At 33.7% G+C, this 57,671-nt stretch carries 60 protein-coding genes and 1 pseudogene (1 of these 61 running past the window's edge); 34 read left to right on the top strand and 27 right to left on the bottom strand.

What is annotated here, in order from left to right:
* Nucleotides 1–176 precede the first annotated feature (176 nt).
* A complete protein-coding gene (locus ACQY56_RS00155) occupies nucleotides 177–1,952 on the bottom strand; it encodes a carbohydrate-binding domain-containing protein (RefSeq protein WP_428739724.1) in 1,776 nt (591 codons plus the stop codon).
* Nucleotides 1,953–2,018: 66 nt separating this feature from the next.
* Nucleotides 2,019–2,582 carry a transglutaminase-like domain-containing protein gene (locus tag ACQY56_RS00160; protein ID WP_428737326.1) on the bottom strand — a complete coding sequence of 188 codons (564 nt, stop codon included), beginning with the start codon at nucleotides 2,580–2,582 and terminating at the stop codon, nucleotides 2,019–2,021.
* 200 nt (nucleotides 2,583–2,782) lie between these two features.
* On the opposite strand from ACQY56_RS00160, the pseudogene ACQY56_RS00165 reads away from it, so the two are divergent.
* From ACQY56_RS00165 to ACQY56_RS00175, 3 genes and pseudogenes are all read left to right on the top strand, one after another.
* Nucleotides 2,783–3,217, top strand: a pseudogene (locus tag ACQY56_RS00165) (cytochrome P460 family protein).
* A complete protein-coding gene (locus ACQY56_RS00170; RefSeq protein ID WP_428737327.1) occupies nucleotides 3,218–3,901 on the top strand; it encodes a response regulator transcription factor in 684 nt (227 codons plus the stop codon).
* Nucleotides 3,891–4,898 carry a sensor histidine kinase gene (locus tag ACQY56_RS00175; protein ID WP_428737328.1) on the top strand — a complete coding sequence of 336 codons (1,008 nt, stop codon included), beginning with the start codon at nucleotides 3,891–3,893 and terminating at the stop codon, nucleotides 4,896–4,898. The genes ACQY56_RS00170 and ACQY56_RS00175 overlap by 11 nt, the downstream gene beginning before the upstream one ends.
* Before the next feature lie 3 nt (nucleotides 4,899–4,901).
* Here ACQY56_RS00175 and ACQY56_RS00180 read toward each other — a convergent pair whose 3' ends face one another.
* The gene (locus tag ACQY56_RS00180) at nucleotides 4,902–5,498 is read right to left on the bottom strand and encodes a hypothetical protein (protein ID WP_428737329.1); all 597 of its coding nucleotides are present in this window, start codon (nucleotides 5,496–5,498) and stop codon (nucleotides 4,902–4,904) included.
* Nucleotides 5,499–5,573: 75 nt separating this feature from the next.
* On the opposite strand from ACQY56_RS00180, the gene ACQY56_RS00185 reads away from it, so the two are divergent.
* The 13 genes from ACQY56_RS00185 to ACQY56_RS00245 all read left to right on the top strand — a co-directional run bounded on the left by ACQY56_RS00185 (nucleotide 5,574) and on the right by ACQY56_RS00245 (nucleotide 17,923).
* Complete coding sequence (locus ACQY56_RS00185; RefSeq protein ID WP_428737330.1) at nucleotides 5,574–6,593, top strand: aldo/keto reductase; 1,020 nt, start codon at nucleotides 5,574–5,576, stop codon at nucleotides 6,591–6,593.
* A 16-nt stretch (nucleotides 6,594–6,609) separates the two neighbouring features.
* Entirely contained in the window at nucleotides 6,610–6,996 is a 387-nt protein-coding gene (locus ACQY56_RS00190) for a hypothetical protein (RefSeq protein ID WP_428737331.1), read from the top strand.
* A 199-nt stretch (nucleotides 6,997–7,195) separates the two neighbouring features.
* The gene (locus tag ACQY56_RS00195; RefSeq protein WP_428737332.1) at nucleotides 7,196–8,017 is read left to right on the top strand and encodes a hypothetical protein; all 822 of its coding nucleotides are present in this window, start codon (nucleotides 7,196–7,198) and stop codon (nucleotides 8,015–8,017) included.
* Nucleotides 8,018–8,022: 5 nt separating this feature from the next.
* Nucleotides 8,023–8,892, top strand: coding sequence for a hypothetical protein (locus tag ACQY56_RS00200; RefSeq protein ID WP_428737333.1), 870 nt, complete (start codon nucleotides 8,023–8,025; stop codon nucleotides 8,890–8,892).
* Nucleotides 8,889–10,388 (top strand): class I adenylate-forming enzyme family protein, encoded by a 1,500-nt coding sequence (locus tag ACQY56_RS00205; RefSeq protein WP_428737334.1) that lies wholly within the window; start codon nucleotides 8,889–8,891, stop codon nucleotides 10,386–10,388. The genes ACQY56_RS00200 and ACQY56_RS00205 overlap by 4 nt, the downstream gene beginning before the upstream one ends.
* 2 nt (nucleotides 10,389–10,390) lie before the next feature.
* A complete protein-coding gene (locus tag ACQY56_RS00210) occupies nucleotides 10,391–11,596 on the top strand; it encodes a hypothetical protein (protein ID WP_428737335.1) in 1,206 nt (401 codons plus the stop codon).
* Between the two features lie 7 nt (nucleotides 11,597–11,603).
* The gene (locus ACQY56_RS00215; RefSeq protein ID WP_428737336.1) at nucleotides 11,604–12,251 is read left to right on the top strand and encodes a hypothetical protein; all 648 of its coding nucleotides are present in this window, start codon (nucleotides 11,604–11,606) and stop codon (nucleotides 12,249–12,251) included.
* A gap of 9 nt (nucleotides 12,252–12,260) precedes the next feature.
* On the top strand, nucleotides 12,261–12,920 hold the full coding sequence (locus ACQY56_RS00220; protein ID WP_428737337.1) for a lipopolysaccharide biosynthesis protein: 660 nt from the start codon (nucleotides 12,261–12,263) through the stop codon (nucleotides 12,918–12,920).
* Between the two features lie 95 nt (nucleotides 12,921–13,015).
* Nucleotides 13,016–13,753 (top strand): outer membrane lipoprotein-sorting protein, encoded by a 738-nt coding sequence (locus tag ACQY56_RS00225; RefSeq protein ID WP_428737338.1) that lies wholly within the window; start codon nucleotides 13,016–13,018, stop codon nucleotides 13,751–13,753.
* Entirely contained in the window at nucleotides 13,753–14,973 is a 1,221-nt protein-coding gene (locus tag ACQY56_RS00230) for an ABC transporter permease (RefSeq protein ID WP_428737339.1), read from the top strand. Before ACQY56_RS00225 ends, ACQY56_RS00230 begins: the two co-directional genes overlap by 1 nt.
* The gene (locus tag ACQY56_RS00235) at nucleotides 14,966–16,177 is read left to right on the top strand and encodes an ABC transporter permease (protein ID WP_428737340.1); all 1,212 of its coding nucleotides are present in this window, start codon (nucleotides 14,966–14,968) and stop codon (nucleotides 16,175–16,177) included. The genes ACQY56_RS00230 and ACQY56_RS00235 overlap by 8 nt, the downstream gene beginning before the upstream one ends.
* Entirely contained in the window at nucleotides 16,174–16,845 is a 672-nt protein-coding gene (locus ACQY56_RS00240; RefSeq protein WP_428737341.1) for an ABC transporter ATP-binding protein, read from the top strand. The genes ACQY56_RS00235 and ACQY56_RS00240 overlap by 4 nt, the downstream gene beginning before the upstream one ends.
* A complete protein-coding gene (locus tag ACQY56_RS00245) occupies nucleotides 16,835–17,923 on the top strand; it encodes a hypothetical protein (RefSeq protein ID WP_428737342.1) in 1,089 nt (362 codons plus the stop codon). Before ACQY56_RS00240 ends, ACQY56_RS00245 begins: the two co-directional genes overlap by 11 nt.
* A 22-nt stretch (nucleotides 17,924–17,945) precedes the next feature.
* Here ACQY56_RS00245 and ACQY56_RS00250 read toward each other — a convergent pair whose 3' ends face one another.
* Entirely contained in the window at nucleotides 17,946–18,533 is a 588-nt protein-coding gene (locus ACQY56_RS00250; RefSeq protein ID WP_428737343.1) for a Crp/Fnr family transcriptional regulator, read from the bottom strand.
* A gap of 70 nt (nucleotides 18,534–18,603) precedes the next feature.
* Between ACQY56_RS00250 and ACQY56_RS00255 the strand changes: the two genes are divergently transcribed.
* Both ACQY56_RS00255 and ACQY56_RS00260 read left to right on the top strand, forming a co-directional pair.
* Entirely contained in the window at nucleotides 18,604–19,500 is an 897-nt protein-coding gene (locus ACQY56_RS00255; protein WP_428737344.1) for an alpha/beta fold hydrolase, read from the top strand.
* Nucleotides 19,501–19,508: 8 nt separating this feature from the next.
* Complete coding sequence (locus tag ACQY56_RS00260; RefSeq protein WP_428737345.1) at nucleotides 19,509–19,859, top strand: hypothetical protein; 351 nt, start codon at nucleotides 19,509–19,511, stop codon at nucleotides 19,857–19,859.
* 4 nt (nucleotides 19,860–19,863) lie between these two features.
* Here the strand turns inward: ACQY56_RS00260 and ACQY56_RS00265 are convergent, their stop codons facing one another.
* The gene (locus ACQY56_RS00265) at nucleotides 19,864–20,277 is read right to left on the bottom strand and encodes a hypothetical protein (protein WP_428737346.1); all 414 of its coding nucleotides are present in this window, start codon (nucleotides 20,275–20,277) and stop codon (nucleotides 19,864–19,866) included.
* Between the two features lie 147 nt (nucleotides 20,278–20,424).
* Here ACQY56_RS00265 and ACQY56_RS00270 point away from each other — a divergent pair, with 147 nt between their 5' ends.
* The 5 genes from ACQY56_RS00270 to ACQY56_RS00290 all read left to right on the top strand — a co-directional run bounded on the left by ACQY56_RS00270 (nucleotide 20,425) and on the right by ACQY56_RS00290 (nucleotide 25,358).
* Entirely contained in the window at nucleotides 20,425–21,405 is a 981-nt protein-coding gene (locus ACQY56_RS00270; protein WP_428737347.1) for a pre-mRNA-splicing factor CWC21, read from the top strand.
* A 167-nt stretch (nucleotides 21,406–21,572) separates the two neighbouring features.
* Nucleotides 21,573–22,310, top strand: a complete 738-nt coding sequence (locus ACQY56_RS00275) for a TetR/AcrR family transcriptional regulator (protein ID WP_428737348.1) — start codon at nucleotides 21,573–21,575, stop codon at nucleotides 22,308–22,310.
* The gene (locus tag ACQY56_RS00280) at nucleotides 22,303–23,625 is read left to right on the top strand and encodes an ABC1 kinase family protein (RefSeq protein ID WP_428737349.1); all 1,323 of its coding nucleotides are present in this window, start codon (nucleotides 22,303–22,305) and stop codon (nucleotides 23,623–23,625) included. Before ACQY56_RS00275 ends, ACQY56_RS00280 begins: the two co-directional genes overlap by 8 nt.
* On the top strand, nucleotides 23,618–25,015 hold the full coding sequence (locus ACQY56_RS00285; protein ID WP_428737350.1) for a DUF4153 domain-containing protein: 1,398 nt from the start codon (nucleotides 23,618–23,620) through the stop codon (nucleotides 25,013–25,015). The genes ACQY56_RS00280 and ACQY56_RS00285 overlap by 8 nt, the downstream gene beginning before the upstream one ends.
* Nucleotides 25,002–25,358, top strand: a complete 357-nt coding sequence (locus ACQY56_RS00290) for a hypothetical protein (protein ID WP_428737351.1) — start codon at nucleotides 25,002–25,004, stop codon at nucleotides 25,356–25,358. Before ACQY56_RS00285 ends, ACQY56_RS00290 begins: the two co-directional genes overlap by 14 nt.
* Here ACQY56_RS00290 and ACQY56_RS00295 read toward each other — a convergent pair.
* A complete protein-coding gene (locus ACQY56_RS00295) occupies nucleotides 25,355–25,972 on the bottom strand; it encodes a fumarylacetoacetate hydrolase family protein (RefSeq protein WP_428737352.1) in 618 nt (205 codons plus the stop codon). The genes ACQY56_RS00290 and ACQY56_RS00295 overlap by 4 nt on opposite strands.
* Before the next feature lie 159 nt (nucleotides 25,973–26,131).
* On the opposite strand from ACQY56_RS00295, the gene ACQY56_RS00300 reads away from it, so the two are divergent.
* On the top strand, nucleotides 26,132–27,901 hold the full coding sequence (locus ACQY56_RS00300; protein WP_428737353.1) for an astroprincin family protein: 1,770 nt from the start codon (nucleotides 26,132–26,134) through the stop codon (nucleotides 27,899–27,901).
* 41 nt (nucleotides 27,902–27,942) lie between these two features.
* On the opposite strand, the gene ACQY56_RS00305 is transcribed toward ACQY56_RS00300, so the two are convergent.
* Together ACQY56_RS00305 and mnmG are read right to left on the bottom strand one after the other, a co-directional pair.
* Nucleotides 27,943–28,686, bottom strand: a complete 744-nt coding sequence (locus ACQY56_RS00305; protein WP_428737354.1) for a glycosyltransferase family 2 protein — start codon at nucleotides 28,684–28,686, stop codon at nucleotides 27,943–27,945.
* Nucleotides 28,687–30,576, bottom strand: a complete 1,890-nt coding sequence (gene mnmG / locus ACQY56_RS00310) for a tRNA uridine-5-carboxymethylaminomethyl(34) synthesis enzyme MnmG (protein WP_428737355.1) — start codon at nucleotides 30,574–30,576, stop codon at nucleotides 28,687–28,689.
* Nucleotides 30,577–30,864: 288 nt separating this feature from the next.
* On the opposite strand from mnmG, the gene ACQY56_RS00315 reads away from it, so the two are divergent.
* The 6 genes from ACQY56_RS00315 (at nucleotide 30,865) to recQ (ending at nucleotide 36,823) form a co-directional block, all read left to right on the top strand.
* The gene (locus tag ACQY56_RS00315; RefSeq protein ID WP_428737356.1) at nucleotides 30,865–31,071 is read left to right on the top strand and encodes a hypothetical protein; all 207 of its coding nucleotides are present in this window, start codon (nucleotides 30,865–30,867) and stop codon (nucleotides 31,069–31,071) included.
* Complete coding sequence (locus ACQY56_RS00320) at nucleotides 31,068–31,751, top strand: tetratricopeptide repeat protein (protein ID WP_428737357.1); 684 nt, start codon at nucleotides 31,068–31,070, stop codon at nucleotides 31,749–31,751. The genes ACQY56_RS00315 and ACQY56_RS00320 overlap by 4 nt, the downstream gene beginning before the upstream one ends.
* Before the next feature lie 122 nt (nucleotides 31,752–31,873).
* Entirely contained in the window at nucleotides 31,874–32,491 is a 618-nt protein-coding gene (ribE, locus tag ACQY56_RS00325; RefSeq protein WP_428737358.1) for a riboflavin synthase, read from the top strand.
* Between the two features lie 75 nt (nucleotides 32,492–32,566).
* Nucleotides 32,567–33,715: a DUF3500 domain-containing protein gene (locus tag ACQY56_RS00330; RefSeq protein ID WP_428737359.1), complete on the top strand. Its 1,149-nt coding sequence runs from the start codon at nucleotides 32,567–32,569 to the stop codon at nucleotides 33,713–33,715.
* Nucleotides 33,716–33,731: 16 nt separating this feature from the next.
* Nucleotides 33,732–34,994, top strand: a complete 1,263-nt coding sequence (locus ACQY56_RS00335; RefSeq protein ID WP_428737360.1) for a HupE/UreJ family protein — start codon at nucleotides 33,732–33,734, stop codon at nucleotides 34,992–34,994.
* 56 nt (nucleotides 34,995–35,050) lie between these two features.
* Nucleotides 35,051–36,823, top strand: coding sequence for a DNA helicase RecQ (gene recQ / locus ACQY56_RS00340; protein WP_428737361.1), 1,773 nt, complete (start codon nucleotides 35,051–35,053; stop codon nucleotides 36,821–36,823).
* Here the strand turns inward: recQ and ACQY56_RS00345 are convergent.
* The 17 genes from ACQY56_RS00345 to rplM all read right to left on the bottom strand — a co-directional run bounded on the left by ACQY56_RS00345 (nucleotide 36,803) and on the right by rplM (nucleotide 50,181).
* Entirely contained in the window at nucleotides 36,803–37,570 is a 768-nt protein-coding gene (locus ACQY56_RS00345; protein WP_428737362.1) for a tRNA (5-methylaminomethyl-2-thiouridine)(34)-methyltransferase MnmD, read from the bottom strand. The genes recQ and ACQY56_RS00345 overlap by 21 nt on opposite strands.
* Nucleotides 37,570–38,331 (bottom strand): glutamate 5-kinase, encoded by a 762-nt coding sequence (gene proB / locus ACQY56_RS00350; protein ID WP_428737363.1) that lies wholly within the window; start codon nucleotides 38,329–38,331, stop codon nucleotides 37,570–37,572. The genes ACQY56_RS00345 and proB overlap by 1 nt, the downstream gene beginning before the upstream one ends.
* A gap of 68 nt (nucleotides 38,332–38,399) precedes the next feature.
* Nucleotides 38,400–38,888: a hypothetical protein gene (locus tag ACQY56_RS00355; RefSeq protein ID WP_428739726.1), complete on the bottom strand. Its 489-nt coding sequence runs from the start codon at nucleotides 38,886–38,888 to the stop codon at nucleotides 38,400–38,402.
* A gap of 7 nt (nucleotides 38,889–38,895) precedes the next feature.
* On the bottom strand, nucleotides 38,896–39,198 hold the full coding sequence (locus ACQY56_RS00360; RefSeq protein ID WP_428737365.1) for a hypothetical protein: 303 nt from the start codon (nucleotides 39,196–39,198) through the stop codon (nucleotides 38,896–38,898).
* Nucleotides 39,199–39,708: an S-ribosylhomocysteine lyase gene (gene luxS, locus ACQY56_RS00365; RefSeq protein WP_428737366.1), complete on the bottom strand. Its 510-nt coding sequence runs from the start codon at nucleotides 39,706–39,708 to the stop codon at nucleotides 39,199–39,201.
* 188 nt (nucleotides 39,709–39,896) lie between these two features.
* Complete coding sequence (gene amrB / locus ACQY56_RS00370; protein ID WP_428737367.1) at nucleotides 39,897–40,682, bottom strand: AmmeMemoRadiSam system protein B; 786 nt, start codon at nucleotides 40,680–40,682, stop codon at nucleotides 39,897–39,899.
* Nucleotides 40,679–41,668: an AmmeMemoRadiSam system radical SAM enzyme gene (gene amrS, locus ACQY56_RS00375; RefSeq protein ID WP_428737368.1), complete on the bottom strand. Its 990-nt coding sequence runs from the start codon at nucleotides 41,666–41,668 to the stop codon at nucleotides 40,679–40,681. Before amrS ends, amrB begins: the two co-directional genes overlap by 4 nt.
* Nucleotides 41,649–42,221: an AmmeMemoRadiSam system protein A gene (gene amrA, locus ACQY56_RS00380; RefSeq protein ID WP_428737369.1), complete on the bottom strand. Its 573-nt coding sequence runs from the start codon at nucleotides 42,219–42,221 to the stop codon at nucleotides 41,649–41,651. Before amrA ends, amrS begins: the two co-directional genes overlap by 20 nt.
* Before the next feature lie 195 nt (nucleotides 42,222–42,416).
* Entirely contained in the window at nucleotides 42,417–43,373 is a 957-nt protein-coding gene (locus ACQY56_RS00385; protein ID WP_428737370.1) for a thiamine pyrophosphate-dependent enzyme, read from the bottom strand.
* Nucleotides 43,374–43,382: 9 nt separating this feature from the next.
* On the bottom strand, nucleotides 43,383–44,606 hold the full coding sequence (locus ACQY56_RS00390) for a 2-oxoacid:ferredoxin oxidoreductase subunit alpha (protein ID WP_428737371.1): 1,224 nt from the start codon (nucleotides 44,604–44,606) through the stop codon (nucleotides 43,383–43,385).
* Nucleotides 44,607–44,608: 2 nt separating this feature from the next.
* On the bottom strand, nucleotides 44,609–45,007 hold the full coding sequence (locus tag ACQY56_RS00395; RefSeq protein ID WP_428737372.1) for a 4Fe-4S dicluster-binding protein: 399 nt from the start codon (nucleotides 45,005–45,007) through the stop codon (nucleotides 44,609–44,611).
* An 11-nt stretch (nucleotides 45,008–45,018) separates the two neighbouring features.
* Nucleotides 45,019–45,576: a pyruvate flavodoxin oxidoreductase subunit gamma gene (locus ACQY56_RS00400; protein WP_428737373.1), complete on the bottom strand. Its 558-nt coding sequence runs from the start codon at nucleotides 45,574–45,576 to the stop codon at nucleotides 45,019–45,021.
* A gap of 111 nt (nucleotides 45,577–45,687) precedes the next feature.
* Nucleotides 45,688–46,344, bottom strand: a complete 657-nt coding sequence (locus ACQY56_RS00405; RefSeq protein ID WP_428737374.1) for an HAD family hydrolase — start codon at nucleotides 46,342–46,344, stop codon at nucleotides 45,688–45,690.
* Nucleotides 46,345–47,841 (bottom strand): peptide-binding protein, encoded by a 1,497-nt coding sequence (locus tag ACQY56_RS00410; protein ID WP_428737375.1) that lies wholly within the window; start codon nucleotides 47,839–47,841, stop codon nucleotides 46,345–46,347. It abuts the gene before it with no gap.
* A 1-nt stretch (nucleotide 47,842) separates the two neighbouring features.
* A complete protein-coding gene (locus ACQY56_RS00415) occupies nucleotides 47,843–49,207 on the bottom strand; it encodes a DUF945 family protein (RefSeq protein ID WP_428737376.1) in 1,365 nt (454 codons plus the stop codon).
* A 148-nt stretch (nucleotides 49,208–49,355) separates the two neighbouring features.
* Nucleotides 49,356–49,748: a 30S ribosomal protein S9 gene (gene rpsI, locus ACQY56_RS00420; RefSeq protein ID WP_428737377.1), complete on the bottom strand. Its 393-nt coding sequence runs from the start codon at nucleotides 49,746–49,748 to the stop codon at nucleotides 49,356–49,358.
* A 10-nt stretch (nucleotides 49,749–49,758) separates the two neighbouring features.
* Nucleotides 49,759–50,181 carry a 50S ribosomal protein L13 gene (gene rplM, locus ACQY56_RS00425; protein WP_428737378.1) on the bottom strand — a complete coding sequence of 141 codons (423 nt, stop codon included), beginning with the start codon at nucleotides 50,179–50,181 and terminating at the stop codon, nucleotides 49,759–49,761.
* A 249-nt stretch (nucleotides 50,182–50,430) separates the two neighbouring features.
* Here rplM and ACQY56_RS00430 point away from each other — a divergent pair, with 249 nt between their 5' ends.
* From ACQY56_RS00430 to ACQY56_RS00445, 4 genes are read left to right on the top strand one after another with little or no spacing between them, the layout of a single operon-like run.
* A complete protein-coding gene (locus ACQY56_RS00430; RefSeq protein WP_428737379.1) occupies nucleotides 50,431–51,894 on the top strand; it encodes an OprD family outer membrane porin in 1,464 nt (487 codons plus the stop codon).
* A gap of 8 nt (nucleotides 51,895–51,902) precedes the next feature.
* Complete coding sequence (locus ACQY56_RS00435; RefSeq protein ID WP_428737380.1) at nucleotides 51,903–52,301, top strand: TOBE domain-containing protein; 399 nt, start codon at nucleotides 51,903–51,905, stop codon at nucleotides 52,299–52,301.
* Nucleotides 52,302–52,994 (top strand): molybdate ABC transporter permease subunit, encoded by a 693-nt coding sequence (gene modB, locus ACQY56_RS00440; RefSeq protein ID WP_428737381.1) that lies wholly within the window; start codon nucleotides 52,302–52,304, stop codon nucleotides 52,992–52,994.
* Nucleotides 52,994–53,845: an ABC transporter ATP-binding protein gene (locus ACQY56_RS00445; RefSeq protein ID WP_428737382.1), complete on the top strand. Its 852-nt coding sequence runs from the start codon at nucleotides 52,994–52,996 to the stop codon at nucleotides 53,843–53,845. Before modB ends, ACQY56_RS00445 begins: the two co-directional genes overlap by 1 nt.
* On the opposite strand, the gene ACQY56_RS00450 is transcribed toward ACQY56_RS00445, so the two are convergent.
* Together ACQY56_RS00450 and ACQY56_RS00455 are read right to left on the bottom strand one after the other, a co-directional pair.
* Complete coding sequence (locus tag ACQY56_RS00450; RefSeq protein WP_428737383.1) at nucleotides 53,835–56,555, bottom strand: RecB-like helicase; 2,721 nt, start codon at nucleotides 56,553–56,555, stop codon at nucleotides 53,835–53,837. The two genes, ACQY56_RS00445 and ACQY56_RS00450, sit on opposite strands and share 11 nt — an antisense overlap.
* Nucleotides 56,548–57,671: the 3' portion of a hypothetical protein gene (locus ACQY56_RS00455; protein ID WP_428737384.1), read on the bottom strand. Its footprint extends 265 nt past the window's final position; 1,124 of the gene's 1,389 nt are visible here — the last part of the coding sequence; its start codon lies off the right edge, out of view; its stop codon occupies nucleotides 56,548–56,550. Before ACQY56_RS00455 ends, ACQY56_RS00450 begins: the two co-directional genes overlap by 8 nt.

Below are 57,671 nucleotides of genomic sequence, written 5' to 3' on the forward strand. Positions count from 1 at the left end.
AAAGACTGCTATTCTCCATGAGCTAAAAGGACAATTAGAATTGCTCATCTCTCTCTATATGCCAAAAAGCTAAAAAGTGTTACCAAATTAAACACTTTTGCTTAAAAATTACTAAAATTTTACTAAAACTCTATATAAACTCAAATGTGTAAAAAACTCGGGAGTTTTAGATATTTTTAGTCTACTGTTACAGTTTTTAGTTTTGTTCCAGCAGTATATGTTCCATCAAGGATAAGCCCATGATAACTTGTTCCTGTTGAGCTTCCACCTTTATAGATGGTGTATGTACCAGCACTTACATCATCTGAGACAAATACAACAGAGTTATACGATTTGCTTGACTCAAAAGTCAGTACCGTTGTACCACTACTATCTTGGATGTTTAGTAGTGTTCCTGCTGATATAGTAGAGCCAAGGTTGGAAAATACAGAGTATGACTCTGAAGAACTACTCACATCTTCAGACATATTTGAAGTACCTACTGCTACTAATATACCACCATCAATCTCATAATAGTTGTCATAGTCTATCGCTCCATTTGCTCCACTTGATGGACCATTAACTATAACAATTCCACCTGTTTGTGTGATGTAACCATTTGCATCAAGCCCATCCCCATCAGCATCAACATAATAAAATCCATCATTTATATCTAAAGAGTAGTTGCTACTTGAACTAAAACTTCCTCCAGATGAGCTATCTGCACCACCTGCGACATTGATCCCATCATCACTTGAAGTGATTTGAAAGTAACCGTTATTTAACACCATTTCAGCACTCTCTAATCCCTCATAAGATTCTGAGATGACACCCTCACCACCATTGATCTCAAGATAGGTATCAGAGTGAACCCCATCATCTCCAGAAGCTAATGTAAACTCTCCATTGTTTATATAAATGTTTTCATTAGAGTGTATAGAATCATCCGCCGAATCTACATTAAACTCTCCATCTGCTATAAAGATATTTACACCTGCTTTTAAACCTTTTGCAGAAGTGTCATCATCTATACTTGCACTACTCCCACCTGCTGTTGTCACAGTGAAGTTTCCATCTGTTATAAGTAAGTCTGTCTCAGCTTGTAAACCATCATTTGCACTTTCAATAGTAAAATTTCCATCACTTACTAAGATATAGCCTCGTGTCTCATCATCTTCGTTATCTGATTTTAAACCATCTCCACCAGCACTTAAAACAAACGTACCACCCTCAATGATAAGGTAGTCTTTCCCACGAATAGCATCATCACCAGCAGTAACATTGTACTCTCCAGAAACTATCACAAGCCCATCATTACTACGAAGTGCATCTTGTGATTCGCTTTGTACAGTAAGTGCTCCTTCTCCAAAGAGAGTTAGGTCTGTTTTAGAAAGCAATGAGCCTTTTTCCTCATTATCTTCACTATCATAAATGTAGTTTTGCGTACCATCTGCTAGTTCAATAATCACCTTTGAAGCATTTTTGATATAAAAAGGTGCAGTAGTACTACTTGTGATACTTAGTGAATCAAAGATAATTTTTACTACATCATCATCCCCAGCATCCACTATAACTGTACCATCACTAAGCGTTCCTGTGATGTCAAAAACACCCTCGCCTGAGATAGTTATATTGTTTTCTTCTATGGTTGTGTATGTGCTATCACTTACCGTTGAATTATCATCGCTTAAAACTATATATGTCACACTTGAAGTTGTAAAATCATAATCATCACTCTCTTCATGAGAAGCATCATTTTCACCCGTAAAATCACTCAATACCTTTGTTGCTGATGAACTTGTCTCAATATAGTCACTATAATCAATTGCTGTTGTTGTAGAACTTGAAGAAGATGAAGAATCGCTACTATCAGAACTATCTGAAGAGAAGTCAAGGCTGTTACTATTACTACCACAACCACTCAATAAAACTACTACTAAAAAACCTGTTGCTAGAAAAATTTTTTGAAACATAATAAACTCCTATAAAAAATTTTATAGGTTGATTGTAAAGCAGCGTTGGTAACAACTGGGTAACATTTAAACTGGGAAATTAGCAACCATTTCATCATATGTTTTATTGTTTTTCAAAGCTTCAATTATTACTTCTAAAGGCTTATCATAAATCTCTGGCAGATCGTACTCATTTTCTTGTGCTATAAAAGCCAACTGCTCATTTGGTGGATCAAACTGTGCGTTTACACCCTCTTTATTTCCACGTGCATCTATTTTATACCAGCCAAAATTCTTTAGGTGAACTGCATTAAGTCCATGTAAACAGTAAATATCATCCTCATATTCAGAACATGAAAGTCGCTGGTAACAAAACCCTGTTGGGATATTATTTGCTCGAAGCAATGCAGCTAGTAAGATACTCTTAGCATAACACCAACCTGTTTTATGCTCTAGCACTTCACTCGCTTTGAGTGTTGTTATCTGATCTTTGTAATCTCCGCTATGATGTATCTTATCTCGTACATATAAAAAACACTCTTTAGCTATTTGTGCATCATCACTCAAACCAACAGAGAGTTTTTGTGCTAATGCTTTTACCTCTGGATGAGAGAAATTGACATATTCGCTTTCTTGTAAAAACTTTTGCATGAACTGCCTTTGAGCTTTTTTTAAAATTATAACAATTTAATTTGCTCTTGACCCAATCTTGACCTAAACTCCATACAATGATATAAAATCTTTACAAAGGAATCCACATGAAAAAAATCTTATTTGCGCTTTTAACTTTAGGTGCTATACTGTTTGGCAGTGAAATAACAAATCCAAGTATTATCTTACCTGACTTAAAAATGAAAGATAACAATCTTACATTTAAAGAGATAGAGGGGTATGAAAACTATAGAATTGTAGCAACCCATTTTAGAACAGATAAAAATGAACTGCGCTATATCTTGGCAAATCCTATTGCTTACACTGCAATGAAAAAGGGTGTAAAAACAATGCCTGAGGGAAGTATTTTAGTAAAAGTTGCATGGAAAGTATGAGAAATGTCCCTATTCCCATCTGCCCTAGAAGCAAGTAGTACCATTCCAAGAGTTGAGTATATGATAAAAGATTCCAAACGTTTTAATCATGAAGGCGATCATTGGGGCTATGCACGTTTTGTGAAACAAGCAGACGCTACATACAAAAGCTGGGATGAAGGGGTGCAAGGGTGTATATCTTGCCACCAAAGTGCAAAAGAGCGTGATTATCTCTTCTCAGAGTATCAAAAGGTTTTTTAATTGAAATATAGAGTACTTATTGTAGAGGATGAAGTGGAGATTGTAAATCTTATCACTAAGCGTTTAGATCGAAACATCTATGAGCTTGATGTAGCTACAGATGGATTTAATGCGCTAGAACTTATAGAAAAAAATTTTTACGATCTTGTCACCCTAGACATAATGCTTCCAAATCTTGATGGACTGAGTATTTGTAAAGAATTGCGTCAAGTATCTAAAGAAACACTCATTATAGTTGTGAGTGCTCTTGACTTGCAAGAGAGCAAAGAGAAAGCCTACAATCTTGGAGCTGATGACTACATACCTAAACCATTTTCTGCAAAACTTTTAGCACTCAAAATTGAGACACTTTTAAAAAGACGTTTTGAACTTACAAAAACACACTATAGAGCAAATAAAATTCTTCACTATGATGAAGCTTTAAAAACTTTTTCTATTTTAGGAGAGAATCTATCTTTAACATTAAGTGAGTACACAATTCTTGAAGTTTTATACAAAAATCAAAATAGAGTTTTTTCAAATGATGAACTCTCGCAAATTCTCTATGATCTTGATGTAGGCAATATTTTACAAACAGGGATTAAAACACATATTTACTCTTTGAGAAAAAAAATAGCACGATTTTTCGATCAAGAACTCATAAAAACCATTCGAAATAGAGGCTACACACTCCATGAAAATTAAACCTTTTTTACAACTTATCTATGCACTCTCAAGTTTGTTCATAGCTCTTTTTACTGCTATTATGACTTACGTCATCATTGGTGAACCAATAGGCTTTAAAATGTCTTCAAAAATTGCACTCACCATTGTAGCCACCCTGCCTATGATAGCTTTGGTGAGTTACTTTATAGGGAGTTATCTCTCAAAAAAATTTACCTACATTGCATCGCGCCTTGACACACTAGATACACATCAACTACCAGATGCAAGTTATAGTGATAAGATTGTAGAGATTACAAATATTCACAACTCTATAGATGCACTTTCAAAAAGACTCTATGATGCAATAGATAGTTTAAAAACAAACAATAAGCATCTCAATATAGCATTACGATCACTTTCTCATGATATAAAAACACCTTTGACAATTATAGATGGTTATCTTGATGAGTTTGAAGATGGATTAGTTACCAACGAAGAACTTCCCAAAGTTGTTAACATTTTAAAAAAAGAGACAGCTTACCTAAAAGAATTAAGCTCAGAAGTGATTTTTTATATTCAATCACAACAGATGCAACAAACTTCGCAAAAAGAGATAGCTTTAAAACAGTTCTTAGATCAGGAAGTTTGTCCACTCATCCGTGTTAATAAAGATGTGATTATGCATTGCGATATACAAGAAAATAACACAATAACCTTTCATCCAACTGCTTTAAAACAAATTCTTTTTAATTTACTTCACAATGCAAGTAAATATACACAAAAAGGTTTTATAACAATAAAGTTTTTAGATGGAAATATTGTTGTTGAAGATACAGGCAGCGGGATAAGTTCCAAGTATAAAGAGGAGATTTTTGAACCGTTTGTCTCTTTAGATGCAAACAAAAATAGAGAAATAAACGGTTTTGGGCTGGGTCTCTCCATCGCATCCAATCTGGCAAAAAATAATCATTACACCCTCACACTCGATCAAAATTATACAAAAGGGTGTAGATTTATTTTAGAATATATATACTAGCTTTTATCTATTTATAACATCAAGTTTCACAACAAACTCATGATTTTCCTCATAAATCTCCATCTTCGTATCTATTGGGTACTTTTGTTTTGCGAGTACCCCTTGTACAGAGTGTAAAACATGCACAAAAAGAGGATTCATAGGGGTAATGATATAGTCAAGATTATCTTTTTTCACAACTTCTGCAAGTTGTTCAATAACACAATAATAAAGACGTTTATTTATTGAACGCTGGATTAAATAGTCATGCATTATCGTTAAATTATTTTCAAAAATCTCTTTTTCAAAACTTGTAAGCAATCTATTGTCAGAAATATGTTGCATCTCGTTTTGAAACTCATCTTCAACACAGTGGTTTTGTTTATCTATCAACTCTTCGTAGTTTTTACAATAATGTTTTACCTCACTATCTAACATACTTTCAGAAATATGAGGAGAATTGATGTTATGTACATATCGCTTATCTTCATAATATTCATGATCGATCGCTTTTAAAAGCTGTAAAGCAATGTTTATGTAAATAAACTTATCCTCTTTACTTTGATCAAAGTCTATTCCAGTTTTTGAGATGAGTGGTTTTGGTCCAGCATATTTAATCACAATATTCCCCTTTTGCTAATCAATATCTTTGTTATAATAATCAAAAATTTCAAACTATGCAATAAAAGGACAAAAATGAAGTACAGATATATAGGAAAAAGTGGTTTAAGAGTGAGTCCAATTTGCATGGGAACTATGACATTTGGCTCACAAACACCTGATGAAAAAGTAGCATTTGAGATTATGGACAAAGCATACGATCATGGAGTAAACTTTTTTGATACAGCCGAGCTTTATCCTGTACCACCAGAGGAAAAACTCGTTGGAATTACTGAAGAGATTGTTGGACGTTGGCTCAAAACAAAACCTCGCGATAGTATTATACTCGCTTCAAAGGTTGCAGGAGCTGCAAATGGTTGGTTTGTTCCACCTATTCGTCATGGTTTAACTGCGATTGATAGTTTTCACATAGAACGTGCAATTGAGGGGAGTTTAAAACGTCTGCAAACTGACTATATTGATCTTTATCAAATGCACTGGCCAGATACTCTCGTGCCAATTGAAGAGAGTTTAAAAGCGTTTGATCGACTAGTTCAAGCTGGAAAAGTTCGCTATATCGGAACATCAAACGACACAGCGTATGGAACAACAAAAGCAACAATGACGTCCCAGTTCAAAGGTTATACTCGATTTCAATCAATCCAAAATAACTTTTCACTTCTTAATCGCCGCTTTTTAGATGAACTCTCAACTGTAGCACGTAAAGAACAAATCTCACTTCTACCCTACTCACCACTTGCAGGTGGAGTTTTAAGTGGAAAATATAACCAAGATATCAACGCACAAGGAAGATTTGCAGACTATATAAAATCTCCAAATGCAAGACAAAGAGCTATGGCTGCAAGATTTTTAAATGAAAAAACTCTTGCATCTACGCAAAAATATATTAAAATAGCATATGAGCATAATTTAAATCCAGTTACACTGGCTACTGCTTGGTCTAAACAGTTTGATTTTGTAGCTTCAACAATCATAGGTGCTACAACACCAGATCAACTCGATGCTTCACTCGCTGCGATGGATATCACACTTAGTGATGAAATACTTAAAGCGTGTGATGCTGTACATAATGAAATTTTATATCCTATGGGATAATATTTAGGAGGACGTTATGAGCCTTGCGTATTATATAGTTTTAGATAAAGATGTATCGTTTGATACTTTTGTAAATGGAAAAACACTCGCAAATGTAGCTGATAAACTCAGCCAATTTTCTCAAGAAAACCACCTCCCTCTTTTAGAAGATTTTCTCTCTCAAAACTCTGAAGATATGGATGAGTTTTTAGATGAGTTTGATGAATTTGAATTTGACGTCGAAGAGATGTGGTTTGATGCCAAAGAGGGGATCGAGTGGCTCGATCAACTTATAAAACTTTTACAAGAAAAACAGCCTTCTTTTTCCAGTTCAATGCTTTTAGAAGACCTTAGTACACTCTTAGATATTTTACAAAAAGCTCAACAAGTTGGAGCTAAATGGCGTTTAGCCATCGATCTGTAAGTAATCTTTTTAAATATCTATCTTCCAACTCCATAATAAATCTTTTTTTACAAAACAATTAACATATTTATTATCATATTTAAACAATATATGTTACAAAAAGAAATTTTTTTTTCAAAATATTTTAAATTTATCTATTTAAATCTAATCTTAATCAAAAAAATAACAAAATAAATTATAAATAATTTAAAGGCGTTATATGAAGATTCAAATTCAAAAGTCAATCTTAGAAAAAATGGATGAGATTATTTCTCTATTGCCTACTAGTGATATCAAAGATACACTTAACAGTACAATGAAAGCTAAAGCCGATAAGTTTTCTATAATTGAAAATGTTTTTCAGAGGATATGCTCTAAAAAATATTCTGATGAAACAATGAGTGTCTTTTTAAACTCTTGGAAACTAACGCACCTTAAAATGTTGCCTATTTATGGACTTTCTTGCCGAATAAATCTCCTTGGTATGGATAGTGAGGATGATAAAGTAAAATTAGCTTATTTAGAATCTTCAGCATATAATGCAAAAACAAGCCATGAAGATTTGGGTCTAGGTTTTAATGCTATCTCTCATGGACAACTGTATGATGAATTTGCCTTTTCTTTAGTAAAAAGTGATGAATGGAAACTAGAAAAATTTGAGATTCCAAAAGCAAAAACATTTTCAAAATGGGTTTATAACAGTATGCTTTTAAACCCTATAGAGTATGCTTTATGTATCAACATGGTTTCAGAGTTTTATAACCATGCAGAGTATGCATACTCATACGATACTTTTAAATACTCAATGACAAATTTTTATAATATTGAGGGCAAAGAGTTAGAAGATGCTATACGTTACATCGATGTACATAACGAGTATGAAACAGAGATTCATCACTTTTTAGCTGTTCTTGAATCTATATATAAGTATGAAGAAGCTTCTGGGGAAAAAGTAAGTATGCGTACACTTCAAGAGGTAATTAATACCTATGTTGATCTCATTACCGAAGTGTTTGAGAGTTTAGTTTTAAAATTTGACTAATCCTTATGAATGCTCAAAATAACTTTGCTCTTTTTGTCAGAAAAGCAAATACACTCTTAGAGATGCAAACTCATCTTGCAGAGTATGAAAATCATTTAGAACAAGAAGCTGCCTTTTTACAACAAAGCAATCAAAAAGTGAATGATCAAAGTTTTTCATGTGCTGCACTAACATTTGATCCATCATCAAGTACAAACAAACATCTTTTGCTCCTTGGCGGGATGGGACCATTAGCTGGTATATATGGTATGAGAGATACTTTAAAGCAGGTTGATTCTTCTTTTTCCATAACACTTTTTCAAGCATGTTTTATACCCCAAAGAGATTTAAAAACGGACATTACACAACCTTTGTTTGAAGCTATTTTAGAAGCCTTAAAATATTGCCCAAAAGATAAAAATATTGAACTTATTGTGTTGTGTAACAGTGCACAAGTTTTTATGAATGATGTAGTTGAAAAGATAAATACTTCTAGTTTAAATATCAGATTTCACTCTTTTAAACACAACATTTCAAAACAGCAAAATATTTTCAAAAGTAAAAAAAGCATCGCTTTACAAACAAGTTTTTCACTCCACAATCAGTTGTATAAAAATGAACATTTTCACCCTTTTGATTACCAAGAACTTTTAATGAAAGCTATTGGAAGTGTCAAAGCATTTAAAAAAAACCAAGCTATACAAAATGCCATAGAACTTTTCAAAGTACTCAAAAATACTAATACGCAAAAAATTTTACTAGGATGTACAGAGATTCCTGTACTCGTTGAGTATATTAAAAACTTTGGAGATGAAGAGATGCAACAGTACATCTCTAGTGTAGAACTGATAAATCCTTTACATGTCACACTACAAAGTTTAGGAAATCAGGTATGAATTATCTCCTTGATGCACTCAAACAACATGCTCAAAAAAAACCAGATGCTCTCTTTTTAGTAGATGCAGATATGTGTTATAGCTTTAGCGAATTTTATGAAGCAGTTGGAAAACTAAGTACTTTTTTATTGACTCAAGGGGTACAAAATGGCGATTTTGTTGTTGTTCATCTCAGCAAAAAAAGTGAGCATCTCATCACATATATAGCTTTGCTAAACATTGGAGCTATCTGTGTGCATCTTTATCCTGAGCGCGAAGATGAATATGTTATTTTTGCTGCTAATCATACAGATGCAAAAGCGATTATCAGTAACACATTCACACAAGAAGTTCAAGGCAAACTTGTATTTGATTTTCCAAAAAATAATACTCTTCAACCAACATATACACATGACTATAATGAAATCGCATATGTAATGTTTACAAGTGGAACTACCTCTACTCCTAAAGCAGTTTTAACTACTCATGAAAACATTAATTTTGTTACTCATACTCTTATCGATCTAGCAGATATGCAAAAAGATATTGGGCGAGAAATCATACTGCTTCCACTTGGCTCTACTGGTGGACTTGGGCATTTTCATGCATCTTTATTTTTAGGAAATCAAATCTATCTCTTTAAAGGTTTTTACTCAAAATTAACTGATGTAGATATTGAACAACTCCTTAGTGAGATACAAGAGAAAAATATAACAGGAATCCTTTTAACTCCAGGGTTAGTAAAACGTTTGTTATACCATCATCAAGAAAAATTTCAAACTTGTGCAAAAAACCTTAAATACGTCCTAACAAATGTCTCACCAATGAAAAAAGAGACCATTAAAACACTTCTTGACCTCTTACCAAATTTACGTTTTTGTACCTACTACGGTTCAACAGAAGCGAGTAGAAGCATTGTAAATATTTGTAGAGAAAATGGTGAGTTTATGCACCTTACAGGGAAACCTGCACACGGTGTAAGCATTGAGATACGCAATAAGAATGAAAACGGTGAGGGTGAAATATATATCAAAGGTGCAAATGTTATGCAAGGCTATTTAGGCATTGAGAACTCTTTAAATGATGGGTGGTTTGCAAGTGGTGACATAGCTCGTGAAGATGAAAACGGCTATATAAGTGTACTTGGTCGTGTGAACGATACTATTAATGTAGATGGACTAAAACTTTTTCCTATGGAACTTGAAAATATCGCTATGAGTCATCCAAATATAGACGAGGCAGGTGTTTGTGCACTTGAAGCAGATTTTCAAACAGTTCTTGGTTTTGCACTTGTTTTAAAAAATAAACTCTTAGATAAACATACAGTTGCTCAAGAGATTTTTAACACACTTGTAAAGCACTTTAAAATGGATCAAACAGATCTCTATAGTTTCAAACTCCCAAATAAACTCTACTTTGTAGATCAAATTCCAAAACAAGGTTTAGGGAAAATAGACCGCAATACACTCAAAGAATTACTAAAAAATTCTCAAAATACATTAACTTATAAAGGATGAAAATGGTAGATAAATATAAAGAGTTTTACAAAAACAATTTTAGTACTGAACGTTATAAAAATTATCAAGAAGATTTTAAAGATGAGATAGGTAAAGTGTACTCCCTTTCTACTTCACCTGCTTTTATAACAAAAGAAAATGCACAAAAAATTCAAGAAAAAATTTTACCCGCTATTTTGAAGCTAGTGGGTTCAAAACAGTACCAAGATCATATCTATGAAAGGGGATGGTTTTTACCAAAATTTCCTATAGCAAACAGTGACTTTTTTGGTTGTGCTGATTTTCACTTAAATGATAATCAAATCAAACTTATTGAGTTAAACTTTTTTATCCCCGGTCATTTTGGGCTTATAGAACTTTTCACAAAACTGTTTTCCAAAAACTTTAACTATGAGCTTGAACCATATGCCAAAGGATTTGAAAAAAAACTAGCAAATTTCTTACAAGAGCGGTTTAATGGCAATAAAATAGCCTTAGCAGTAAACCATTTGGGTTTGAGTCAACATTATTTTGAGCACTATAAATATGTTGAAAAGTTTTTAAACCAAAATGGTGTAAATGCGAAAGTAGTTTATGCAAAAGATGCCAAAATTTCAAACAACAACAAACCTATGTGGGATAATGAAGAGTTTGATGGTGTATTTAATATTGTCATTCCACGAATCTGGGAACACAATGCTAAAGTGTTTGAAAACTACACACAACTTTTTAACCAAATACCTAAACTTTTCTTTCCAAATCCTTGGTGCTGGACAATGGCAGATAAAAGATTTTTAGTTGTACTTTCAAACTTACAAAGCGGTGATTTTGGTTTAAGTGATGAAGAGGTTGCAATTTTAAAAAGCATAACATTAAAATCCAGTTCCCTAGCACAGTTTCATTCTGCTGAAGATTTATGCGAATACTTTGGAGGTAATGAAAATCTCGTTTTAAAACCTATAGATAATTACCACACCCAAGGCGTATATGTGAAACCAAGTATACAAGAGATAGAAAATATTTTTAAAAATCAAAGAGATCAATATATAGCTCAAGAATATTTCGGTGCAGAGTTAGCATACTATAAAGATGAAAATGAACATGAGATAAAACCTTGGAGAAGTCAATTACGAGTAGAGTTTTTTAATGGCAAATTTTTAAACTTTAGAGCTTATGGCTATAGCGATCCTTTTGGTTTAAGTCCTATGATGCCTGTAGCTATTGTATAATCCTTGTATGGATAGTTCTAAAAACATTGCACCTTATTTAATTATTCTCTCCACTCTTGGGTATGGTTTAAATATTTTATTTCAAAGATATTTGACACACCATCTTGAACCACATATTTATGGAGACTTTGCTATAGGGATTAATGTTTTAGAGATCGTTGTCACCCTGCTTTTACTTGGTACTGAGTTAAGTGTTATAAAGTTTTTGCCCCTTTTTACAAAAGAGCAAGATGAGCTGATCTTCTTTCGATGGAATCTCGCTTTTTTGAAAAAACCTCTTTTACTTTTTTTATTTTTTTTAGCAATTGCCTCTTTAGTGTTTTTTATTTTGCAAGATCAATTTGAAAGCTTTTTAAAAGAAGAACTTCACATCTCTTTAACAATGCTTTTTATTGCTCCATTTAGTATGTTTTATGCACTTTTTTTATCTTATTTAGATGCTAAGAGCAAAGTTTTACAAGCCTCTTTGATTAACTCAGTTGCAAGGTATATATTTTTATTTTTGTTTTTTATGCTTACCCTTTCGATCTCTACAATCAACCCAACAACTATAGTCTTGATTTATAGTGCTACTTATACCATTTTAGCCTTTGTAACTCTAAAAATCTACACACATAAATCTACTTCTATCAACCTTTTAGAATCTTTTTTTTAATACAAAAATATGACAAACCAAAAATATAATGAGTGGAAACAAACATCTTTAAAATACACCTTTTCAAGTGTTGTTTTTTTAGTGTTTTTATATATAGATAAACTTATTTTAGAGTTTGTTCATCCAGATGAAGCGGTGGTTGGTTATTATTCCATCCTTATAGTACTTGTTGGTTTATTTACTCTTATTTCAAACTCGCTAAAACCTATTGTTGTACCTTATATAAGTGCCTATTTAGAAGATAATACACAAAAAAACAACCTTCAAACTCTAATAAATCAAACCAATTTTTTTCTTTTTTTACTTACATTTGTCCTATTTTTCCTCTACTTTTTTGCAGGGAAAGAGATTCTTAGTTTTTATGGGAAAAATGGGGAGTATAGTGTTGTATATGAGGCACTTGTTTATTTAGCAATCTCTCAAATTTTTTTAGAAACTGGCAGATTGGAACTGCGTTTTTTACTCTTTAGTGGCTACACACATTATATCAATAAAGTGTTTCTTTTTTCAATTATACTATTGTTGATTTTAGGGACAACTCTAACTTATCTTTATGGACTTTATGGGATTATTGTCGCACATCTTATCACGAGTTTTTTGTATATGTTGGCTTTTATTTTTAAGGCAAAAAAAGAGTTTCAAGGTATAAAAATCTTGAGTGTTTTTTAAAACTATTTTTCAAGTTTTTGTCCTCACTATTTTGAATTAATAGTATCATACTATAATAGTATCTGTTCAAAACTTCAAAAAATGATGGAGTATAAATGAAATTTTTCACACCTATCTTACTTTTAATTTCTACACTTACTTTCGCAAATACTGAGCAATCAGCGTATGACATCTTAAAAAAAGTAGATGAGAACATGCGTGGACAAAATGTTTATATGCAGATGAAAATAGCTATAACATCTTCAACACATCAACGTACTATGAAGGTACAAACCTGGGCACAGGGGAATAAAAAAAGTTTTGTAAAAACAATCTACCCACCAAAAGATCAAGGGATTACTTTTTTAAGCTTAGATAATCAGATGTGGCAATATGTTCCAAAAATCGAACGTGTTATAAAAATACCACCCTCTATGATGTTGCAAAACTGGATGGGAAGCGATATCACAAATGACGATATGGTAAAACAAAGCTCTATTGTGGATGATTACGATGCCACAATACTCAAAACACAAAACAACCTTGTCACACTTGAGCTTATCCCCAAAGAGGATGCGGCAGTTGTATGGGGAAAAATAATCTCCGTTATTGATACCTCAAACTACACAAATAAAAAAGATACCTTTTATGATGAAGATGGAATTGAAGTGCGAACTTTTTCTTATGACAAAGTAAAAAAAGTTGGAAAATACTATCTACCAACTTACTGGAAAATATCCCCAAGTGATAAAAAAGGGAGCTTTACAGAGATTTTTATCGAAGATGTAAAATACGATACAGACATCTCTGAACAATACTTTAAAAAATCAGCTTTAAAAAGGTTTTCACGCTGATGTTTTGGTTAGCTCTAAAAAATATTTTCTACTATAAGAGTCGCTCTATTACAACTTTTATACTCACATTTTTTTCTACATTTTTCTTTATCGTTTATGTCTCTATAATGGATGGTTCCCATAACTCTATACTACAAAATGCGCTTAAGGTTTATACAGGAGCTATTGAGATTTATAAAAAAGGTTATAGAGATATTGGAGGAAACGAATATCTACTTCACAATATAGACAAAATAGAAAATGTTTTACAAAATATAGATGGTATAAACTCTTTTAGCTCACGTTATGAAACTTTCGGTTTGCTCTCATTTCAAGAGTACTCAAGTGCTGCAATGGTAGCAGGAATTGAACCCAATAAAGAAGCTTTACAATCCCAGCTCAAGACTGCTTTGATTCAAGGAGAATTTTTAAACTCTGATTCTAAAAATTGTCTTTATATGGGAAATAACTTAGTAAAAAAACTCCACATTCAACTTGGCTCAGAAGTAAGTTTTATAGGCTCAGCAAGTGATAACTCTTTTGCAGCAGATATTTTCAAACTCTGTGGGATTTTTAAAACAGGTTCATATGAGTTTGACTCTTCAAGTGTATTTGTGGCAAAAAACTATTTTGATACCTTAATGCTTTCAGAAAATGTCGCTTCGTACATACATGTCAATGTAAAAAATTTATCGGATGTAGATGCTATACAAAAAAAGATTCAAACAACACTAACTAATGATGAGTTAGAAGTATTAAGCTGGAAGGAGCTTATGGCATCAATGGTACAAGCTATGAAAGTGGACAGTATCTTTGGTTATATCTCCATCGCACTTTTTTTTACAGTTATCTTTTTTGTTATCATGATATTTAGTTTTATCAATGTCAGTTCACGCATACGTGAATTTGGGACACTTCGCTCTATTGGTCTCTCAACTCAAAATGTTCGTAGTTTACTCTTTTACGAAATTTTTCTACTTTCTACTTTAGCTATCGTTTTAGCAGCTCCATTGGGCGCTTATTTAGCATACTATTTTAACGTCCACCCTATCGTCATTGCAGGGATGAGTGAAACATATAAAGAGTATGGAATTGTCTCAGATGAGTTGCCATTTAGTTTTGATATTTTTACAATTACGTGGAATGTCGCTGTAGTATACATTTTAAACTTTTTAAGCATTGTGTATCCACTTCGTTATGTGAATCATTTTAAACCTTTAGAGGCATTAAAACATGTATAAGATTATTTTCAAACTCGCTTTTAAAAATGCTTTCTTACGACTTAGCCGAACTATACTCGTTATCATGATGATAGCAGTGAGCATGAGCATGATGGTAAGTATTGAAGGGCTTTATGATGGTGTGATTCTTTCAATGGCAGACAAAACAAAACGAAGTGATTGTGGAGAGATAAGTCTTTATAGCAAAGATTACCGTACCTCTAAAGCTCTAAGTGATACTATAAAAAATGCCATAACTCTACAAAAAGAACTACAAAAAAACCCAGATATACAAGCAAGTGTTTTACGACTCAAAGCTGATGGGCTTAGCGCGACTGCTAGAAAATCTGCTTTTTCCACAATCATAGGAATCAATCTATTACAAGAAGAACACTTTGGGGAGTTTAGCAAGTTTTTAAAAGAAGGGAAGCTCACTTTAGATAAACGAGGTGTTTTAATAGGAAGTGAACTTGCAAAAACACTTAAAGCAAAACTAGGCTCAAAAATCATCTTTTCAACCCAAGATGCAACAGGTGAGATCAATGACATGCTTTTAAGAGTTCGCGGGATTGTTCAAACAAACAACATCGCTTTAGATGGCACAGCTCTGTTTGTAAATAAAGAAAAACTCCATAACTTTTTGATGATTCCATCTAGTCAAACAACACAAATCGCAATCCGAAGTGATGTTGTAACTCTGCAAAAGCAACTTCAAGAAGATTATCCAACATTAGATGTCAAAAGTTTTTTAGAGCTTTATCCGATGATCCCTCAGATGCAAGATATGATGGTTATTTTTAATACTATGACTTTTTTTATTGTAATGAGTGTTGTATTTATAGGGATTATGGGAGTGATGTATGTGTCTATTTTGGATCGTATACGAGAGTTTGGAATTATGCGAAGCATTGGGATGTCTTATAAGCTTATCCGTTTTCAAATATTTTTAGAAGCTCTGTTTGTAGGAGTTATTGGGTATATCTTAGGTGCAATTTTAGGCTATTTTGCTTTAGTGTATCTCCAAACATATGGACTTGACTTGAGTGAATTTGCAGATGGATTGGCAAGTTTTGGACAAAGTAGTACTGTTTTTGCAACGATAAAATCCAACTATTTTACAAGTACTTTTGCAGCTATAGTTATAGCTTCACTACTGAGTGTACTCCTACCTCTTAGAAAAATTAAACATATGAACACTATCGAAGTAACAAAGGTTGATATATGATAAAACTAGAAAATGTAAACAAATACTTTTATAAAGGGCAAGAGCGTGAACTCCATGCACTTAAAGATATAAACCTAGAGATACAAAAAGGGGAGTTTTCACTCCTAGCAGGTCCATCTGGATGTGGGAAAACCACTCTTTTAAATGCTATAGGGGCACTCGATAGTATCGATAGTGGTAAAATCTATCTTGATGGAGATGAGATAAGTGCTTTAGATGAAGAAGCAAGAACTTCTCTACGTCTCAATAATATCGGTTTTGTATTTCAGGCTTATAACCTCGTACCTGTCTTAAACGTTGCGGAGAATATCGGTTTTATCATGAAATTGCAAGGTTTTAATGAAGAGAAAATTAAAAACCGCGTACAAGAGGTCGCTACTTTATTGGAGATCGATACAAAACTAAACTCTCTTCCTTCTACACTCAGCGGTGGACAACAACAACGTGTAGCAGTTGCTCGTGCAGTCGCTCCAAAACCAAAAATAATTTTAGCCGATGAACCTACTGCAAATTTGGATTCTAAAAACTCTCAAATTTTGATGGATATGATGCGCTCACTGAATGAAAAAGAGCAAATAAGTATACTTTTTGCTTCTCATGATGACTATGTCATGCAACAAGTAAGACGTATTATAAAACTCAGTGATGGGGAGATCATTGCAAGTTAAATTACTCTTTTTTCTAGTTTTAGCATCATTGTTACATGCAGAGTTTATCAACAAAGTTGAAAACAGCAACTTCACCCTCTCGCAAGATGCATTAAACGATAAAACATACCTCTATAACTATGATAGATTACGACTTCGTAGTGATTATATACAAGAGAATTTTTTTGCAACACTCATAGCTGATGGAGTCAATTACTATGGAGATTCATATACGAACTCTTTAGATTTTGCATACATAAAACAACAAAAATCAGATACTCCATTTAAAACACAAACATCTTTTCATACTTATGATAACGGTGCTATTTACGCAAAGCTTTATCGACTGTACACTGGTTATGAAGATGATTTTAATCGTATAGTACTAGGGCTACAAAACATCACAATGGGAGTGGGACATATCTGGACACCTACAAATATTTTTAACCCTGTCAATACCTATGCATTAGAACCAGATGAAACTTTTGGTGTTTTTGCACTCTCATATACCAGACACTTTTCAGATACATCTAAACTCTCGTGTGTTGTCTCGCAAAGAGCAGATGATAGTTATAAATATGCCCTGCAATACAAAGCATATTTTAATTTTGCAGACTTTGGAGTTGATATACTTCACTCAGATGATACCGATATGATCGGTTATGAGATAGAAGCAAATGTAGCCGATACAGGGATTGAAGCACGAAGTGAAGGGGCATATATCAACAATAATTTAGGTGAATTTTTTCAAGGGATTGTTGGTGCTGATTACGCTTTTGTTAATGGTATAACCCTCACTACTGAAGCGCTTTACTCCTCAAAAACTTTCCCTTATTCACAAATACTTTTAAATAGTAACTCCGAGATTACCCCAAATCTTGTAAATTCTTATTTTTATGCTGCTGTTTCACTCACATATAGTTTTAACATCTATCTTGATGGTTCACTTTTATATATAGAAAGTTTTAATAAAAATGTGGGAAGATTTGTAGCTCCAAATCTTACTTACACACTCAATGATTACAACTCTTTCAGTGCGGGTGCTTTACTGGAGAAACACTCGGATACTTATTATTTTAAATGGGTTTTGGCATTTTAATAAGGGGATCAGATGTGATTTACTAACTCAAAAGTTTTTTAATACGACTCAAACTTTGTGGAGTTATATCGAGTAATGAAGCTAGTTGATAATCTGGTAATATCTCTTCAAAGATTGGAAAAGAGGATTTTATTGCTAGATATCTCTCTTTTGCATCAAGTCTTTTTAACATTCTATTGTATTGTGTAAAATAAACAAAATGACTTTCAGCAACCTCTTTTGCAAGTTGCATCCACTTAATGTCACTAGTATATAACTCTTCTATTTTTGAATATTCTGCTATATATACGGTGCAATCATTTAAAGCTTCAAAAAAAATGTCACTCTCTTGTTGGGTGAGTAAGCTTAGTAAATCTCCTAAAAAAGGGCTAAACTTATTGTTTTTATCGTTTATATGAACACTCCAAGTAAACTCTTTGCCCTGTGAATCAATACCATAAGAACGTACCTGTCCATCTGAGAGATAGTAGCTTTTTGTACATACATTACCAGCAAAAAAAATTATTTCACCTTTTTTGAAATATTTAGGTGCATATAAACTACTGATATATTGCCACTCTTCATCACTTAATTCTAAAAAAGATTCAACATATTGTTTAAAAAATTTCATATCAAATCTTATCATATGTGAATGACAAAAATAAAAATAGTATGTAAAATTGTGAAAAGTAGGAGAAAAAATGAAAACTTTTTTGGCAAACTTATTCACAAAAATAGGGTTGAATAAATATCAATTACTTCAAAAGGCAATCAATTACCAAAGAAAAGATGCGGGATTGGCATATAAAATTATTGATTTGTTATTTGGCAAAATAAGTTATTTGCAAAACAGTGTGAAATCCAAAGGAACTATAGTTTTATTGCATGGATTTGGCGGTGACAAAGATAATTGGAATCTATTTGTGAAACAATTTAAAAATAAGTACCATGTCATTGCTATAGATATGCTTGGGCATGGGGATAGTTCAAATGCTCAAGATTACTCTATTGAAAATCAAACGAGAATGTTGGATGCTTTTTTAGCAAAATTAGATATAGATAATATTCATTTAGTTGGAAATTCGATGGGTGGTGCTATTGCTTTGATGTATAGTATTCATGGTTTAAAAAAAGTAGAAACTTTAACACTTATTGATCCTTTAGGTTTAAAGAAAAGTGAGAGTGAGTTGGATATTGAACTCAAAAATAGCAAACAAAATCCTATGCTCAATATTTGTTCTAAAGTATCTTTAGATAAACTATTACACTATGGGATGCAAAAACCTCCATATATTCCAAGTATTTTTATCGATATTATTATCAATGATAAATGTAAAAGGTCCGCAACTGAAAAGTTGATTTTTCAGCAAATTTATGAGAATACGGATTTGACTGAAATTATTCAAAATCTAGATGTAAAAACGTTAATAATTTGGGGTGAAAAAGATAGAGTTTTACATAGGGATAATGCACAACTTTTTCATCACAATATTTCAAAAAGTAAGTTAGTGATTTTAGAGAATGTGGGGCATGTTCCTCAATTGGAAGCTCCTAAAAAGACAGCTACAGTGTTTTTGGAGTTTCTAAAAGAATACTAGGACATAGTATGAGTACAATTGTAATGATCTTTATACTGCCTATTGGCATTATTATTTATTTTTTTGATAAAAAAACATCTCGGCAAAATGAAGAGATGTTTCAAACGTGTATTCAAAAAATTAAAATGAGTAATATACCTATAAATGAAAAACTAAAAAAGATTGAAGATATGTATATTTATAATGATTATAAAATACTTGAAAAATCCGATAATAGTTTAGTCATAGAAAAAAAGCATTTTAATTTAGGAGTTTTGTTTATCTATTTTGGAGTTTTTAGTTATTTTGGGATTATATTTTTCTTGATCTATTATCGTTTTATTTTAAAAGCAAAAAAACAGAAAATTATCATAGAGTAAAATTTTAAAATTGAGAATTTAAAATCTCTTCATCTTCTATTCTATTAAAAGAGTTTTGTTTTGTTTCTTCTAATATCTGTTGCAGTCTACGAAAAACGATGTCAGCTGATTTGTTAATATCATATGTATCCATTGCTGCACATGAGGTTGTATCTTGAAAATAATTGTCAAGTTTAAAGAGTAAATTTTGTGCCGCTTTAAATACATTACTTTGTTCTGTAAAAGTAAAATTTACAAAAACATGGTTTTGATCTACTTGTACAAAGTTATCCGTTAGTCTCATAAAAGACCCTAACGTTTCATTACTAATCTCTTTCTCGTGATATATATAAACAAAACTAGCAAATGTTTTATATCTTTTTGTACTATAGTAAGCTTTATTGATTAAAACATTTACCCTATGGCGTAAAATATCCATCTACTCTCCTACAACATCAAGCAATCTCAAAATTTATAACTCATCTTAGCCAAAAATTACCTTGTATAACCTAAACTAACTCCAATTTTGAAAATTGCTCTTTTTCTAGGAACTTTTTTTGCTTTTTTTCATAACAAGGAGTTTAGCATGGAAACCTCATCATCCTATCTTAGTTACATTCATGATATGCAAAACTATCAAATCTCTCAAGGGAGAAAAGAGTATCAACAACCATATGCTAGTTCTTTTGAAGATATCTATCAAAAAGCTTCACAAGAAAATGTAAAACTCTCAAATGCAAAAACATTTTTAGAAAATCTATCTCAAAGTGAACTCACAACACTTCAAAAATACTCTGGTCTTGCAGAAGCTATTGATGTTGGTGCTTTAAGTGCTGAGGGTGCATACAACCTTTTAATGCATGATAATGAACAGTACGATTTTAATAATGATGGTGTGGCAGAAGTAGGAATAGCTAAAAAGATGCTACCTATTCCAACAAATATGTCCTCAGATGTTCGATCAGCTTATATCACAGCATTAAACTCACTTGATGATAAAGATAAACTTATGGCTGTGACACTTACTTTTGATTCAGCAAGACTTATCTCCCAGATTAACAACACACCTTATACACCTACAACAATTGACTATACTTTTTTGCAACAACGTGTACAAGAGCGTCTCCACCCTACACAAGGCGCTTATACTTCTGAAGAAATTAAACAAAGTACACAAGCTTTTTGGGATGCGTTTAACAATGCTTACACAGGTGATAAAACAACAAGTAGCGAAGATGAAACAGATAGTGCAGTGGCACAGTTTTTAAAAGATTTACGTGAAAAAGGGGCTTTAAAATTTTTACTCGATCTTAACCAAGAGAAGATCGATAAACTTGTTGAAGAGTATAGAGAAAAACTACTCGACGAGCTTGGTGACTCTCCAGAAATGATGACTAGAATAGATAAACTGGTAGATAATTTTAGAAAAAAACTGCTTGAAGACTTACAAAATGCTTTAGATAACGACAAACACACTACACCCATCAATAGTAACGTTTTAGCACTAATGACATTTGAACATTATACAAATCAAAACTCCCACTTAGAAGAGTTGCTTCAAAGTTAAAGCTCTTTAGCACCAAAATTCAACTAACAATATCTCAAAACATATTAATTATCTACTTTACTTTTATAAAAACACACAACTAAAATGTAATTTTACTTTATATACTATATAAAACTTGACAAATAAATAATAATTAATATATACTTTATTAAATAAAAGGAGTAAATATGAAAATTTCTCAAGAAAACAAAGAGCTAACACGTCGCAAAATCTTAGAGTGTGCAGTAGAGCTTATTATCACAAAAGGGTTCAAAGATGCCTCTATGCGTGAGATTGCAAAAAATGCTGGAGTAAGTAATCCAACTATATATAATTACTTTCCAACAAAAGAGCAATTGCTTTATGCTTATATAGAGCTCAAACACGAACAAGCACGTGAGATATTAGTTAAAATAGAAGATTTTCATACCTACACCTTACGCGAACAACTCCAAACACTTATAGAAACAGAACTTGAACTCTATCTTGAAGACAGAGAGTTTATTATCCAAATCTCGGAGATGGTTTTTCACTCCTCATCTATTAAACTTGATTCTTTATACAATACCAATCGTATATTTGTTGAAACAGTTAACGAGATGTTTTCACTAGCTATTGAGTCAGGCGAGATTGAAAAACCCCCTTTTGAAACACTGCTTCCAAAACTTTTTTGGGATTATTTTGTAGTTGTAGTAGCTTACTGGGTCAACGATGAGAGTGAATCTTTTGAAGACACTACACAATTTATTGACCACTCTATGGGGCTTATAGAGTCAATTTTAAATTCTAGTTTACTCAACAAAGCAGCAGATTTAGGGTTGTTTTTATTTAAAAAACATCTGCTCTCATCCATAACAAAATTTGCAATGCCAAAAACAAAACTAAAAACTGCAAAACAAAAACTTGGGGAAGTTTTTCATGGATAATACAATTCCACAGGGGAAATTGTCTCGCTCCAAAGTGCTTGGGAAAACCCTTTTAAAAATCGGTGCTACACACTCTAAAGCAAAAGTAAAAAAGCTTTTTTCTCATACACATGAAGTTATAACACAACAAACCCATGAAGAGAGTGCAAAACTCATTGTAGAAGCACTTGGAGAACTTAAAGGTGTTTCTGTCAAAATAGCACAGCAAGTGATTTTATCGCTTCCATTTTTACCACAACACTATTTAGAGGAGATAGGAAAATCTTTTAATGCAATCCCTCCAATCAATCGTGCTTTAATTCGCAAAATCATCAAACAAGAACTCGCATCATACCCTGAAGAGTTATTTGAAAAATTTGAATCAACTCCATTTGGAAGTGCAAGTTTAGGACAAGTGCATAAAGCAGAGCATAAGGGCAAAACATTGGCGATTAAAGTGCAATACCCAGGAATTGCCACAACAATTAAAAGTGATATGGAGATAGTAAAGTTTTTCCTTACACGATTTGCAAAAGGCAAAAGTGTAGATCATCTCATTCAAGAGATTAATGAGCGTTTATATGAAGAGGTAGATTATTTTAGTGAAGCAAAAAATCTTTTGTTTTTCAAAAAAAATCTCAATCATCCTTTTGTAGTTATCCCTGAAATCTATACTGAAATTTCAACGCAAAAAGTACTCACTTGTTCTTATCTTGATGGAAAATCATTTCATCAATATCTTCTCTCATCGTCATCTCAAGAAGAAAAAAACCATTATGCACAACTTCTTTTTGATACTTTTTTTACCTCACTCTACACACTCAAAACCATTCACGCTGATCCAAATCCAGGGAATTTTTTGTTTATGGACAATCGTAAACTTGGAATGATAGATTTTGGTTGTATAAAAACTGTTGATGAAACATTTTTATATCACTACAATCGTCTACATCTTTTACTGCTTGGTAGCGATAATGAAGATGAAATCATTGGGCAGTACAAATATCTTGGAATGATAGAGGAGGAAAATTTAGAGGATATGCGCAGATTTTATCGTGAAGTGATTCAGCCTTTAGATTCTCTATATATTGAGGTTCTCTCACACGATAGTTATGATTTTGGTAATGAGTACAACTTTTCTAAACGGGGCTTTGAGACAATTTTAGAGGTGCAGCGTAAACAAATCCACTCTGTCCATAAGTTCAATCAAGAGTATCTTTTTATAGATCGTACACTTCTTGGTTACTACACTATGTTTGAACAATTAGGTGCTTGTATAGAGACTAAAAATGCCAAAACATTAATGAAAAAATTTCAGGAGCAACACCATGACTAATACAACAAATCAAAAACAATTTAGCAACATCTCTTTGAGTATAACACTCCTTTTTACCAGTATATTTCTTGCGATATTTAAAGTTTTTTTTATAGAAGATGATTTTGTAGGACTTAGCAATATTCTCTTTTTTTTTATCGCACTTACACCTCTTGGATATTTAATACTCTCTAAAAAAATCAAGAACCGCTTTACATTATGGATTTTACCGTTTTTATTTGTTTGGATGGTTGATGTATTTATCTACAATAACACTTTAACACAGCTGTTTTTACCTGCAATTATTGTTATAACTATCCTTATTTTACATCTTACAAGTATGCATAAAGTTGACTATCTTTACCAATCACTTTTACCAAGATTATCTGTTGCACCTTCAATGCTAAAATATTTTAAACTCTTTTTTTCTCATCTGTTTTCCTTTAATCCAAACTATTCAATTGTAAAAAGAGTGCTTAAAGGTTTACTTGTGAGTCTCCCTTTTATTACTATATTTTTAGCACTTTTTATGGGAGCTGATAAACGTTTTGAAAATCAAATAGAAAATATAGCTGGTTATCTTGCTTTTCCAGATATTGATCAAATGATTGCAATGCCACTTTATTTTTTTCTCTATTTAGGGTTGTATATTTATAGTTATTTCAACCAATCAGATCGTATTCTAGTTGATGCATCTCAACCTTACGATAAAGTAGTTGTAGGGATATTTTTAGGTGCTTTAAATATACTCTTTGGTGCATTTTTAACATTTCAAATAGGGTATCTTTTTGGCGGGGTTGATTATATAAACTCTATGAATATCTCTCCAGCTTATTACGCTCGGGAGGGATTTTTTCAACTTGCAACAGTTATAAGTTTAGTTGTTATCATCTTTTTATGGATGATGCGTCGTTTAAAAGGGGAGTTGTTTTTACAACTCTTTATGTCTGCATTTATGATTCAAACTATCATTATGGGGATAGCATCACTTAAAAAAATGCAACTCTATCAAATGCTTTTAGGGATGACAACGCTTCGTTATTATGTAGAATGGTTTGAGTATTTTTTAATTGCGGTACTTGTACTTGGGATAGTGTTGATGCTTATGCGTCAATCGTTTCATTTTATACTTAACACTACAACAATTATGGGCTTGATTGCATTTAGTATTGTTGCTTCAATAAATGTTGACTTTATGATCGCTTCACATAATTTAGAACAATTTAAAGATAAACTAAATCAATTAGATAAAAATTTACTTGCAGAGCTTTCAATGGACGCACATCCAGCACTACAAAATACAGATATACATCTTCCTTTTAGCACTTATGGATGCAATACAATTATGCACTACCACTATGGAAGATGTAAATTTATTCAAAAACAGGAGCAAACAAATGGAAATTTTTGACTTTTATAAAACAGTTGGAATAGATATGAATGAAAATAATGGGAGTAAATTTTATGCTCTTAAACCATCAAATGCATTAGAGGTGATTGACATTTTAAAAGATGAAGAGGTTCTCATACACAGTGTAGATGCACTTTTTTGCGACAATCAAGGGCATTATGATTATAAAAATGAAAACGGTGAACGAATTTGCTGGGATATGGATAGTGAGAATATTCCTGATTCTGATCGTTATAACCTTTTAAAGACAAGAATACAAAGTGTAAATGATATAAATATTCTCTATTTATTTTCAGATGAGAAATCATTTAAGGCGTGGAAAAAGAACCATAGTTTAGTTTAAGTTTTCTCTTTCACCCGCCAAAAAGACTCTATTATGACTTCATCTTTGTGGTAAATAACACCTCTAAAAACATCCCCTATTTTGTAATTACCTACACCTTTAGGGGTGCCACTCATAATAATATCACCATCTTCTAAACTCATAAAACTCTCAATCTCTTTTAGCATAACATCTGGTTTGTACATCATCAAATCATACGAAGCTTCTTGCTGTAAAGTATCATTTATATAAAGTTCAAATCGCAAATATTGAAACTCTTTTCTTAAACTAACAAAATTACCAAGCACAGCAGAACCATCAAAAGCTTTTGCACGCTCCCACGGCAAACCTTTTTCTTTGAGTTTATTTTGAATATCTGCTTTCGTTAAATCAAGCCCAAAACCAACACCAATGATCTGCTTATTTTCTATCAAGAAACAGATTTCTCCTTCAAATCTTGTATCTTCACTAAAATAATACAACTCTTTAGAAAGTGCTGAATTTGGCTTATTAAACACTACCATACTCTGGGGAATTTCATTTCCAAGTTCATAAATATGTTCAACATAATTACGACCAATACATACAATTTTGCTAGGAACTACACGGCTCTCTTCAAATTTTATAGTTTTCATTTCAACATTATAAACTAGTTTTTTTATATTTTTCCACACTATAACTTATGTTTAATATTATAAATTGTAAAATGTTGTTTTTAGTATATTATATGTTATATATAATTAATATATAATATTTTAATGCACTGAATATAACTCAAAATGAAAGGTTAAACTATGGGAATTAAGTCTATTACCAAAGGTATGATTCATATCTTACTATCTGCATTTGTCATGTTGATGATAACAGGTTGTAATAGTGACACAGTCACAGTAGTTGTTAAGGGACATGATGGAGCTCTATTAAAAGGGGCAAGTGTAACTATTGGTGAAGAATCAGGTGTTACGGATGAGATGGGTGTTGCTGTTTTAGAAATCGCTTCTAAACAAGAAGAAAAAGGTAAACATAAACATGATCAACACAAAAAACATAAAAAAGGTAAACATAAATGCCAAGAAGACACTCAAACACAAGATGAAATTGTTGTTCGTGTTACTGAAGATGGGTTTGTAAACCAATCTATAGTAACTGAATTGTCTGGAGACACAACTGTTTTAATAGTTATGCAACCAGTAAAAGAAACATTATATATTTCAAATATTGAAAATGAACAAGTGATTCAAGGCTCTTACTTAGGTGCACAAATAACTCTACCAGCAAATGCATTAGTAAAACCTGATGGTACTGCGGCAGAAGGGAATGTAACATTAGAATTAACACCATGGGACATTCAAAACTCAGAGTTAAATGCAATGCTTGGAAATGGTCAAGCTTTAGATGCTGATGGTAACTTAGTTGAACTTATTAGTGCAGGTATGATGAGTGTAAGTTTTTATGATGAAGATGGAAATTACTTACAACTTGACACTAACAAAACAGCCGATATTCAAATGGATTTACCACTTACAAGTATCAACAATCAAGCTTTAACAATTGGCTCAACTATTCCTCTTTGGCACTTTGATGAAACACAAGGTCTATGGATCGAAGATGGCGAAGGTGTTGTAATAGCTGCGGATACTCTATCAGGTTTAGCCCTAAGTGCAACTGTTTCACATTTCTCAACTTGGAACTGGGACTTTAAATTTGAAAATGCTGGTTCAGTAGATATCTCTTGTGAACTTGCAGATGGTACAGCTACAGAGTGTGCTGTAGTAGCAAATGTTACTTTAGATGATGGCTCACATCTTACAAAATCTAAAACTATTCCAGCAGGTGGTTTAACTGTTATCAATATGCCATCTAGTGGTTCAATTGTATGGAATGCAAGTACAATAACTGGTCTTATTGGTACACAAACTTCTGGAACTACAGGTAATGTTGTTATCGTATTAAGTGAACCTACAACACAAAACTTTGTTCAGTGTGATGTTAATGGTACAGCTGTAGCATGTGATGTAACACTTTCAAATCCATCTGATGATGATCTTACTTTCTCTATACCAGCGAGTGGTTCAACTATTGCAACTGCTATTGAAGGTGTAAGTACATTGTCTTGGAGTGGACAATCTAAAACTTTACGTGAAGACGACAAGTTTGTATACTATACAGGAAGTGCAGATTCTAACCTTTCTGAAGATGTGGCTATTCATTTAACTACAAGAGTTGAAGTTGGTACAGCAGCTCATTCTGTTATACTCAAATGTACTAATCCCAACTCTTATCCTATTGATAAATGTAACATTAGTGTAAGTATATGGAGTAAAGAAGAATATACTTTATATGAAAATATTTCAATAGGAAGTTCTGTTGTATATACAATCCCTACCGATATTGAGATGGATGATTATTTGTATTTCCAAGCATATGGCCAAGACGGAAATAATACAGACAATTACGAATATTATGGTGGTAATAGTTATTATGACAGTCAAAATTTTCAATATGCTGATTTAGTTAATAATCAACTCATTGAGTTAGAATTGGATAATTATAACTACTATTAAAAACTTTTCTCATTCACCTCTTTTGAGGTGTATGAGTTAATTTATTCATCTCTTTTCTGCTTTTGTAACATATGAGCTTTTAAAAACTTTCTACTATCACTACCAAAACGTACATGAAGCATAACAAGTTGCAAATACTCTATACTTTTTTCTGGATCAATGTTTTCTAAGTAACAAAATCGTGCCACCGTTTGAACTTGTCTAAGTCGATGTTGAAAATCTGTTTTTGAGGTTTGAATTGAGTTTTCTCGTTTATTGTATATATAGTTTACTTTTTCATGTACACTATAATTATGATTGTTATATAATAAACGTAGTATTAAAAGTACATCACTAAATACATTTGCATCTTCAGCTGTTTTATATTGAAGCATAAGTTCTCTTTTTAAAACCATAGCATTAAAAATAGCTCTTGGTGCTAAAATAAACTCTTCAATACTAAATGTATTTGACACCTTAACCCTATCTGCATTTCCAAAATGTATGTCATAAGGCATTTTCTGTGGTAGTTCTAAAAGAACATCATCAGAATCAACTCTACATATATATTCACCTTTAGCATTTTCAACCCCTACATTAAAGGGATGTCCATCATGCCCTGACTGATAAGCTGTTTTTATATATTTACATCCTGATTGTTTTGCAAAAGTAATTATCTCAACATCTGTTGAACAATCATCAACCAAAATAATCTCAAATGGACTTAACTTTTTAACACTATCTACACATTCTTTAAAAAACTTCATAGGGGTATTATAAAAAGGGATGACAACGGATATTTTCATTTAATCTCTCTTATGGGATGATTTTTTATTTTCTATCTTTATATAAATATGCAGTATCTCTATAGCTGCCGGCGTAATTCCTGAAATGTTCATTGCAGCTTGTAAAGTAGGTGGATTAAACGTTGCAAGTTTTTCTTGAATCTCTTTACTTAAACCACTTACTTTTGTGAAGTCGAAGTTATCTGGGATCTCAACTTTGAGATACTTTTTCATCTTTTCGATCTCTTCACTTTGCTTCTCGATGTAGCGGGCATATTTTCCCTCTACTAAAATCTCTTCTTTGATGTACTCATCATATTTTCCGATCTCTGGAACGATTTTTACCATCTTTTCAATGTCAAAAGTTTTACGCGCTACGAGTTGTTGTGCGCTCGATACATCTTTGATAGGTTCTTCACCCATCGCTTCTAAAATAGTATTGAACTCTTTGTTTGGGGTAAAACGAGTCTCTTCTAAAAGTCTATAACCTTCTTTAATCTCTTTGTCTTTTTGCTCTACTTTTGCATAAGTTTCATCATCTAAAAGTCCAAGCTCATGCCCATAGTGACTCAGACGTGTATCTGCACTCTCTTCACGTAAAAGAAGTCTGTACTCTGCACGAGATGTAAACATTCTGTATGGTTCTTTTGTCCCTTTTGTAACTAAGTCATCGATGAGTACTCCAATATACGCTTCATCACGACGAAGGATGAGTGGTTCTTTTTCTTGGATCGCAAGAGCTGCATTGATCCCAGCCATTAGCCCTTGTGCAGCTGCTTCTTCATACCCAGTAGTACCATTGATCTGCCCAGCTAGGTAAAGCCCTTTTACTTTTTTCGTCTCCAATGAATGGCGTAACTCTCTTGGATCAACGAAGTCATACTCTATAGCATAACCGTAACGTACAATTCTTGCATTTTCCATCCCTTTAACAGAGTGGATCATATCACGCTGAACATCAGGTGGAAGTGAAGTAGACATACCATTTACATACACCTCTGTGTTATCCATAGTTTGTGGCTCTAAAAAGAGGTGGTGTCTATCTTTGTCACGGAAACGGTTGATCTTATCTTCGATCGATGGACAATAACGTGGACCAACACCTTCGATCTGTCCTGTAAAAAGTGGTGCTCTATAAAAGTTTGACTCAATAATCTGATGCGTTGTTTCATTTGTATAGGCAATGAAACAAGGAAGCTGCTTTTTTGTACGTCTAAACTCTTCTCGATTGGTTCTAAAACTAAATGGATTTGGCAAAGTATCTCCATCTTGCTCTTCCATAACCGAAAAGTCTATACTAGAGCTATCAATTCTTGCACATGTTCCAGTTTTTAAACGATCCATTATAAGCCCAGCATCTTTGAGTGCGCTACTTAGTCCTACAGAAGCGTTTTCACCAAAACGACCACCTACAAGTTTTGACTCACCTATGTGGATAATACCATTTAAAAACGTTCCTGAAGTGATAATCACTTTTTTGGCACGGTACTCATTTAAAAGCTGAGTAATAACACCTTTAATTTCACCCTCTTCAATGATTAAAGATTCCGCAGTCTCTTGCACAAGCTCTAAATTTGGTTCATGCAAAACTTTGTTTCTAGCAATCACACGGTATCTGTCCATATCGATCTGTGCACGACTCCCACGAACCGCTGGACCTTTTGTCTGGTTTAAAATACGAAACTGTATACCAGCTTCATCAGTGATAAGCCCCATCTCACCACCAAGCGCATCGATCTCACGTACTAAATGCCCCTTAGCTAACCCACCAATAGCAGGGTTACATGAAGTTGCCCCCACATTTTCAGCCAACATCGAGATCATCAAAGTTTTATTTCCCATACGAGCAGCAGCAAATGCAGCTTCTATCCCCGCATGACCACCACCAACCACAATTACGTCATATTCCATTAGCCTATCTCCGTGCGTCATCATCTAGCTCAATTTAGAAACAATGCTGAAGTAAGGATTTTGATTTTTAGCTTGGAGATGATGTGCCAAAGGCAAAAATGCAACGTCTCAAGCTATGCGAGTTTTGCATTTTTAATCATCGTAAAGCGTTAAGAAAATCAAACTTTCCTGAATGAAGTATTGTTTCTAAATTGCACCTAACAACTTATTTTAAATGGAATTTTATCATTTTTAAGTATCATTTGCATAGTAAACTACTTATGTAGAGATTTATTCAAGGGTTTTTATATGAGCAATGACTTATTTAAAGATTATAAACCAGAAATTTTAGAGTACGATCCTGAAGTTGATGGTAGGGGACAATTTGAACTCAGAGCCGATAGACTACAAACAAAAGAGAACCTTTTAGACAAAATCAGAGATGCAAAAGCTAAAGCTAAAGGGAACCAAACAACCTTTAGACAAAACATACGAACGGAAAACGAAAAGCAATGATACAAGACGCACATAACGCTTACAATGCTGGGGATTTTGAAAAAGCATTGCAACTTTATACACAACTAGTCGAAAATGATCCAAATGCACAAGCATCCCTAGGATTTATGTATCAGATGGGACAAGGGTGTGATCAAGATGATGCAAAAGCGTTAGAGCTTTACACAAAAGCAGCCGAAGCAAAACAACCCTATGCACTTTTTAATCTGGGGATTTTATATGCAAATGGTTTAGGTGGTGTGGAGCATAACCAGTTTAAAGCACATGAACTTTTTATGGAAGCTGCCATTCGTGAAGTACCACAAGCGCAGTATGAAACAGCGTTAATGTTAGAGCGTGGGCTTGGGTGTGTGCAAAACTATTCAGAGGCTGCATTTTGGTATGAAGAGGCTGCTAAGCGTGGGCACTTTGAAGCATTTAACAACTTGGGAACTTTATATAAAGATGGTCTTGGAGTTGTGCAAGATGATGCAAGAACCTTTATCTGTTTTTCACGAGCGGCTGAGGGTGGTTTAGCGCAAGGACTTTATAATCTTGGACTTTTATATGATCAAGGTATTGGGTGTGAAGAGGACCATGACAAGGCACTAGATTATTGTCGTAAAGCGGCATATCAAGGGCATGAAAAAGCTAAGGAAATTATTAAAGGATTACAGGAAGATGGTAAAATTGTGTTTTAGTCGATATTTTAGATTATTTTTTCAAGAGCAAATCCTCCCTTCGGTCTGAGTCTTGAAAAAACAATCAAAAATATCTTAGGCACTCATAAACCATCAACTTAGATCAAGGGAAAAGGACGAAATTGTTTACAGGACTAATACGAGAAATAGCAACTGTTAAAAACTTCGTAGGAAGTAAACTCTGCGTTCGCTCAAAACATAAAGCTGGACTTGGGGATAGTATCGCTATCAATGGAGCTTGTTTGACTGTTATTGAAACTTCACATGATGGGTTTTGTGTTGAGCTTTCTCCCGAGAGTCAAAAACTTCTTGCAATTGAAAACTATAAAAATGAGGTTCACATAGAACCTGCAATGCAGATGGGTGATCGTTTTGAGGGGCATATTGTTCAAGGACATGTTGACACGATCGGAGAGGTTAGCGAAGTTAAAAATAATGGTAACTCTTATGATGTTTTTATAAAGTTAGATAAAAAGTTTATCCCCTACATTGTTCCAAAAGGCTCGATCACTATCGATGGTGTGAGTCTTACGATCAATGAAGTTTTTAGCGACAGTTTTCGCCTCACTATCATTCCGCATACTATGAAAGAAACTCTCTTTAAAAATTACAAAAAAGGCTCACGTGTAAATATTGAGACAGATATGTTTGCTCGTTATATCGCACATATTGTAAAGCATCAAACTTCTACCGATGGTCTTACTTGGGAACAGGTAGATTCTATTAGCTCACTGTATTAAAAATACTTATTTACTTACACTCTACTAACACTTCTGAATTATAATTCTTTCAAATATTAATAGAAGGAAACTCCAATGTCAGTGTTTTACAATAAATTATCTCTAACGTTAATTGCAGGGATTTTTATTTTCTCCCTTGTAGGATGTGGTAACAGTAATGATACTTCAAGTTTGACTGATACAAATAGCTCAGGTTCAACCGAGACAAACTCAACTGATACAAACAGCTCAAGTTCAGCATGTGACGGTGATACTGATATTGAAGTAAGTGTATGTGCTGCTGAAACATTTTTGGCTACATTAACTGATGATCAAGAAGCATCAGTAGTGTATGACTGGGATGATGCTACAGCAAAAACTCGTTGGATCAACCTTCCAGTTCAAGGGCATCCACGTAGCGGTATCACTTTTGAAGAGCTTAGCACTAGTTCAATTACTGCTGCTTTAGCACTTGCAAAAACAGTTTTAAGTGATGCAGGATATGAAGATTTTGCGGGTATACGTGCCGCAGATGATTACCTCAATGAGATCGGAGGTAGTGGTTATGGATCAGAACTCTACTCAATAGCAATTATTGGAACGCCTTCAGTTGATGATGATTGGATGTTAATGTTGGGTGGGCACCACATGGCTTACAACATCACATTCATTAGTGGTACTGGTTATCCTACGCCTCATCATGCTGGAGTTGAACCAAAGGCAAGTTTCGAGATAGAATCAGAAACTTACTCGCCTCTTGCTGATGAGGGTGATGCTATGGTTGCTGTTTTTGATGCACTAAGCACTACGCAACTCTCTGATGCTTATTTAGAAGGGGAGACCTATAGTGATGTTCTCGTTGGTCCTGAATATGAAGTGGGTTATGCTGATACTAGTCGCTATCCTACTAGCAGTAGAGGTCTCTCAGTCTCTGAGCTTTCTGACGCACAAAAAGAGGTACTTATAGCCTCTATTGAGGAGTGGGTAGCAGACTATAGTGGTGATATTTACGATCCACTTATTGCTGATTATACCTCTGATGACGCTCTTAGTGAAACCTATATCGCATGGGCAGGTTCTCAAAGTGCAGGTATTGATGTTGACACCTCTGGGACATATATGCGTATAGATGGTCCACGCGTTTGGATAGAAATTGCTTGTCAAACTGGGGTAATTATCAGTAGTAAGACCCATTATCATGCAATGTATAGAGACAAAGAGATGGATTATGGAGGATCCATCTAAAAGTAAAAGAACTCAAATGAATCGTATTAAACTTTATTTTATCTTTGTTCTTTTTTTTGGACAATATGCCCTAGAAGCACATACTACACAGCGGAGTACAATTTTCTTAGATTTGAGTGAACGTCGTGTAGCTTTGGAAGTCTATCTAGCTGTTAATGAATTACGTCTTGCTGCACCTGAGTTAAACGTAGCTTTAGAGTCTTTAGAGCAACCTCACTTTCAAAAAAGCATCATCACTTATATGCAAAAACATTTGTTAGTTACAGGGGAATCCTCTAAAGATTTTCCTATTCACTATCAAAGTATATCTATGGACAACACTGACCTTCAACCATATCTAGTTATCAGTGCATACGTTGATGCCCCAAAAGCAATAAAAAAGTTCAACATCCATTGTAATGCGATTATTCACCGTGTTGTAAGCCACAAAATATACTTAAGTGTTCGAGGTGATTTTAATAAGGGTGTTTTTGAAGAAAAAGGTAAAATAATTGACATATTTAACTATCAACATTTTGATTCCACTTTTTCTCGTACCTCAGGAGGTTCGTCTGGTTTTTTTGTAATGTTTCAACATGGTATGCAACATATCGCTGAGGGGAGTGATCATCTACTTTTTCTCTTTACTCTTCTTTTACCTATTCCGTTGGTAGCTTCAAAAAGAGCGTGGAATATGCAACGAAAGCCATTGAAAAACTCCATAAAAGAGATATTGAAGATGATTACTGCATTCACTATGGGACATACTCTTACCTTAGCATTAGCTACCTTTAATCTTGTTAGTTTTTCTGTTCAAGGTGTAGAGATTTTAGTTGCAGTATCTATCTTTATCACTGCACTACATGCAATTCGTCCACTTCTAAGACGTTTCGTATTTCTTACTACAGCAGTTTTTGGAATGGTGCATGGATTAGCATTTTCTGAAACTCTAACTCTGTTTCATTTTGATCCTCTCACACAAGGAATCTCTTTAATTGGATTTACTTTAGGGATTGAAACTATGCAGTTGATACTTACTCTATTAGTGATGCCATTGCTCATTTGTATTACACTAGTACCACGCTTTTTTTATTATTTTAGAATCACTGGAGCACTTTTTGCAATGATTGCTGCACTGAGTTGGATAAGTGCTCGTATTATGGAAAAAACTTTTTTCATAACAAATTTCTTCGATAACTTACCACAACAAGGGATCTATATTTTTGCTTTATTACTTTTTATGAGTATGTTTAGTCTTAACTACTTTTTTTATATGCAAAGAACTAAAATATATAAATAATACACAAGATATATTTATGTATCATGTTGTATCTATTTTAGGAGCTTTGCTGGTAAATGAAGCAAAAAGTATTAAAAGACACCTTTGGGCATAACAGCTTTCGAGAGCTTCAAGAGGATGGGATTGACGCTATTTTAAGTGGTCGTGATCTACTTATGATCCTACCAACTGGTGGTGGAAAAAGTTTGGTTTACCAGCTTCCAACTATGATGATCTCTGGGGTTACGATCGTCATCTCTCCGCTGATCGCACTTATGCAAGATCAAGTAGCCTCACTTCAAGCCCAACAGATAGCCGCTGCGATGCTTTCAAGTGCACAAAACTTTGAAGAGGTTGAGGCTACAATTGCACAACTTTACCGTAATGAGTTAAAGTTTTTATACCTCTCTCCAGAGCGTCTAAACAACCCTACAACACTTGAACTACTTCATAATATAAACATCAATTTTTTTGTGATCGACGAGGCGCATTGTATCTCACAATGGGGGCATGAATTTCGTGATGATTATCGCTCGTTAGGGCAACTTAAACGGGAATTTCCAGACAAAACTATCGCTGCTTTTACCGCTACCTCAACTGAGCATGTGACCGAGGATATTTTAAGAGAACTGCAACTACAAAATCCTCTTGTTCTAAAAGGGAAAATTTTTCGCAAAAATCTTTTTATCTCTATGCAAAGACGTATCTCAAATGGTCAAGCACAACTCAAAAACTTTCTTTTAAACCACCAAAATGAAGCTGGAATCATCTATGTAAGTTCAAGAAAAAAAGCGGAAGACTTCAGCTCTCAACTTAACCTTGCTGGATATAAAACACTCCCGTATCACGCAGGTTTGCCGCAACATATTCGTGAGCAAAACTTCAAACTTTTTGTAAATGATCATATCAACATCATCGTTGCAACGATCGCTTTTGGGATGGGGATTGATAAAGCAGATATCCGTTTTGTTGTGCATATGAGTTTGCCAAAGTCACTAGAGAACTACTACCAAGAGATCGGACGTGCTGGACGTGACGGAGAAGATGCAGAAGTGCTTTTACTCTTTAACGCAGGAGATATAGCACAACATAAACGCTACCTTGATGAGATCATGGATATGAGCTATAAAGAGCATCTAGCTGCAAAGATAGATACGATCTACAAATACGCTACAAGTGAGCTTTGTTTCCATCAACAACTGGCAAACTATTTTGATGATACTTTAGAGGAGTGTAAAGATCGTTGTGAAAACTGCCTCAGTGATGAAGAGAGTAAAGATATAACCAAAGAGGTGCAGATGTTACTAAGTTGTATCTATAAAACCAACCAAACTTTTGGGAAAAACTACATTATCGATGTGCTTCGTGGATCAAGTGAGCAAAAGCTTCTCTCTAACGGTGCTGATAAACTCTCAGTCTACTCTATTGGCTCACACTTGAGTAAAAAAGAGTGGTTTGTGATCGTTGAGCGGGTTTTAGAGTTAAACATCATCACTCTTGGGGAGTTTCAAGCACTCAAACTTACAAATGAAGCTATAAAAATTTTAAAATCTCTTGCAATGGTAAATATAAAAGCCTCACGCCTCAATGTTGTAGAAAAACAAAAAGCGAAAAAACTTCAAGAGGAGTTTGCATTTGATCGTAATCTTTTTGAGCGTCTACGTGAAAAACGAAAAGAGTTAGCTGAGGAATTAGAGGTTCCAGCTTACATCATTTTCAGCGATAAAACCCTTAAACATTTAGCCTCAGATATGCCAACAAACAAAGAGGAGATGTTAGAGGTAAATGGTGTGGGAATGAAAAAGTATGAGCAATTTGGAGAGGAGTTCTTAACTGTTATAAATTCCTAAATCCTTTAATGGTTCAACATCTGGATTACACTTAATTTTATGCTCCATATCTACCTTGTCATACCCATGTAAAGTGGAAAATGAAGCCAATGTAGCATCTCTAAAATCTTTACCACTATTAAGGTAGATATTAAGACCATTATTGTGTAATGCCAGACGAGTTTTTAGAGCCGTTGAATAAGTAGTTAAAACACCCTCTTGCTTCATCGCTTTTGCAACATCGAAAAAATATTCCTGTGTCCATAAAACAGGGTTAGTTGCAGGGCTAAAAGCATCTTGATACACTATATCAAACCTATTTTCAAAACGCTTTATATACTCCCTTGCATCCCCGATAAAAAGTTCTATAAAATAACTATCATCTTCATATTTTCCTGTTTGGCTTAATTGCAAAACAATCTCTTTAAAATCCTCAAACTCTTTTGGATAGGTAAAGTTTTTGAGTGACTCTATCAACTCTCTATCGAGCTCTGGAGAGTAAATATAAAGTTTTGAAGTTAAAGCATTTTGTTGATGGTAAAACAGTGTTGCTAAAGTATTAAAACCAAGTCCAAAACATATATCTAATATATGTAACTCATCTTTATCTTTTAAAAGTGTAAATGCTGGTTCTATATGCTTTTTAAAACTCTCTTTGAGTGCACCATCTTTTGTAGAGTGATAGTGCTCATCATACTCTTTTGAGTACGCTGTAAAGCTTCCATCTTCACTCAAAACTTGCTTATGATTTAAACCATCGAACTTCATTATTTTTTAATAAATAGGGTTCCTTCTTCACGATTATCAGTGAAAAGGAAGTCTCTTGCAGCACTAAGATCAAATCCACTACATAAAAACATACTTCTACCTTTTCCCATGATGTAGTTTGCAGCTTTTAATTTTGTCACAATCCCACCTGTTGCAAACTCATTGTTTGGAGAGTGTGCCTGATTTAAATCTGATTCTTTGATCTCATTGACCTCTTTTAAAAGCTTCGCATCTGGATTCTTTTTAGGATTATCATCATAATATCCTTTAATATCGCTGAGTATTATCAATATATCTGCATTTGTATAATGTGCCACATGCGCTGAGAGTTGATCATTATCTCCAAATAGCTGATCTGATGTAGTTGAGATATCATTTTCATTTACAATTGGTAAGATTCCATTTTCTAAAGCACTATCTATAATATCTTGAAAAATCTTTGTATGTACACGTGAGTCAAAGTCCTCTTCTGTTAAAAGAATCTGTGCAATATCTACACCAAAAATATCAAATTTATTTTTGTAACTATGCATAAGTATAGGCTGCCCAACAGAAGCAAGTACCCTTTTACTTACTGCTTTTTTCCGATCTAGTTTTAATGCTGTGTATCCCGATGCAACTGCTCCTGAGCTAACAAGTATAACCTCATACTTTTTTCTCGCCTCTGCGATCAAAGACACCAGATTTAACATTCTCTCTTTAGCAACCTCATCTCTGTTTGTTAAAACACTACTTCCAACTTTAAATACTATTCGTTTCAATTATCTTCCTTTCACCGTTTTGCTTTTCAATATAACATATCAAGCTTAGTGTGAAGTAAAATAAAATTTTATAACCCATTACCCCACATATGAAGTTTTTTTGCCATTATAAGATCATACCCTTCTAACACCTCTATAGAGTTGGCTGAGCGAAATTCATACTCCTCTAGTAGCTCTAAAGTTTCAGGTATATCCATCACACCTTTTTTCTCCATTATAACAATATGAGCAGCATTTGCTAAAGTTGTGTAGGCTATTTTTAAAAGCTGTTTTGGTTTTGTGTGTTTTGAGAGTATATCTTTAAATATCAGCACATCATGATCGCGTGGCAAGGCTCGAAATGGTTTTGAGAAGTTATCTATTTGTTGTTTTGTTTGTATATTGAGCGCTTCAAAACTTTTCTTATCTTGTGTATAGTAAGCAACTCGAAGCTCTCCATGTACACTTTGGAGCCGTTGATCGAGTGCTGTTGTAGTTGCATCTGGTTCAGTTGTTACCTGTAGATAACAATTCCCTGGAAGTGGATTAAAAAGCTCTAAAAACTGTTTTAAATCCATAGAGTTTTTACACCGCCATATCGTGAAGCTCACGAAATAGATACGCTTCTACTATATCATCTATACTTCGTTGTGTATGGGCAACTAAAGGCATCATATTGTACTCCATAAACGGCATTGGATTTTCAAAGTCATTGATGAGTATGACCGCTTCAGAGAAGTTATCAAAAGCATCAAATTCATTCGCATGATTTATTTCAACAACTTCCCCCTCTTGCACTAAAAGTTGTGCCCAAATTTTTGCATCCATTACACTTGTTAATTTTGCTTCTTGAACATCCTCACTATCCATAGGCAGAAGTAAATACATCTATTTTTTTCCTAACTTCTTTAGATTGAGCTTGAGTTTTTCATTATCCATTACACCGATTTTATGACTTAATACATCACTTGCTATCTTTTTAGCATTTTTCAGTGAGTGCATTTTATATGTGCCACATTGATATTTATTTAACTCTGGAATATCTTTTTTTGCTTTTACACCAAGTACATCTTCCATAGACTTTTTCCAAGCAGTAGCTACTTTTTTCTCAGAAGGTGCACCCAATACAGACATATAAAAACCTGTACGACATCCCATTGGAGAGATATCAATAATCTCTACACTTTTAGAGTTTAAATGATCACGCATAAAACCAGCAAAAAGGTGCTCTAATGTATGGATTCCACGTCCATCCATCTTATCTACGTTTGGTTTATAAAAACGAAGATCGTAAACTGTGATTTTATCTCCAGAAGGTGATTTCATCCCTTTAGCTTTGCGAACTGCTGGGGCTGGCATAATTGTATGGTCAACTGTAAATGAATCTAAAAGAGGCATAATATTTTTCCTTAATTTTATTTTATAAAATGAAGGAAACCCTTCATTCTTGTTCATACGATGTCGGAAGTAATTCCATCATCTACGCTAACGCTTGGTTCTCTTCGGCAGAGAGCCCATTGCACTAGTGCAATTTTACTGAGCATTTTATCTAGTTTTGTCTTTATATTTCTGAGGTTTGAAACTAATTATGTAAAATAAGCACTCACATATCCAACTACACTACTGACATCATTACTTGCATCTGCACTTGTTCTATAATCTATAATATGTGGATGCATACTGGCTTTTTTTGCACTTAGCAATACAGCTTCAACACCAATTTTTCCACACGCTTCACACCCTTCATGGAGTCTATTGATTTGCATATTTTCTATCGATTCTATACAGATACGATCAATTATATTTGCCTCTCTAAGTGTATAAAAATGACTCAAATCTGTACTTATTATGACTCCTATACCCGTATTTTCTAAAAGTAAATCGATGATTTTTGAGATATTTTCTGGTTTTTCATTTGAGTATACAAGTTCCACAAGTGTAGCATCAGGGATATAATATTTTAATAGAGGAAATTGTACTTCTGTAGAGTGTTCATGATGTGCTTGTGGCATACATTTGAGTGTAACCTTTTCTTGTAACATTTTAACTATCTCTCTATCAGACTCTAAAGTACCAAATGGTGTTTTGTACTCTTCATAATCACATACACTTACACCATCAAAACCAACACGATGAGATGGACCAATAACTACAAACCTTTTAATCTCAGAATTTTTTAGAATTCTATAGGCCACATTTGCTGTAAAACCAGAGTACACATACCCAGCATGGGGTACGATTACCACCCTGCTTTTTGCATCTGAGAGGGTAAAGTGTCTATCGTATACTTTGTTAAAATAGGTGAGATACTTTTCGATCTCCTCTTTAGAATCGGGGTAAAAACTTCCAGCTACACTCATCTCTCTAATCATTGCCAAACTCCTTGTATAAGTTCACCACATTTACAACACTTGCTCTCATATAGACAAGTCAGTTCACTACTATATCCATCTCTGTTTATTATTTTTGTCCCACATTTTGGGCAATACGAGCTTCCATCAGCTCTCACATTACCCAAATACACATATTTAAGCCCATATTTTTGCCCTATATCTTTTGCATATAAAAGTGTCTCGATCGGAGTGTTTGGCGTATCTAACATCTTATAAGTTGGATGAAATGCACTTAGATGCCAAGGGGTATCTACACCTAATTTAGTTGCTATGAACTCCGCCATCTTTTCTATCTCCTCTTGAGAATCATTTACATTTGGTATAAGAAGCGTAGTCACTTCAAGCCAAATCTTGCTCTTTGCAAATCCAACTAAAGACTCCAGTACCCCATCAAGATTGGTTTTGAGTACTTTTTTATAATAATCATGTGAAAAACCTTTAAGATCGATATTTGCCGCATCTACCCAGCTTATCATATCTTCTAAAACCTCTTGCGATTCAAAACCACTTGAAACAAACACATTTTTTAAACCTTTTTCTTTTGCTAGTAACCCTATATCTTTTGCATAAGGGTACCAAATTGTCGGCTCATTATAAGTGTAAGAGATACTTTCACAATTATGTTCTAACGCTAACTCTACTATCTTTTGGGGTGGATAATTTGCTGCCTCATTTATCTCAGTTGTTTGCGATATCTCATAGTTTTGACAAAATGGGCATCGAAAGTTACACCCAACTGTTCCAAGTGACAATGAACGACTAGCTGGGAGAAAATGGTAGAGTGGTTTTTTCTCGATCGGATCAATATGCAAAGCACTTGGGTGTCCATATGTTTTATTGACTAACTCCCCACCAATGTTATAGTTAATGCCACATATTCCACTTTTATCCTCCTTAAGAGTACAATAATGCTGACATAATATACAAGTAATAGAATGCCCATCTTTATAGCGGTAATATTGCATCAAAATCCTCCTCGATTACTTCAACCCTATAACGATAGATTATTGGATGTTGTTGATATATTGATGGATTTGTACCCGCTTTGTATGCTAGATGTTCTAAAAATTGTTCTGTAGTTGGAAGCTGATCCCACACTTGGGGTAAAAATGTACCTTGATATCCACCAGCTTTGAGTATAAGTCCATCTTTTTTAGGAACTATTTTTAATTTAAGATCATCATAATCACTATACTCTATAGGTTCTGGTGTAGTTAAAACAGAAACTTCCAAGTTAATACTATCAAGTTCTCCAACTCTCACGGGGGAAAATCTCGGATCACGAAATGCTGCTGAAGCGGCATTGTCAAGAATATCTTCTAAAAGTGTTTTATGTGCTATGATCGAGCCTATACACCCACGCAGATCTTTATTGAAATGTAGTGTAACAAAACAAGCACCCTGCTCATTTAAAAATGGATATAATGTACCTAATTCACTTGCATCAAAACTATAACCAGCATCTAACTTTGCCAATATCGCACTCTTAGCAATACGCAATAAAATCGGATCAAGCATAAAAAACCTCCACAAGTTTGGAGCTAATGAAATATTATAATACAAAAAAATGAAAAAAGAAAAGAATATAAAAAAATAAAAAAATCGATAGAAGTTTTAGATTTGGTGTAGATTGTGTTTAACTCAGATAAAGGCTAGACTAAAAGTCTGCCGTATCTAAGTTGGACGCAAGATGCATCGAAGATGAAACTTCGCTTATACGCGAGCTTCTTCGCGGCGCTGTAACTGCTCCCACTTCGCATCTACTCTCTCTTGCCACTCTTTGATTAAGTATTTGTACTCATCTTTAAAAAGGTGTTTAAAACGCCCTTGAGCTGCTAAATACTCTTCAACTGGGATAATATTTTTAGGACGATATGTAATGTTTAACTCATGTCCATCAATGATTTCATAAAGTGGAAATACTAAAGAATCAGTTGCTAAATCAGCTACACTCATAGTATCTTTTGGATCAAATTTCCACTCAGTTGTACATGGAGACATAGCATTGATAAATACTGGTCCCTCTACTGCCATACCGTGTTGGATTTTTTTCACCATATCTTTCCATTTATTTGGAGCAACTTGTGCAGAGTATGGGATACCATGACTAGCCATGATAGCTACCATATCTTTTTTATTTCTTTTTTCACCATAACTTACACGACCAGCTGGAGAAGTTGTAGCACTTGAACCAATTGGTGTAGAAGATGAACGCTGACCACCAGTGTTTGCATATACTTCGTTATCTAAAACAACATGCATGATATTGTGCCCACGCTCCATACATCCAGAAATCCACTGAAAACCGATGTCATACGATGCACCATCACCTGCGAAAGATACAAATTTTGGTGTACGCTCAGGTTGTTTTAGTCTACCTTTACGAGCAAGTGCTTTGTGCATAGCTTCAGCCCCCGCAACTGCAGTTGAACCATTCTCAAAACCGATATGTATCCAAGAAGCATCCCATGATGTATATGGGTAAACTGCTGTACAAACTTCCAAACATCCAGTTGAAGCTGAAAGTACTAAGTCATCATTTGTAGCATTTAAAACTTCACGAACGATGATTGAGTGAGCACAACCAGGACAAAGAAGGTTAGCACCCTCAAATCTGTCTGCTGAAGTTGAAAACTCTTTTAAGTTTTTAATTTTTTTCATTTCACTCATGATTAAATCCTATAAAAATGCTAATTTCGGTCCACGAACACCGATAAATTGTTGTAATGGTGTAGTCACTTTACCAGCATCAACATTTGCTTGAAGCTCAGTATATAACTCTACTAAATGTTTTTTAGTTAAGTCACGACCACCAAGACCATATACATAACCACTAAGCATTGCTTTTGTATCTGTGTTAAACAATGCACCAGCAATTTCGTTGAATAACATACCAGGTGCACCATTTGGAGATGAACGATCTAACGCTGCGATAGCTTTTACATCTTTCAGTGCTTCAATGATTTGATCAAATGGGAATGGACGGATAACTCTGATACCTACAACACCAGCTTTGATCCCTTCTGCTCTCATCTGTGTTGCTACTTCACGTGCAGTTTCAACTGATGTACCCATACAAACAACTGCTACATCAGCATCATCCATATCATACTTTTCAACAAGATTATATTTACGACCTGTAAGTTTTTCAAACTCGGCAAATGCAACTTCAATTTTTGGAATAACCTTTGTCATTAGGTCATTGTGTTGACGAGCTTTATGCTCAAAGTGCCAATCTTCCTCAGTTTGTACACCGTGAGTTACTGGATGTTCAAAATCAAGCATGTCGTTCATTGGCTGATATTCACCAACAAAACCATACGCTGTATCATCACTTAAAGTGTGTACACCTTGTGCAGTGTGTGAAGTCATGAAACCATCTTGGTGAACCATTGCAGGAAGTCTTACATCGTGATCTTCTGAAACTTTAAAAGCGATAAAGTTAAGGTCATACGCTTCTTGAGGACAGTATGCATCAAACTGTATCCAACCAGAGTCACGTCCAAGGTACATATCTGAGTGATCCCCATTAACATTTAGTGGAGCAGCAAGTGCACGATTTACTACGTTAAGTACAATTGGTAAACGCATACCAGATGCTTGATAAAGAACCTCAACCATTAAAGCAAAACCTTGAGAAGATGTTGCAGTAGCAACACGACCACCAGCAGCAGCGGCACCTACACAGCCACTCATTGCAGCATGTTCAGATTCAACCATAACAAACTCACCCTCAACGTAGTTGTTTGCTAAGAAACTAGCATAGTTTTCAACTATTGGAGTAGAAGGTGTAATAGGATACGCTGCAACAACATCAATTTGTACTTGACGCATCGCATGGCTTGCTGCCATATTTCCATCCCAAACTTCTACGTCTCTTAATTCCATTTTATCAAATGCCATCTCTAGTTCTCCTTGCTTTGTTTCTCTGGCCAGTTAGCGATCTCTGTCTCTTCATCTGCTTGTTCTGGGAACATCATAAGTGATTTAGGATTTGTAGGACAAACCTCAACACAGATACCACACCCTTTACAGTGATCCATATCTACACCTACCATTTTTTTATCTCTAGAAATGATAGAAATATCGGGACAATATACCCAACAAAACTGACAGTCTATACAATAGTTTTTATTGAAAACTGGTTTGATAATTCTCCAGTCTGCTACTGATGCAGAGAATGAGTTGTTTTGTGAATAATTACGATCCTCTTGTACTACACCAGCAACATTATCTGTTACTACACCATCAAAAGAACGTAACATAGCTCCGATTTCAAATTCATTCCAACCTGTATTTGCCATTTATACGCTCCTTACTTTACTTCATCAAATGCGCGCTGAATAGCGACCATATTTGCATCGATAATTTTTTGTGGTAACTTACCAAGAATTCTTTGCATACTCTCTTTAAAGAACTCGATATCATACATACCAGAAATCTTCATAAATGCTCCAAGCATTGGCGTATTTGGGATAGGACGACCAATAGTTTCTTGGGCAATTCTAATACAATCAAGAGTATACACTTCTTTATCAGCTAGCTTTGGTTGTGATTTTTTCAACTCTTCTGTGCTCATGTGAGTTGTGATAATGTACTTTGTAGTATCTTTGTGGTTAATAGTTACATCTGATGTGTAAACTAATGCAGGGTCTATTACAAATACATAATCAGGTTCCATATATTTTTCGTGATTCATAATCACAGTATCATCTACACGGTTGTATGCAGTCATGGCAGCACCACGTTTTGCTGAACCATAAAATGCAAACGCTTGCACATGCTTACCAGTTGTAGAAATTACGTCAGCTAAACCTTTAGCACCTGTTACAGCACCTTGTCCAGCACGACTATGCCATCTGATCTCTAGCATATATTCTCCTTAATCCTTTAGAGAAATGTGATCTTTTCTCTATACTTTTAGATAGCAGTATTTTAGAGAAGATGCACTTAAATATAGCTTGATGATGTAATCTAGGTATTTTTAGAAGGGTATGTGTGTAGTTTTTCTACCCTCTAAATATTCAATAGCTTCAATTGTATTGTTAAATATTGTTTTAGTATGTTTTAAGAGTGTCTCTTTATCCCCATATCCGCTCAGCACTCCTATACTTTTTACACAAGCACTTTGTGCACTGATAAGATCAAGTTCTGTATCACCTATCATCCAAATATCTTTAGCATCAATATTTTCAAAACTTTTTAGCGCTGTCAATATAGGTTCAGCATGTGGTTTTGGATTTTGCACATCTTCACGACCAATTAAGACTTTAAATTTTTCCATTAATCCAAAATGTTCCATCAAAATTTTTGAATATTTAGCTGTTTTTGTTGTCACTATTCCAAGTTCTGCAAATTCACTTGCTAGATATATAGCTTCTTTTGCAAATGGAAGTAACTCAGTTTTTTGTGTCGATATCTCTCTATAATACTCTTTATAAGTATCAACAAAATCCCACACCTTCTCTTGGGGAGCACCAAGTTCACTAAACATCACATCTAACGGATGACCAATAAGTGCTTTGATTTCTTCATCGCTTGGATGTGGATATTGATACATCTCAAATGAATGATGAAACCCTTCAAGTATAGCCTCTGTTGAGTCTATTAAAGTTCCATCAAGATCAAAAAGTATTATCAACTATTTCTCCCACTCTATGTAATTATGCCAGATACCACTAAGTGCAGGTTGCACATTTTTTATATCTTTATTTACGGCAGTTATGGAGTTTGGAATATATAAAAAAAGATATGGATTATCATCTGTGATTATTTTAAACATCTTCTGCCAATATTTTACTAATTCTTTTCTATCACTTATTGATTCAGATTTTTTTATCAAAACGTCAAGCTCTTGATTTTTATATCCTACAAGATTAAAACCATTTTTTTTATCACTTTCACTATGCCAAAGATAGTAAGGGTCTGGTGTAGGAGAAAGACTCCAAGCAAGTAAAATGGTATCAAATTTACGTGGATGTACTGTTGTGTTTAAAAAAGCCTGCCACTCCATCACCCTTAATGTTACAACCACACCTACTTGTTGCAATTGATGTTGTAATATTTCCGCAGCATATGGTCGAATAGGATCAGAATTTGAAGTAGCAATCTCAAATGTTAAAGGATGATTTTTATCGTATCCTGCACGTTTCAATAACTGTTTTGCTTCTTCTATGTTTTGCTCTGGAGCCTTGATATCTGGATTAAAAGCTGCACTTCCAGGTAAAAAAGGACCTGTACATACTTTTGCATGTTTAAAAAAGAGCATATCAACTAACTCTTGTCTATTTATAGCAAGTGAAAGTGCACGTCTTACATCTGGATTTTGAAATTTTTTTCGGCGCAAATTAAAACCGAGATATGCGTACACAGGTGCAATTTGCTCATAAAGATTAAAATGCTCTAAAAAATCTTGTTTGATCTTTTTTTCATATGCAATAGCCTCTAAATTACCAATATCCAATTTTGAAGATTTCAACATCAAAAAACTTGTAGTAGCATCTGGGATCACATGAAAAGCGATTTTATCGATCTTAGCCCTACCTTCAAAATAATCATCAAATGCTACAAGCTCAATATCTTTAGAAAACTCTAATTTACTAAGTTTATATGGGCCTGTGCCTATCGGATTTGTATTGAACTTTGAGCTCATAAAATTTATTTCATCATTTAAAATATGCTCAGGGATAATCCCCATCATCCAGATTTCTAATGCTTTAAAATAAGGCTTTTTATAGTTTACTTTCACTGTATATTTGTCCAGCAACTCTACACTCTCTACAAAACGAAAACCTGAACTATATGGTGTTGCAATCTTATTTGAGATTAAAGTTTCATAAGTAAAAAGTACATCTTTTGCACTAAATTCTTCTCCATCATGCCATTTGACACCTTTTTGAAGTTTAAATATAAGAGTTTTACTATCTTCAAAATAATATTTTTTTGCAAGGTCTCCAATAATGTTTTTGTTCTCTTTGTCGTATTTCAAAAGTCCATTAAAAATAAAACCTGCTATTTCAGAAGAGCTAGAATCTGTTGCGAGTAGAGGGTTTAGACGTGATGGATTGGACGACGTTGCAAGATGCAAAGTCGACGCAAAAAGATTATACGCAAAAAAAAGTGCTAAAAAGAGTCTCATACTATCTTACAGGTTTTCCATTCACACTCAATTTTCCATCTTTAAACTCAGATTTGAAAGTTACTTTATCGCCATCAATTTGGGCATATTGTGCAATCTCTCCTGTTTGATCTATCTCTTCATAAAGATTTTTTGGGATGATGAACTCAGAATTCATATCTATATTTTGCAGAGCTTCCATTGGCATACGTTTTAGTTTTGTAGCCAAATCAGGGTCCTCTTTAAAGTTTACTAAGGCATTAAAACTTAAGTTTTTGTACTCTTTATTTTTGTTATACACAACTTCATCAACAGAGATATTTTTGACATTTAACTCTAAACCTTTTGAGAGTAAATCAGCTACAGTTTTCTCTATCTCTTGTTCTGCTTGGTAGTTCATATTTGATCTATTTTTTGATATTAACTCTTGTAATTTTGCAAATAAATCTTTATCAAGTTTCTCTACTGAAAGCGCATATTTAAACTCTTTCATTACAAGGTCTAAATCTGAGCCTTTAATTGTCATATCTTTAAAATATGTATCACCAAAGATTTTTGTTTTCTCACCCTTATCATCTGAAGAAAATTTTCCTTTGATATCATTGAGGTCAAAATAAACATCGTTATACTTCTCATCTAACACAAACTTGAAATTTTTTGCATTGATATCTGTATCGTATGTTGCTTTTGATGCAAAAGCAGAACTCCCTTTAAAATCCTCTAGGGCAAATACAAGTTTATTGTTCTTAGCAGTTACATTTAATTTCATTTTTCCAAGAGTGAAATTTGAACTCTTCGGTGCGATAAGCTCTCCCTCTCCATCAAACTTTGTATCGTTCAGTGCTAAGTTTAAAACTGTACCATCATTGAGATTAAATGTTTGATCTATATCTTTAATATACCCATCAAACTGCTCACTACCGAGGTGATAATTGATATGATAATTTATACCCTTAGAACCTAAAAAAGTGTTCAGTTGATCATAAAAATTTGTATCTTTTCTTTTGAGTGAATCCATCATCTGCTGTGAAAAATCCATAGGGTAAATATCAACTGCAACTGTACTAAAAAATGGAATATTACTATACTCAACATCTACACCAACTACTACACCATTGATTACAGAATCAACATATGGTGGGATTTGACTAGTAGCGTATTGATTTAAAAAATCGATAAATTTAGCACCATCATCTAAGATAAATTCATAATGTTTTGAACTTGTTAAATATGAACTATTTTGTGAAGAATTTTTCACACCTACTCCATGAGTTTTGAGTTCTTCTATTCTCTCATTCATAGTAGAGTTTACATATTGATTTCCTATGATTGGTAAAGCTGCTAGTGCACCAACAACAAGAACTGCGATGATTGTGATCTTTTTCATCTGTTTAACCTTTATATTTTAGTTTAAACATTATATACAAAAGTTTACAAATAAAAGTGAAATAAAAATACGATTTGTGCATATTAGGGGATTGGAAAATATCCAGAGAAGCCTCTGGATACAAAGAAGTTTTTCTCGAAATAACCGATTAACGTTTAGAGAATTGACGAGAACGACGAGCTTTACGTTTACCTGGTTTTTTACGTTCAACAACACGTGAATCACGAGTCATCATACCCTCAGGTTTAAGGATTGCTTTTAATTCTGGATTAAATTTTACTAAAGCACGGCTGATTCCATGACGAAGAGCATCAGCTTGACCACCGAAACCACCACCTAAAGTAGTAGCAACGATATCTACAGCTTCCGCTTGTTTAGTAATGTTTAGTGGTTGTTTTACACGAAGTTTTTTCGCTTCTAGACCACCTAAAAATGCGTCTAATGAAAGACCATTTACAGTAATTTTACCGCTACCTGGAGTTAACCAAACTTTAGCGATTGAGCTTTTACGACGACCAGTTGCATAAATTTTGTTTGCCATATATCAATCCTTACTTAGCAATTTGTGCAGTGTGAGGATGTTCAGCACCTGCATATACTTTTAATTTTTTAAGCATTTTTGCACCAAGCTTAGTTTTAGGAAGCATACCGCGAGTCGCTAATTTGTATAGTTTCTCAGGGTTTTTCTCTAAAAGCTCAGTCATTTTAACACTTTTAACACTACCGAAGTATCCAGAGTGTGAGTGATATTCTTTGTTAGAAATTTTGTCTAACCCTTTGAATGTTGCTTTAGAAGCGTTGATGATAACTACATAGTCACCACAGTCAATATTTGGAGTGAAACATGGTTTGTTTTTTCCACGAAGAATAGTAGCTACTTCAGTGATTAAACGACCAAATGTTTTACCCTCTGCATCGATTAAAACCCATTTTTGATCGATCTGTTCAGCAGAAGCAATTTTAGTAAATTTCATTCTTGAACCTTTCAAGTTTATATTTAAGTGGTGGAAGTATAGCTAGATTTTCTTAAAAACTACTTAATTTAAGTTAATTTTAATATTAAAAAGATGATTCATATTTTTCTTATGAAAAAGAGGTATTATTATAACGAAAATATCTTATTATTCAAACTCTCTTCAATCGTTATATTATAAAAGATATAATGAAAAATTCAGTTTTCAATTGATATACTTCCCCAAAAAGAATATAAAAAAGGTACTCAAATGTTAAAAAAGAATATAAACTTACTCAGTACATTCACCTTTGTAGCTCTTACTGCAACAACTTTACAAGCTGCAAGTTCAGATATCAAATCTGCGATAAAAGCAAATGGACAGATGGTTTACTTTGAAAAACAAAAAGAAGTAGACTCATTCAAAGAACTTTTTTCAGAAGGAAACTTTTACGGAAGGCTTAGAAATAACAACTTCTATTATTGGTATGATGATTCTGCTAATAACACTCATTTTGTAAGTGCCATTGGTGCGAGTGCTGTATATCAAAGTGCTAAGTATAATGGTTTTGATTTTACAGTGGGAATGTATGGTTCTCGTGCATTTTTTAATGAAACCTCAAGTAATGTGAACACTATTAAACCTGCAAAAGATTTTTTTAGTAGATATGACTATGTCAATACTGGTTCAAAAACACTTTATACATTTGCTCAAGCAAATATAGGTTATATAATTTCAAAAACAAAATTGACTCTAGGTCGTCAATTGGTAGAGACATTTTATACAAAATCAAATGATACAAAGATGATACCTAATAGTTTTGATGGTGCTGTTTTAGAATCAAAAGATATAAAAGATTCAACTATAAAGTTTGCATACTTAGCGAAACAAAAACTTCGTGATCATAAAGATTCACACTCTGTTTTAATGTATGGGGATGCAGCCTCTTCAAGTGCAACAAGACCTGAATGGAGCCAAAATGATGACTCAGCTATGCATAAAGGTTTAACATATACAGCCTTAGCCGCAGCTGGTAAATCAACAAATGCACCTCTCATCGTTTTAGACGCACAAAACAACTCTGTTGAAAATCTTCAACTAAATTTTGCATCATATATAGTACCTGAACTTTTATCAGAAGCTATGATAGAAGGAAACTATAAAATCAACTTAGATGGTTTCTCTTTGACACCTGGTATACGTTACATAGAACAGTTTGACAATGGTGCTGGAGATGTTGGTGGAGCTTCTATAACGAAAACTGGTCTAAGTGGATATAAAGATCAAAACTCTTTAGATGCTCGTATGATTGCCGCAAGAGTTGTAGCTGGTTTTGATGATTATAAACTCAATCTTGGATATACAAATATTTTAGACAAAAGCGATTTAGTTACACCATGGAGAGCCTTTCCAACAGCTGGATATACAAGAAGTATGGGAATGTACAACTGGAGAGCAAACACAAAAAGTTATAGAGTTGAACTTACAAAAGGTGCAAATAAAACAGGTATATATAAAGATGGCTTTATTCAAACATCTATATTATACATCGATGGAGACAAAGCAAAATCAGAAAACGATAGATTGTATTATTATCTTGGATATATTCAAAATTTAGCATTTGCTCCACAGTTCCAATATCGTGTTAGATTTGGGTATAATCAGTACATCAAAGATAGTGATACAAAAACTGATTATTTGGACTCACGCTTAGAGTTTAACTACACATTTTAAGGGGATAGATGAGTCATTTTGTAGCTAAGATTGTGGAGATCGAATCTTTACAGAGCCTTCATCTTGTGAAGCTCTCTAGAGATGAGCAATATTTCTCTATGATCTCTTTAGAGTTAAATGAAAATGTTCAAGTTGGTACAGAGGTAAAACTTTATGTAAAATCTTCAAATATCGTGCTCTCAAAAAACTCTAATAAAGAGCTAAGTATTGCCAACCAATTCAAAACTATCATTACCTCTATAAAGTATGGAACAATTCTTACAAATATCAAACTAGATTTTTTAGGGAATTGTTTAGAAGCACTCTTAACAACTCACCAAGCAAAACAATTACAACTACAAGAGGGGGATAAAGTGTATGCGTTTATTAACGAAAGTGATCTCTCTTTGGTACCAATGGATAACTAGATGACAGCTTTACAAGAGATAGATTTCACACCTTTTTTACTCTCTTTTAAACTAGCAGCTATCACTACACTTGTGCTTTTTATAATTTCACTTCCATTTGCGTGGTATCTCTCTCAAACTCGCTCAAAAATCAAACCATTTTTAGAGAGTCTTACTGCCTTGCCTATAGTTTTACCACCATCAGTTTTAGGTTTTTATATCCTTGTCGCACTTTCACACAATTCACCAATCGGTGTATTTTTTGAAGATACTTTTGATATAAAACTGGTATTCTCTTTTAGTGGGCTTGTAGTTGCAAGTGCTTTTTATTCTTTACCATTTATGGTACAACCTCTGCAAAGTGGTTTTGAGTCACTCAATAAAAATATGCTTGAAGCAAGTTATATCGCTGGGAAAAGTAAAATGACAACCCTTATACACGTAGCACTTCCTAACATTAAACCAGCTCTTTTAACTGCCATTATCGTGACTTTTGCTCATACAGTTGGAGAGTTTGGTGTAGTGCTTATGGTGGGGGGCAGCATCCCAAGTGAAACAAAAGTTGCATCGGTTGCTATTTATGAAATGGTTGAGATAATGGATTATTCTATGGCTCATGTTTATTCTGCGATTATGGTTGCAATTAGCTTTTTGGTACTACTAAGTGTTTATATATTTAATAGAAGATACCAACATAAGATTGGATTACATTAATGGTTCATATAGATATAAATAAACAACTTCAAGGTGCTTCTGGAGAGATGCAGCTTCTTACTAATCTACATATAAAACAAGGGGAGTTTGTAGCTATTAGTGGCAAAAGTGGTAGTGGAAAAACAACTTTACTTCGCATCTTAGCAGGACTTGAAAATGCACGTGGAGAGATCAAAGTTGATAACTCTATTTGGTTGGGAAATACTCTGAATCTTCCACCACAAAAAAGAGAAATAGGGTTTGTCTTTCAAGATTACGCACTATTTCCAAATATGAGCGTATTAGAAAACCTTTTGTTTGTTCAAAAAGATAAGGAACTAGCACAACATCTTTTAGAAGTGACAGAACTTACAGAACTGCAACACCGCTTACCAAACCAGCTAAGTGGTGGACAAAAACAGCGTGTAGCACTTTGTCGTTCTTTGATGAGCAGACCTAAAATACTTCTACTGGATGAACCATTATCAGCACTCGATCCAGATATGCGAACAAAACTCCAAAACGAGATACTCGCACTTCATAAAGAGTTTGAAATCACTACACTTATGGTAAGCCATGACCCAAGTGAAATTTATCGTTTAGCATCTCGTGTACTAGTTTTAGACTATGGAAAAATCATCAATGATGGAACTCCAAGAGAGATATTTTTAAAAACAACAGGAAGTGCAAAATTTTCATTTGATGGAGAGCTTTTAGATATCATAAAAGTAGATGTAATCAACATTGCAATTATCTCGATTGGGCAACAAATTGTAGAAGTTGTTGTAAGTGATGAGGAGATCAAAGATTTAACCATAGGGCAGTCGTTAAACCTCAGCACAAAAGCATTTAATCCAATGCTTAGAGTTTGACCTGAACTATTTTTACGTTATCCTTTAAAATATAACACAGATACCCTTGTACTTCTTGGTTGGTTATCTCGGCTACTGCTTTTATATATGTTTTTACTTGTGCGTGATACTCATCACTAAAGTTTTCACCTGTTTTATAATCAAGTATCACCCAACCATCCCCTTTTTGCACAAGTAGATCGATATAGCGAAGATTATTTTTATACTTAATCGCTTTTTCTTTGAAATACTTCCCATCAATAAGCTCTAAAAACTGCTCATTTGAAATAAGTCTTGAGACTCTACTTTTTATCTCATCAAAATCTTTATCTTCAAGTGAAAAGCCAAATTTATTTGCACACATATCTAAAGCTGTTGGCAATGAACCAAGCTCAAAAGATTCCATCATCTCTAAAGTATAGTGCGTTGCTAGACCAAAATTTATACTCGCTAAATCTTGTTCTTGTTCATCCTCTAACTCTAATACCTCACTTTGTACACCATAATACTCATCGATAAACTCTAAAGGTGGATAGCTTGGTTTTGGTTGTTTTTGTTTTACCTCACATACTAACTCGCCAAAAGAGCCATCTTCTAAACCAAGTAGATCAAATATAGAGTCTTTTGTTTTTTTGATAATAAAGAGATTTTCACGTGCCCTTGTAAAAGCCACGTAAAGTGCATTTAAACTATCTTCTTGATTTAACTCTTTTTCTTTCGCTAGAGCCTGTGCATAATCCTCATCAATCAAGTCTCGATTTTGAATTCTAAAGTAGATACTCTCCAATTTTATACCATTGTATTTGTAAATGATGCTATCACGAGATGGCGGAGCTTTTTTGAGTCTATCCATCACGATCACATGCTCGTACTCTAACCCTTTAGATTTATGCACAGTAAGCACTCGTACACCGCTTATATCACTTGCAGCCGCTGAAACATCTAAACGCTCATACTCAAATAACAACGCTTCAATATCTTGGTAATTTTGCACAACATTCATAAAACGCATCAGGTGAAAATCATTTTGAAAAAGTTGGTAGCGATCTATTGCACTTTTGATCAGATCAAGCAGTTTTACTCTGTTTAGATCAATTTTCACAATATTTTCTACATCTCTACTGATCAAAGCAAAAAAGTTATACTTATAAATATCTTCACCAAAATAAAGATACTTCAAATACTCCAATACAGCTTTAATACTTCGTTGGTTTATAAGTTTTGTAGTGGTCTCTGTAACTACCTCAATCCCCTCTGCACTTAAAATGTTTTTTATCTCTTCTCCATCGCCGTTTGTTGCACAAAGTATCGCTATATCATCAACATCAACACCTTTTTGAAGCAACATTTTTACATGCGTTAACGTTTCCTCTAAAACCTCATCGTTTGTTTTGATAGAGACATAACCATTTTGTGCTTCTTCTCGAACCAGTTGCGGTGTATAGTTTTTTATCTTATCTTCAAAAGTATTATTTACAAACTCTACTACCTCTTTTTGTGAACGGTAGTTCACACGTAGTTTTTCTATTTGTGTATTATTCTCCTGTACCACTTCACCAAAAAGTGCCGATACACCTCCGCGAAATCTATAAATAGACTGCTTCACGTCCCCAACAAAAAAGAAACTTCCATTTTCAGCTACGCCAGTTCCTGAGGTAATTTCATTTATAAGTGGTTTTAAAATATCATACTGAATGATGCTGGTATCTTGAAATTCATCAAGCAACATATGCTCGATCGTAGCATCTATCCTAAAGTACAAAAATTCACTATCATCCAAGCGATGCAATATCTCATATACCAAAAGTGTCACATCAGAAAAACTTAGTTCACTATCATCGATGTAAAGTGCTTTTTTTGACTTTTTATAGATGTCGACCAACCCAAAAAGTGCATAAAAAAAGTTCTGCTCCCTTTGGTAAAAATACTCTCGTATAGCATCTTGAATTATAAATAAATTACTGTCCATTTCAAGCGTAAAACATTTTTTAAATACCCAATACTCTAATGTATCTTTATATACCCAAGTGGCATTTAACAACTCTTCAAAACTCTGTAATGAAACTGCTTTTTGTAAACTTGCCGATGCACCATCACAACTTGTGACTATCTTTTGAATGTTTGACAATGCTTCAAGTGCTTTTTGCTCATAACTTCGATCAAATACCTGCTTGAAACTAAACTGATTTAATTCCTCTTTTTTCTCATAAAATTGGTTGAGTAGTACAAATATATCGTTCACACGTTTTTTCGATTCAAGCGAAAGGTCTATAAGTGTACTTCTCTTATTTGCAACACTTACTTCTGTTAAAAATCGAGTAAGAAGTTTGAGTTCATGTTGCGAAGATGCAGTTGTAAAATCTGGCATAAGTGAAGCATAAAGCGAAAATTTGCGAAGCACTTTAGTAAAAAAACTATCGATCGTCATGATCTTTGTATTTGCATTTAAAAACTCTTTTAATAGCTGTGTTTTTTTATTTAAAAGCTCCTCTTTTGAAAAACCTGTCACATTCATGATCTCTACAAGCTCACCGCGGTTTTCAAGATCTTCTAAAGTCTCAACGATCCGCTCACTCATCTCTGAAGCTGCTTTGTTTGTAAAAGTAAGTGCCAATATCTTAGAAGCATCGGCCCCTTGAAAAAGCAAAGAGAGATACCGAACAACAAGCATAAAAGTCTTCCCGCTTCCTGCACTTGCTTCGTAGGCTAGGTTATTTATAAAGTTACTCATTTACTTCTTCTCTATCTTTCAAATCATTACCAAATTCTAAAACTCTTGTCTCTAAAAATTTATTTTTTTGTTCAAAATAAAGAGCAACTTGAGACTTTTCATTTGCATATGGTAACTTAAAATACTCAACAATTTCTTCAAATGGACTATGTATCATTATTTCATAGTCTATTACTGAGAGAATTATTACATTATCCAAAAAGTCATATTTACTTTTGTTTTTAAAAAGTCTTATAAAATTTTCTAACATTGGCATATGTGTATGAATAACTATGACACCATATTTGTTTAATGCATCTAATTTTTTAAAACACGAGTCTATTTGTTCAAGGGCTGAAAATATAGTCTCTTTAAACTTATTTTCTAAATCTATCGCACTACTATGAAGAATAATATTTTCATCAATATGTAATAATTTTGACTCAACAACTAAAAGATTATCATCCTTTTGTATATAAAACTCTGCTTTTCTATTACTTTTTTCTTTAATTAGTTCATCACATTCATAAAAATATTTATCATGTGAAAATTTTGTTAATCTTCTTAAGTAATTTTCAAATGTATTCCCAAAACTTTGTTTGAAGCTTTTTGAACTTTTCACTTCCTTATCTAAAATTGTAAATATTTTATAACTTAAAGATTCCAATAATATATTTATAGATGGTATAAAATAAAAATTATTTTCTAATTTTACGATTGGATATTGCTCAATTAACCGTATAGATTTCATTTTATCTTTTGTTATACCAAGCTCTTTAGCTTTTAAGCGATAATTTTTTATGCTTATAGAGAATACATCTAAAAAATTTTGTAATTTTTTTTCTGTAATTTTTTTGTCATAATCTTTAAGTAATCTCAACATATTTGCAAGATCAAAAGGTTCATAAATATCATGTTTCTCATTATTTAAAGTAAAAAAACATAGTATCTGCTTTGGTGTTAATCCAAAAAACTCTTGAAATAATCTCGCTTTTGTATTATATAGCTCAATTAACCTACCCATATCATTGACATAGGGGGCATAGTGTTTATTTTGCTCATACATATATTTTGTAATTGCTAAATCTAAGGAATAGTCTAAATCTGCTTTAAAATTCGACTCACTATCATAGTTCT

Origin of the sequence: Sulfurimonas sp., from assembly GCF_050296975.1 — a bacterium.
In the GTDB taxonomy this organism is placed as follows: Bacteria; Campylobacterota; Campylobacteria; order Campylobacterales; family Sulfurimonadaceae; genus Sulfurimonas.

Bases quoted from the DNA above. Each gene is read 5' to 3' on its own strand.
- ACQY56_RS00155 (WP_428739724.1), bottom strand. From the start codon at position 1,952: ATGTTTCAAAAAATTTTTCTAGCAACAGGTTTTTTAGTAGTAGTTTTA.
- ACQY56_RS00160 (WP_428737326.1), bottom strand. From the start codon at position 2,582: ATGCAAAAGTTTTTACAAGAAAGCGAATATGTCAATTTCTCTCATCCA.
- ACQY56_RS00175 (WP_428737328.1), top strand. From the start codon at position 3,891: ATGAAAATTAAACCTTTTTTACAACTTATCTATGCACTCTCAAGTTTG.
- ACQY56_RS00185 (WP_428737330.1), top strand. From the start codon at position 5,574: ATGAAGTACAGATATATAGGAAAAAGTGGTTTAAGAGTGAGTCCAATT.
- ACQY56_RS00190 (WP_428737331.1), top strand. From the start codon at position 6,610: ATGAGCCTTGCGTATTATATAGTTTTAGATAAAGATGTATCGTTTGAT.
- ACQY56_RS00195 (WP_428737332.1), top strand. From the start codon at position 7,196: ATGAAGATTCAAATTCAAAAGTCAATCTTAGAAAAAATGGATGAGATT.
- ACQY56_RS00200 (WP_428737333.1), top strand. From the start codon at position 8,023: ATGAATGCTCAAAATAACTTTGCTCTTTTTGTCAGAAAAGCAAATACA.
- ACQY56_RS00205 (WP_428737334.1), top strand. From the start codon at position 8,889: ATGAATTATCTCCTTGATGCACTCAAACAACATGCTCAAAAAAAACCA.
- ACQY56_RS00210 (WP_428737335.1), top strand. From the start codon at position 10,391: ATGGTAGATAAATATAAAGAGTTTTACAAAAACAATTTTAGTACTGAA.
- ACQY56_RS00215 (WP_428737336.1), top strand. From the start codon at position 11,604: ATGGATAGTTCTAAAAACATTGCACCTTATTTAATTATTCTCTCCACT.
- ACQY56_RS00220 (WP_428737337.1), top strand. From the start codon at position 12,261: ATGACAAACCAAAAATATAATGAGTGGAAACAAACATCTTTAAAATAC.
- ACQY56_RS00225 (WP_428737338.1), top strand. From the start codon at position 13,016: ATGAAATTTTTCACACCTATCTTACTTTTAATTTCTACACTTACTTTC.
- ACQY56_RS00230 (WP_428737339.1), top strand. From the start codon at position 13,753: ATGTTTTGGTTAGCTCTAAAAAATATTTTCTACTATAAGAGTCGCTCT.
- ACQY56_RS00235 (WP_428737340.1), top strand. From the start codon at position 14,966: ATGTATAAGATTATTTTCAAACTCGCTTTTAAAAATGCTTTCTTACGA.
- ACQY56_RS00240 (WP_428737341.1), top strand. From the start codon at position 16,174: ATGATAAAACTAGAAAATGTAAACAAATACTTTTATAAAGGGCAAGAG.
- ACQY56_RS00250 (WP_428737343.1), bottom strand. From the start codon at position 18,533: ATGAAATTTTTTAAACAATATGTTGAATCTTTTTTAGAATTAAGTGAT.
- ACQY56_RS00255 (WP_428737344.1), top strand. From the start codon at position 18,604: ATGAAAACTTTTTTGGCAAACTTATTCACAAAAATAGGGTTGAATAAA.
- ACQY56_RS00260 (WP_428737345.1), top strand. From the start codon at position 19,509: ATGAGTACAATTGTAATGATCTTTATACTGCCTATTGGCATTATTATT.
- ACQY56_RS00265 (WP_428737346.1), bottom strand. From the start codon at position 20,277: ATGGATATTTTACGCCATAGGGTAAATGTTTTAATCAATAAAGCTTAC.
- ACQY56_RS00270 (WP_428737347.1), top strand. From the start codon at position 20,425: ATGGAAACCTCATCATCCTATCTTAGTTACATTCATGATATGCAAAAC.
- ACQY56_RS00275 (WP_428737348.1), top strand. From the start codon at position 21,573: ATGAAAATTTCTCAAGAAAACAAAGAGCTAACACGTCGCAAAATCTTA.
- ACQY56_RS00280 (WP_428737349.1), top strand. From the start codon at position 22,303: ATGGATAATACAATTCCACAGGGGAAATTGTCTCGCTCCAAAGTGCTT.
- ACQY56_RS00285 (WP_428737350.1), top strand. From the start codon at position 23,618: ATGACTAATACAACAAATCAAAAACAATTTAGCAACATCTCTTTGAGT.
- ACQY56_RS00290 (WP_428737351.1), top strand. From the start codon at position 25,002: ATGGAAATTTTTGACTTTTATAAAACAGTTGGAATAGATATGAATGAA.
- ACQY56_RS00295 (WP_428737352.1), bottom strand. From the start codon at position 25,972: ATGAAAACTATAAAATTTGAAGAGAGCCGTGTAGTTCCTAGCAAAATT.
- ACQY56_RS00300 (WP_428737353.1), top strand. From the start codon at position 26,132: ATGGGAATTAAGTCTATTACCAAAGGTATGATTCATATCTTACTATCT.
- ACQY56_RS00305 (WP_428737354.1), bottom strand. From the start codon at position 28,686: ATGAAAATATCCGTTGTCATCCCTTTTTATAATACCCCTATGAAGTTT.
- mnmG (WP_428737355.1), bottom strand. From the start codon at position 30,576: ATGGAATATGACGTAATTGTGGTTGGTGGTGGTCATGCGGGGATAGAA.
- ACQY56_RS00315 (WP_428737356.1), top strand. From the start codon at position 30,865: ATGAGCAATGACTTATTTAAAGATTATAAACCAGAAATTTTAGAGTAC.
- ACQY56_RS00320 (WP_428737357.1), top strand. From the start codon at position 31,068: ATGATACAAGACGCACATAACGCTTACAATGCTGGGGATTTTGAAAAA.
- ACQY56_RS00330 (WP_428737359.1), top strand. From the start codon at position 32,567: ATGTCAGTGTTTTACAATAAATTATCTCTAACGTTAATTGCAGGGATT.
- ACQY56_RS00335 (WP_428737360.1), top strand. From the start codon at position 33,732: ATGAATCGTATTAAACTTTATTTTATCTTTGTTCTTTTTTTTGGACAA.
- recQ (WP_428737361.1), top strand. From the start codon at position 35,051: ATGAAGCAAAAAGTATTAAAAGACACCTTTGGGCATAACAGCTTTCGA.
- ACQY56_RS00345 (WP_428737362.1), bottom strand. From the start codon at position 37,570: ATGAAGTTCGATGGTTTAAATCATAAGCAAGTTTTGAGTGAAGATGGA.
- ACQY56_RS00355 (WP_428739726.1), bottom strand. From the start codon at position 38,888: ATGGATTTAAAACAGTTTTTAGAGCTTTTTAATCCACTTCCAGGGAAT.
- ACQY56_RS00360 (WP_428737365.1), bottom strand. From the start codon at position 39,198: ATGTATTTACTTCTGCCTATGGATAGTGAGGATGTTCAAGAAGCAAAA.
- luxS (WP_428737366.1), bottom strand. From the start codon at position 39,708: ATGCCTCTTTTAGATTCATTTACAGTTGACCATACAATTATGCCAGCC.
- amrB (WP_428737367.1), bottom strand. From the start codon at position 40,682: ATGATTAGAGAGATGAGTGTAGCTGGAAGTTTTTACCCCGATTCTAAA.
- amrS (WP_428737368.1), bottom strand. From the start codon at position 41,668: ATGCAATATTACCGCTATAAAGATGGGCATTCTATTACTTGTATATTA.
- amrA (WP_428737369.1), bottom strand. From the start codon at position 42,221: ATGCTTGATCCGATTTTATTGCGTATTGCTAAGAGTGCGATATTGGCA.
- ACQY56_RS00385 (WP_428737370.1), bottom strand. From the start codon at position 43,373: ATGAGTGAAATGAAAAAAATTAAAAACTTAAAAGAGTTTTCAACTTCA.
- ACQY56_RS00390 (WP_428737371.1), bottom strand. From the start codon at position 44,606: ATGGCATTTGATAAAATGGAATTAAGAGACGTAGAAGTTTGGGATGGA.
- ACQY56_RS00395 (WP_428737372.1), bottom strand. From the start codon at position 45,007: ATGGCAAATACAGGTTGGAATGAATTTGAAATCGGAGCTATGTTACGT.
- ACQY56_RS00400 (WP_428737373.1), bottom strand. From the start codon at position 45,576: ATGCTAGAGATCAGATGGCATAGTCGTGCTGGACAAGGTGCTGTAACA.
- ACQY56_RS00410 (WP_428737375.1), bottom strand. From the start codon at position 47,841: ATGAGACTCTTTTTAGCACTTTTTTTTGCGTATAATCTTTTTGCGTCG.
- ACQY56_RS00415 (WP_428737376.1), bottom strand. From the start codon at position 49,207: ATGAAAAAGATCACAATCATCGCAGTTCTTGTTGTTGGTGCACTAGCA.
- rpsI (WP_428737377.1), bottom strand. From the start codon at position 49,748: ATGGCAAACAAAATTTATGCAACTGGTCGTCGTAAAAGCTCAATCGCT.
- rplM (WP_428737378.1), bottom strand. From the start codon at position 50,181: ATGAAATTTACTAAAATTGCTTCTGCTGAACAGATCGATCAAAAATGG.
- ACQY56_RS00430 (WP_428737379.1), top strand. From the start codon at position 50,431: ATGTTAAAAAAGAATATAAACTTACTCAGTACATTCACCTTTGTAGCT.
- ACQY56_RS00435 (WP_428737380.1), top strand. From the start codon at position 51,903: ATGAGTCATTTTGTAGCTAAGATTGTGGAGATCGAATCTTTACAGAGC.
- modB (WP_428737381.1), top strand. From the start codon at position 52,302: ATGACAGCTTTACAAGAGATAGATTTCACACCTTTTTTACTCTCTTTT.
- ACQY56_RS00445 (WP_428737382.1), top strand. From the start codon at position 52,994: ATGGTTCATATAGATATAAATAAACAACTTCAAGGTGCTTCTGGAGAG.
- ACQY56_RS00450 (WP_428737383.1), bottom strand. From the start codon at position 56,555: ATGAGTAACTTTATAAATAACCTAGCCTACGAAGCAAGTGCAGGAAGC.